At 69.4% G+C, this 57,671-nt stretch carries 51 protein-coding genes (2 of these 51 cut by a window edge); 24 read left to right on the forward strand and 27 right to left on the reverse strand.

What is annotated here, in order from left to right; translation table 11 throughout:
• Together EUA06_RS18170 and dapA are read right to left on the reverse strand one after the other, a co-directional pair.
• A protein-coding gene (locus tag EUA06_RS18170; RefSeq protein WP_129478407.1) for a ribonuclease J crosses the window boundary here: on the reverse strand, positions 1 to 382 show its 5' end (the start). It extends 1,304 nt beyond the left edge of the window; 382 of the gene's 1,686 nt are visible here — the first part of the coding sequence; the start codon lies at positions 380 to 382; the stop codon falls past the left edge of the window.
• Positions 383 to 410: 28 nt separating this feature from the next.
• Positions 411 to 1,301 (reverse strand): 4-hydroxy-tetrahydrodipicolinate synthase, encoded by an 891-nt coding sequence (gene dapA / locus EUA06_RS18175; RefSeq protein WP_129478409.1) that lies wholly within the window; start codon positions 1,299 to 1,301, stop codon positions 411 to 413.
• 61 nt (positions 1,302 to 1,362) lie between these two features.
• Between dapA and EUA06_RS18180 the strand changes: the two genes are divergently transcribed.
• Both EUA06_RS18180 and EUA06_RS18185 read left to right on the forward strand, forming a co-directional pair.
• Positions 1,363 to 1,695, forward strand: coding sequence for a TfoX/Sxy family protein (locus EUA06_RS18180; RefSeq protein WP_129478411.1), 333 nt, complete (start codon positions 1,363 to 1,365; stop codon positions 1,693 to 1,695).
• Complete coding sequence (locus tag EUA06_RS18185; protein ID WP_129478413.1) at positions 1,692 to 2,501, forward strand: hypothetical protein; 810 nt, start codon at positions 1,692 to 1,694, stop codon at positions 2,499 to 2,501. The genes EUA06_RS18180 and EUA06_RS18185 overlap by 4 nt, the downstream gene beginning before the upstream one ends.
• Here the strand turns inward: EUA06_RS18185 and EUA06_RS18190 are convergent.
• The 10 genes from EUA06_RS18190 to gcvT all read right to left on the reverse strand — a co-directional run bounded on the left by EUA06_RS18190 (position 2,498) and on the right by gcvT (position 10,339).
• Complete coding sequence (locus tag EUA06_RS18190; protein ID WP_129478415.1) at positions 2,498 to 4,225, reverse strand: M12 family metallo-peptidase; 1,728 nt, start codon at positions 4,223 to 4,225, stop codon at positions 2,498 to 2,500. The two genes, EUA06_RS18185 and EUA06_RS18190, sit on opposite strands and share 4 nt — an antisense overlap.
• Positions 4,226 to 4,327: 102 nt before the next feature.
• Entirely contained in the window at positions 4,328 to 4,729 is a 402-nt protein-coding gene (locus EUA06_RS18195; protein ID WP_129478417.1) for an NUDIX hydrolase, read from the reverse strand.
• On the reverse strand, positions 4,726 to 5,520 hold the full coding sequence (locus tag EUA06_RS18200; RefSeq protein WP_242498233.1) for a phosphotransferase enzyme family protein: 795 nt from the start codon (positions 5,518 to 5,520) through the stop codon (positions 4,726 to 4,728). Before EUA06_RS18200 ends, EUA06_RS18195 begins: the two co-directional genes overlap by 4 nt.
• Before the next feature lie 52 nt (positions 5,521 to 5,572).
• Positions 5,573 to 5,938: a GntR family transcriptional regulator gene (locus EUA06_RS18205; RefSeq protein WP_129478419.1), complete on the reverse strand. Its 366-nt coding sequence runs from the start codon at positions 5,936 to 5,938 to the stop codon at positions 5,573 to 5,575.
• Positions 5,935 to 6,441 carry a dihydrofolate reductase gene (locus tag EUA06_RS18210; protein ID WP_129478420.1) on the reverse strand — a complete coding sequence of 169 codons (507 nt, stop codon included), beginning with the start codon at positions 6,439 to 6,441 and terminating at the stop codon, positions 5,935 to 5,937. Before EUA06_RS18210 ends, EUA06_RS18205 begins: the two co-directional genes overlap by 4 nt.
• The gene (locus tag EUA06_RS18215) at positions 6,438 to 7,232 is read right to left on the reverse strand and encodes a thymidylate synthase (RefSeq protein WP_129478422.1); all 795 of its coding nucleotides are present in this window, start codon (positions 7,230 to 7,232) and stop codon (positions 6,438 to 6,440) included. Before EUA06_RS18215 ends, EUA06_RS18210 begins: the two co-directional genes overlap by 4 nt.
• A 9-nt stretch (positions 7,233 to 7,241) precedes the next feature.
• Positions 7,242 to 8,027 carry a class I SAM-dependent methyltransferase gene (locus EUA06_RS18220; protein WP_165354441.1) on the reverse strand — a complete coding sequence of 262 codons (786 nt, stop codon included), beginning with the start codon at positions 8,025 to 8,027 and terminating at the stop codon, positions 7,242 to 7,244.
• A gap of 26 nt (positions 8,028 to 8,053) precedes the next feature.
• Positions 8,054 to 8,929 (reverse strand): hypothetical protein, encoded by an 876-nt coding sequence (locus EUA06_RS18225; protein ID WP_129478426.1) that lies wholly within the window; start codon positions 8,927 to 8,929, stop codon positions 8,054 to 8,056.
• A 37-nt stretch (positions 8,930 to 8,966) separates the two neighbouring features.
• Positions 8,967 to 9,215 carry a hypothetical protein gene (locus EUA06_RS18230; RefSeq protein ID WP_129478428.1) on the reverse strand — a complete coding sequence of 83 codons (249 nt, stop codon included), beginning with the start codon at positions 9,213 to 9,215 and terminating at the stop codon, positions 8,967 to 8,969.
• Positions 9,216 to 9,217: 2 nt separating this feature from the next.
• Complete coding sequence (gene gcvT, locus EUA06_RS18235) at positions 9,218 to 10,339, reverse strand: glycine cleavage system aminomethyltransferase GcvT (protein ID WP_129478430.1); 1,122 nt, start codon at positions 10,337 to 10,339, stop codon at positions 9,218 to 9,220.
• Between the two features lie 47 nt (positions 10,340 to 10,386).
• Here gcvT and EUA06_RS18240 point away from each other — a divergent pair, with 47 nt between their 5' ends.
• A complete protein-coding gene (locus EUA06_RS18240; RefSeq protein ID WP_207208424.1) occupies positions 10,387 to 11,901 on the forward strand; it encodes a leucyl aminopeptidase in 1,515 nt (504 codons plus the stop codon).
• Here EUA06_RS18240 and EUA06_RS18245 read toward each other — a convergent pair.
• Positions 11,898 to 12,221: a hypothetical protein gene (locus EUA06_RS18245; RefSeq protein WP_207208425.1), complete on the reverse strand. Its 324-nt coding sequence runs from the start codon at positions 12,219 to 12,221 to the stop codon at positions 11,898 to 11,900. The genes EUA06_RS18240 and EUA06_RS18245 overlap by 4 nt on opposite strands.
• A gap of 152 nt (positions 12,222 to 12,373) precedes the next feature.
• On the opposite strand from EUA06_RS18245, the gene lpdA reads away from it, so the two are divergent.
• The 4 genes from lpdA to EUA06_RS18265 all read left to right on the forward strand — a co-directional run bounded on the left by lpdA (position 12,374) and on the right by EUA06_RS18265 (position 20,388).
• A complete protein-coding gene (gene lpdA / locus EUA06_RS18250; protein WP_129478436.1) occupies positions 12,374 to 13,750 on the forward strand; it encodes a dihydrolipoyl dehydrogenase in 1,377 nt (458 codons plus the stop codon).
• A gap of 41 nt (positions 13,751 to 13,791) precedes the next feature.
• On the forward strand, positions 13,792 to 15,729 hold the full coding sequence (gene sucB, locus EUA06_RS18255) for a 2-oxoglutarate dehydrogenase, E2 component, dihydrolipoamide succinyltransferase (RefSeq protein WP_129478438.1): 1,938 nt from the start codon (positions 13,792 to 13,794) through the stop codon (positions 15,727 to 15,729).
• A gap of 205 nt (positions 15,730 to 15,934) precedes the next feature.
• Complete coding sequence (locus tag EUA06_RS18260) at positions 15,935 to 19,444, forward strand: ATP-binding cassette domain-containing protein (RefSeq protein WP_242498234.1); 3,510 nt, start codon at positions 15,935 to 15,937, stop codon at positions 19,442 to 19,444.
• Positions 19,445 to 19,497: 53 nt separating this feature from the next.
• The gene (locus EUA06_RS18265) at positions 19,498 to 20,388 is read left to right on the forward strand and encodes a TIGR01777 family oxidoreductase (RefSeq protein WP_129478440.1); all 891 of its coding nucleotides are present in this window, start codon (positions 19,498 to 19,500) and stop codon (positions 20,386 to 20,388) included.
• Here EUA06_RS18265 and EUA06_RS18270 read toward each other — a convergent pair.
• Entirely contained in the window at positions 20,334 to 20,900 is a 567-nt protein-coding gene (locus EUA06_RS18270; RefSeq protein ID WP_129478441.1) for a hypothetical protein, read from the reverse strand. The genes EUA06_RS18265 and EUA06_RS18270 overlap by 55 nt on opposite strands.
• A gap of 84 nt (positions 20,901 to 20,984) precedes the next feature.
• Between EUA06_RS18270 and lipB the strand changes: the two genes are divergently transcribed.
• The 5 genes from lipB to EUA06_RS18295 all read left to right on the forward strand — a co-directional run bounded on the left by lipB (position 20,985) and on the right by EUA06_RS18295 (position 25,484).
• The gene (gene lipB, locus EUA06_RS18275) at positions 20,985 to 21,719 is read left to right on the forward strand and encodes a lipoyl(octanoyl) transferase LipB (RefSeq protein WP_129478443.1); all 735 of its coding nucleotides are present in this window, start codon (positions 20,985 to 20,987) and stop codon (positions 21,717 to 21,719) included.
• Positions 21,720 to 21,821: 102 nt separating this feature from the next.
• A complete protein-coding gene (locus EUA06_RS18280) occupies positions 21,822 to 22,763 on the forward strand; it encodes an ABC transporter ATP-binding protein (RefSeq protein ID WP_129478445.1) in 942 nt (313 codons plus the stop codon).
• Positions 22,760 to 23,737, forward strand: a complete 978-nt coding sequence (locus EUA06_RS18285) for an ABC transporter permease subunit (protein WP_129478447.1) — start codon at positions 22,760 to 22,762, stop codon at positions 23,735 to 23,737. Before EUA06_RS18280 ends, EUA06_RS18285 begins: the two co-directional genes overlap by 4 nt.
• Before the next feature lie 44 nt (positions 23,738 to 23,781).
• Complete coding sequence (gene lipA / locus EUA06_RS18290; protein WP_129478449.1) at positions 23,782 to 24,723, forward strand: lipoyl synthase; 942 nt, start codon at positions 23,782 to 23,784, stop codon at positions 24,721 to 24,723.
• Between the two features lie 53 nt (positions 24,724 to 24,776).
• Positions 24,777 to 25,484 carry a DUF4191 domain-containing protein gene (locus EUA06_RS18295; protein ID WP_129478450.1) on the forward strand — a complete coding sequence of 236 codons (708 nt, stop codon included), beginning with the start codon at positions 24,777 to 24,779 and terminating at the stop codon, positions 25,482 to 25,484.
• Positions 25,485 to 25,487: 3 nt separating this feature from the next.
• Here the strand turns inward: EUA06_RS18295 and EUA06_RS18300 are convergent, their stop codons facing one another.
• Complete coding sequence (locus tag EUA06_RS18300) at positions 25,488 to 25,886, reverse strand: RDD family protein (RefSeq protein WP_129478452.1); 399 nt, start codon at positions 25,884 to 25,886, stop codon at positions 25,488 to 25,490.
• A 181-nt stretch (positions 25,887 to 26,067) separates the two neighbouring features.
• Between EUA06_RS18300 and glnA the strand changes: the two genes are divergently transcribed.
• On the forward strand, positions 26,068 to 27,489 hold the full coding sequence (gene glnA / locus EUA06_RS18305) for a type I glutamate--ammonia ligase (protein ID WP_129478454.1): 1,422 nt from the start codon (positions 26,068 to 26,070) through the stop codon (positions 27,487 to 27,489).
• 441 nt (positions 27,490 to 27,930) lie between these two features.
• On the opposite strand, the gene EUA06_RS18310 is transcribed toward glnA, so the two are convergent.
• The 7 genes from EUA06_RS18310 to EUA06_RS18340 all read right to left on the reverse strand — a co-directional run bounded on the left by EUA06_RS18310 (position 27,931) and on the right by EUA06_RS18340 (position 37,058).
• Positions 27,931 to 30,282 (reverse strand): GAP1-N1 domain-containing protein, encoded by a 2,352-nt coding sequence (locus tag EUA06_RS18310; RefSeq protein ID WP_129478456.1) that lies wholly within the window; start codon positions 30,280 to 30,282, stop codon positions 27,931 to 27,933.
• A complete protein-coding gene (locus EUA06_RS18315) occupies positions 30,279 to 31,178 on the reverse strand; it encodes a TRAFAC clade GTPase domain-containing protein (protein ID WP_129478458.1) in 900 nt (299 codons plus the stop codon). Before EUA06_RS18315 ends, EUA06_RS18310 begins: the two co-directional genes overlap by 4 nt.
• Positions 31,179 to 31,296: 118 nt before the next feature.
• Positions 31,297 to 32,772: a TRAFAC clade GTPase domain-containing protein gene (locus tag EUA06_RS18320; RefSeq protein ID WP_129478460.1), complete on the reverse strand. Its 1,476-nt coding sequence runs from the start codon at positions 32,770 to 32,772 to the stop codon at positions 31,297 to 31,299.
• A gap of 15 nt (positions 32,773 to 32,787) precedes the next feature.
• A complete protein-coding gene (locus EUA06_RS18325) occupies positions 32,788 to 33,792 on the reverse strand; it encodes a GTPase-associated system all-helical protein GASH (RefSeq protein ID WP_129478462.1) in 1,005 nt (334 codons plus the stop codon).
• A complete protein-coding gene (locus EUA06_RS18330; protein WP_129478464.1) occupies positions 33,792 to 35,306 on the reverse strand; it encodes a metallophosphoesterase in 1,515 nt (504 codons plus the stop codon). Before EUA06_RS18330 ends, EUA06_RS18325 begins: the two co-directional genes overlap by 1 nt.
• A gap of 253 nt (positions 35,307 to 35,559) precedes the next feature.
• Positions 35,560 to 36,771, reverse strand: coding sequence for a tyrosine-type recombinase/integrase (locus tag EUA06_RS18335; RefSeq protein WP_129478466.1), 1,212 nt, complete (start codon positions 36,769 to 36,771; stop codon positions 35,560 to 35,562).
• A gap of 62 nt (positions 36,772 to 36,833) precedes the next feature.
• Positions 36,834 to 37,058 carry a helix-turn-helix transcriptional regulator gene (locus tag EUA06_RS18340; RefSeq protein ID WP_129478468.1) on the reverse strand — a complete coding sequence of 75 codons (225 nt, stop codon included), beginning with the start codon at positions 37,056 to 37,058 and terminating at the stop codon, positions 36,834 to 36,836.
• 112 nt (positions 37,059 to 37,170) lie between these two features.
• On the opposite strand from EUA06_RS18340, the gene EUA06_RS18345 reads away from it, so the two are divergent.
• From EUA06_RS18345 to EUA06_RS18360, 3 genes are read left to right on the forward strand one after another with little or no spacing between them, the layout of a single operon-like run.
• Complete coding sequence (locus EUA06_RS18345) at positions 37,171 to 39,915, forward strand: type I restriction endonuclease subunit R (RefSeq protein WP_207208426.1); 2,745 nt, start codon at positions 37,171 to 37,173, stop codon at positions 39,913 to 39,915.
• Positions 39,912 to 41,246 carry a restriction endonuclease subunit S gene (locus tag EUA06_RS18355; RefSeq protein WP_277985682.1) on the forward strand — a complete coding sequence of 445 codons (1,335 nt, stop codon included), beginning with the start codon at positions 39,912 to 39,914 and terminating at the stop codon, positions 41,244 to 41,246. Before EUA06_RS18345 ends, EUA06_RS18355 begins: the two co-directional genes overlap by 4 nt.
• A complete protein-coding gene (locus EUA06_RS18360; protein ID WP_207208427.1) occupies positions 41,239 to 42,684 on the forward strand; it encodes a class I SAM-dependent DNA methyltransferase in 1,446 nt (481 codons plus the stop codon). Before EUA06_RS18355 ends, EUA06_RS18360 begins: the two co-directional genes overlap by 8 nt.
• A gap of 4 nt (positions 42,685 to 42,688) precedes the next feature.
• Here the strand turns inward: EUA06_RS18360 and EUA06_RS18365 are convergent, their stop codons facing one another.
• Complete coding sequence (locus EUA06_RS18365; RefSeq protein ID WP_242498236.1) at positions 42,689 to 43,534, reverse strand: nuclease-related domain-containing protein; 846 nt, start codon at positions 43,532 to 43,534, stop codon at positions 42,689 to 42,691.
• On the opposite strand from EUA06_RS18365, the gene mobF reads away from it, so the two are divergent.
• The 3 genes from mobF to EUA06_RS18380 are packed head-to-tail and all read left to right on the forward strand — an operon-like array spanning position 43,490 to position 47,954.
• Positions 43,490 to 47,242 (forward strand): MobF family relaxase, encoded by a 3,753-nt coding sequence (gene mobF / locus EUA06_RS18370; RefSeq protein WP_129478474.1) that lies wholly within the window; start codon positions 43,490 to 43,492, stop codon positions 47,240 to 47,242. The genes EUA06_RS18365 and mobF overlap by 45 nt on opposite strands.
• 38 nt (positions 47,243 to 47,280) lie before the next feature.
• The gene (locus EUA06_RS18375; RefSeq protein ID WP_129478476.1) at positions 47,281 to 47,610 is read left to right on the forward strand and encodes a nucleotidyltransferase family protein; all 330 of its coding nucleotides are present in this window, start codon (positions 47,281 to 47,283) and stop codon (positions 47,608 to 47,610) included.
• A complete protein-coding gene (locus EUA06_RS18380; RefSeq protein WP_129478478.1) occupies positions 47,607 to 47,954 on the forward strand; it encodes a HepT-like ribonuclease domain-containing protein in 348 nt (115 codons plus the stop codon). Before EUA06_RS18375 ends, EUA06_RS18380 begins: the two co-directional genes overlap by 4 nt.
• A gap of 33 nt (positions 47,955 to 47,987) precedes the next feature.
• On the opposite strand, the gene EUA06_RS18385 is transcribed toward EUA06_RS18380, so the two are convergent.
• On the reverse strand, positions 47,988 to 48,773 hold the full coding sequence (locus EUA06_RS18385) for a hypothetical protein (RefSeq protein ID WP_129478480.1): 786 nt from the start codon (positions 48,771 to 48,773) through the stop codon (positions 47,988 to 47,990).
• A gap of 43 nt (positions 48,774 to 48,816) precedes the next feature.
• Here EUA06_RS18385 and EUA06_RS18390 point away from each other — a divergent pair, with 43 nt between their 5' ends.
• Positions 48,817 to 49,509: a helix-turn-helix domain-containing protein gene (locus EUA06_RS18390; RefSeq protein WP_129478482.1), complete on the forward strand. Its 693-nt coding sequence runs from the start codon at positions 48,817 to 48,819 to the stop codon at positions 49,507 to 49,509.
• A gap of 131 nt (positions 49,510 to 49,640) precedes the next feature.
• Here the strand turns inward: EUA06_RS18390 and EUA06_RS18395 are convergent, their stop codons facing one another.
• The 3 genes from EUA06_RS18395 to EUA06_RS18405 form a co-directional block, all read right to left on the reverse strand.
• Positions 49,641 to 49,907 carry a hypothetical protein gene (locus tag EUA06_RS18395; RefSeq protein WP_165354443.1) on the reverse strand — a complete coding sequence of 89 codons (267 nt, stop codon included), beginning with the start codon at positions 49,905 to 49,907 and terminating at the stop codon, positions 49,641 to 49,643.
• Between the two features lie 335 nt (positions 49,908 to 50,242).
• Positions 50,243 to 51,322, reverse strand: a complete 1,080-nt coding sequence (locus EUA06_RS18400; protein ID WP_129478486.1) for an IS110 family RNA-guided transposase — start codon at positions 51,320 to 51,322, stop codon at positions 50,243 to 50,245.
• Between the two features lie 153 nt (positions 51,323 to 51,475).
• Entirely contained in the window at positions 51,476 to 52,102 is a 627-nt protein-coding gene (locus tag EUA06_RS18405) for an excisionase (RefSeq protein ID WP_129478488.1), read from the reverse strand.
• A gap of 673 nt (positions 52,103 to 52,775) precedes the next feature.
• On the opposite strand from EUA06_RS18405, the gene EUA06_RS18410 reads away from it, so the two are divergent.
• The 4 genes from EUA06_RS18410 to EUA06_RS18425 form a co-directional block, all read left to right on the forward strand.
• Positions 52,776 to 54,524 carry an alkaline phosphatase gene (locus EUA06_RS18410; RefSeq protein WP_129478490.1) on the forward strand — a complete coding sequence of 583 codons (1,749 nt, stop codon included), beginning with the start codon at positions 52,776 to 52,778 and terminating at the stop codon, positions 54,522 to 54,524.
• A 147-nt stretch (positions 54,525 to 54,671) separates the two neighbouring features.
• Positions 54,672 to 56,210, forward strand: a complete 1,539-nt coding sequence (gene lnt, locus EUA06_RS18415) for an apolipoprotein N-acyltransferase (RefSeq protein WP_129478492.1) — start codon at positions 54,672 to 54,674, stop codon at positions 56,208 to 56,210.
• A 12-nt stretch (positions 56,211 to 56,222) separates the two neighbouring features.
• Complete coding sequence (locus tag EUA06_RS18420) at positions 56,223 to 56,852, forward strand: hypothetical protein (RefSeq protein WP_129478494.1); 630 nt, start codon at positions 56,223 to 56,225, stop codon at positions 56,850 to 56,852.
• Positions 56,853 to 57,039: 187 nt separating this feature from the next.
• A protein-coding gene (locus EUA06_RS18425; protein WP_242498237.1) for a PepSY-associated TM helix domain-containing protein crosses the window boundary here: on the forward strand, positions 57,040 to 57,671 show its beginning. It continues 682 nt past the right edge of the window; 632 of the gene's 1,314 nt are visible here — the first part of the coding sequence; its start codon is at positions 57,040 to 57,042; the stop codon falls past the right edge of the window.

Below are 57,671 nucleotides of genomic sequence, written 5' to 3' on the forward strand. Positions count from 1 at the left end.
CGGTCTCCTTGAGACGGTGCTCGCGGAGCTTGGAGCCCAGCAGGGCGAGGGTGAGCTTGGAGCCGACGAGCGGGATGTCGCCCCGCTCGCGCAGGAGGTACGGCGTGGCGCCGATGTGGTCCTCGTGACCGTGGGTCAGCACGAGTGCCTCGACGGCGTCGAGGCGGTCCCGGATGGGCTCGAAGTCGGGGAGGATCAGGTCGACGCCCGGGTGGTGGTCCTCAGGGAAGAGGACGCCGCAGTCGACGAGCAGCAGGCGGCCGTCGTACTCGAACGCGGTCATGTTGCGACCGACCTCGCCCAGTCCTCCGAGCGGGATGACCCGGAGGCCTCCGGCGGGGAGGGGGCCGGGCGTGCTCAGGTCGGGGTGAGGGTGGCTCAAGGGATTCCTTCGGTGTCAGACGTGGATGTCACAGGAGGCCGGCGGCGGCGAGACCGGCGCGCAGCGCGGTGACCTCGTCGTCGTCCAGGGCGACCAGCGGGCCGCGGACGCGGCGGTTGTCGAGCACGCCGAGCAGCTCGAGGGCTGCCTTGGCGGTGGTGGCTCCGTAGTTGGGGACGCCCATGATGGCGTCGAATGCGGGAAGCAGTGAGGTGTGGATGCGTAGCGCCCCGGCGTGGTCGCCTGCGTCCCAGGCGTCGAGCATCGCCTTCAGCCGGTCGCCGGCAGCGTGCGCGACCACGGACACCAGGCCGACGCCGCCGTAGGCGAGGTACCCGAGGGTGTTGACGTCGTCGCCGGAGTAGACGGAGTAGCCCATGTCGACCAGCTGCGCGGTGCGTGCCAGCAGGCCGGAGGCCTCCTTGACCGACGTGACGTGGTCGTAGCGACGCATCGCCTCGTAGGTGTCGATCTCGATCAGGCTCGCGGACCGGCCGGGGACGTCGTAGAGCATGACCGGCAGGTCTGTGGCCTCGGCGACGCTCGAGAAGTGGTGCTGCAGGCCGACCTGGCCGGGCTTGTTGTAGTAGGGCGTGACGAGCAGCACGCCGTCGACGCCGACCTTCTCCGCCTGCCGGGCGAGCTCGACCGAGTGGGCCGTGGCGTTGGTGCCGACGCCGGCGATGACGACGGCGTGGTCGCCGACCGCGTCCTGGACGGCTCGGAGGATCTCGCCGTCCTCGGCGACCGAGGTGGTGGGGCTCTCCCCCGTCGTGCCGCTGACGACGACGCCGTCGTTGCCGTGCGCGACGAGGTGGGCCGCGATCGCCGCGGTGCCGTCGAGGTCGACGCTGCCGTCCTCGTGGAACGCGGTCGCCATTGCCGTGAGCAGGCGGCCGAACGGGGCGTTGGAGCTCATGATGCCTAGGTTATCGCCCCACCTCCGTCGCGCTGTCGTCGGCGAGCCGCATACTCGTGCCATGGCGTACGACGAGGTGCTGGCGCAGCGCATCCACGACCTGGTCGACGGCGAGGAGGGGTGGACGTCGAAGAAGATGTTCGGCGGCCTCGGCTTCATGCTCCACGGCCACATGGCCGTCGCCGCCGGCAGCGCCGGCTCGCTGATGGTGCGCGCCGACCCCGCACAGGGCGAGCAGTGGCTCGACGGCGACGCGGTGCGACCGATGGAGATGCGCGGGCGCGAGATGACCGGCTGGCTGCTGGTGTCGCAGGACGCCCTTGCGGACGACGACCAGCTCGAGCTGTGGGTCGACCGCGGCGCGACCTACGTCCGCACGCTCCCGCCGAAGTGAACCCGGGAGTGACGGTCGACCTCGCGCTGCCCGCCTGGCTCACTGCCGAGCAGCGGGCGACGCTCGTCGCACTGGCGGAGCGCAACCACGCGGCGCACGGCGACGACCTGCTGGGCATCCTGCTGAGCGGTTCGGCGGGTCGCGACCACACCACCCCGCACTCCGACCTCGACGTCGTGGTCGTGCTCACCGACGAGGCAGCGGCGCACCGGCAGACGGCGCACTCGCCGGACGTCGACGAGGCCGTCGACTCCTGGTCCGAGCTGCTCGACGTGCCGGCCTTCGGCACTGGCGGCTGGTGGTTCCGCTGGACCTACGCGCACGCTCCCGTCCTGCTCGACCGCACCGGCGGCGAGCTGGCGCAGGCCGCTCGGCGACAGGCAGTGCTCACGCCCGACGAGGCCGACGCGATGCTGATCGACCACGACCGGCTCGACGGCTGGATCAACTTCGCCTACCGCGCGCTGAAGAACGACCGCGGCGGCCGACCCCTCGAGGCCAGGCTCGACGCCGCCGAGTCGGTCCCGTGGCTGCTCGACGTGGTCTTCTCGATCGCGGGCCGGGTGCGTCCCTACAACAGCTACCTGCCCTGGGAGCTGCGCCACCACCCGGTCGAGGGATGGCCGGCCGACGAGCTGCTCGGACTGCTCGACCGCACGCTCACCGGCGACGTCGCTGCGATCCGGGAGACCTTCGTCCGCGTCCGAGCCGCGTGCACGGCGTACGACGAGGAGCGGGGCCACACCCGGACGACCGGGATGATCGACGGCTGGGGCAGCGAACTGGACCTCTTCGCGCCCGCCTAGCGCCGCACGACGAGGCGGAACACCCGACGCACCGACCGGTCCTGGCCGGACAGCACGGTCGCGAACCTGCCGGCCGAGCTCGCCCGGACGCGACCGTGGATCACGATGCGGTCGTCGACGACCTTCCACTTCAGCCCACGCGGGAGCCGCCAGTCGACGCGCGCCTCCGAGACCGGGCCGCGGAAGCGGATGGCCGCGCGGTAGGCCGCACCTGCGCGTGCCCGCGGCAGGCGGGTGGTGACGAAGGCGATCGCTTGCACGGACGTCGTGGTCGTCGAGGTGGTGGGCGTCGCCAGCGGTGTGGCGGTGCTGCCGCCCGTGGAGAGCGACACGGTGTAGGCGCCGAGCGAGCCGTAGTCGCTGTAGCGGCCGACCTCGGAGGGTGCGCCCACCCCGGTGCCGTCCACCACGGCGACGTAGCTCGCGGCGGTCGCGGGCAGGTCGACCAGCCAGGTGGCCGCCATCGACGCGTCGTCGGACACGTCGGCTGTCGGGTCGACGGTGGCGATCGTGGCGCCCTGGGGGCTGAGGATGGTCAGCCGGGCGTCGAGGTCGGAGTAGCCGGCGGGACCGGAGACGGTCAGTGCGGTCCGGCCGTAGGCGCTGAACGAGAAGGCGTCGGTGTCCGTGCGCGTGGTGATCGTCCCGGCGACCGGGGTGCCCGCGGTCAGGCCTGTCGCGGCCGACGGGCTGCTGGCGTGGTCGTCGGCGACGACGGGGGCCGTCCGGGCGATGATCGCCGTGTCGTCCTCGGTGTTGTTGGCATCGGCGTACTCCCCCGTCGACCAGTGCGACGCCCGGCGGTTGTAGGACGCACCCATGATCGGGGCCCAGCCCTTGGCGCCGGCGTAGTAGGACGCCTGGCTGGTGCCGTCGTGGCTCAGGCCGAAGGTGTGGCCGACCTCGTGGCTGATGATCTGGCCCACGTTGTAGCCACCGGTGCCGGAACCGTTGGTGAAGATCCACGCCGGCTGGTAGTCGGTGGCGCCGACGGTGCCGAAGATCCCGACGTAGGAGAGGCCGCCGCAGCCGCAGCCGGTGCCGACGGAGTTGGTCGGGCTGACCACGACGGGGATGCCGTAGGTCAGGTCGGCGCTCGACGTTCGGGTGAGGGCCGAGGGGTCCGGGCGCAGCGTGGTGACGTTGACGTCGAAGGGGGCGTAGTCCTCGGCGACGGTCTGCCAGGCGAGGTAGACCTGCGCCCGCTCGACCTCGCTGAACGTCGCGCGGTCCGCGTCGATGCTGTAGGCCGGCGACACGATCTCGGCACCGCTCTTCCACCGGGTGCCGGAGTAGGTGGCGCCGTCGAAGTCGAGGTAGATGGTGCGCGTCGAGCCCGGCCGCGAGGACAGCGTGAACACGTCCGTCGGGACGGCGTCGCGTGGCGCGGGGTCGGCCGTTACCCGCTGCGCCGGCTCGATCCCCTCGTCGGCGACGAAGACCCGGCCGCACTCGTCGAGCCACGACGTGCTGTCCGCGGCCAGGTGCTCGACCTGGTCGCCGGTGAGGTTGTTGAGGAGGCGTACGACGGCCTCGCTCAGGCCCGACTGGAGGGCCGCCGACAGCCGGGTCGTCTGCTGCAGCAGGGCCTGCGCGCACGTCAGGTCGAGCAGGCCCGTCGTCGGCGCCGCCTGGGCGGCACCCGGGGCGCCGATGGCGGCGGCACCAACGGTCGCGGCAACGAAAGCGCGCGCGACAAGGACACGAAACGAACGAACACCCACGACGGTGCAACCCCCACGCTGGAATCAATGGTCCCGAGAAGACGAGACCTATTGATACGGCGCAGAGATGCACGGCATGGTGACAGTCGAGCCACCTCAGATTCAGTCATTGGTCAAGGTTTCAACAAGCCTGGGGAGCACGTGGTGCTCGAGCATCGGCGCGAGGTCGTCCGGGTGGTCGTGCAGGGGCGTCCAGCGCACCTCCGCGATCTCGGCCGACGCGACGGGCTCGGCGTCGGACTCGACCAGGAAGACGGTCGAGTGGAGCGTGTGCCCCGGCTCGTTGGCGGCCTCGGAGTGGAACTCGCCGAGCAGCGTCGCCTCCTCGATGCGCAGGCCGACCTCCTCACGGGTCTCCCGCAGCGCGGCGTCGCGGGCCGACTCCCCCGGCTCGAGCTTGCCGCCGACGAGCATGAACCGGTGCGTGCCTCGCTTGCGCACGGTCAGCACGTGGCCGTCGCGCACCAGCGCGACCGCTGCGACGACGATGTGGTTGTCGGTCATCGCCCCAGCATCTCGCGGTGCTGCTCGATCCACGCGATCTCCTCGAGGTCCGCCTCAACGGCGCCGTCGGCGACCCAGGTGCGCTGCGGCTCGACCCCGCGCGCGGCCAGGTCGCGCATCAGCTCGATCACCGCCTGCATCCGCTCGACCACCGCGTCCACGACGTCGAAGTCCGGGAGGTCGCCGTAGGCCTCGACGAAAGTGCGCACCCGCGCGGCCCGGTCCGGCACCTCCGGGAAGTGGTGCCACTCGAGCGCGTGCTCGTCGGCCCTCAGCGGCGCGAACCAGCGCAGGGCGTACGCCACGTCCGTGACCCGCGGCGCCGGGTGGAGGTAGTCCCAGTCGATCAGCGCCACGGCTTCCTGGTCGCGCCAGATGAAGTTCCACGGACCCGGGTCGCCGTGGCACGGCACGACGTCCTCACCGGCGACCGGCCGTGCACCCCACACCGCGTCCTCGGGCGGCGACCAGCCGGCTCCCGCGTCGTGGATCCGCCGGAGCAGGCGGGCGGCCGAGGCGAGGCCCTGGTCGGTGTGCTGGTGCCACCAGCCGTCGCCGCCGTCCGCGCCCTCGATGAACCGCAGGGTCTCGGTGCCGTCGGCGACGCCCAGCGGCTCGGGCACGCACTCCAGGCCCTGCGCGCGCAGGTGGCGGAGATAGCTGTGGACCGTCGCGGTGTGCTTGCCCGCCGGCCTGCTGACCACGCCGTCCTCGATGACCACTGGCCGGTGCAGCGCGTTGGCCTCGGCAGCCCGGTCGACGGCGGCGTAGCGGTCCTCGGGATCGGTCACGGCTGCCACCGTAGGCGCGAGCGCCAGCGGGCACGACCGAGTTACCGGCGGATCACAGCCCCAGCGCGCGGCGTACGGCAGCGACGGCCTCGTCGTCGCTCAGCCCGAGGGTCCGGGTCGTGGAGACGTACGCCGACGCGGCGGCGCGGACCGCCGAGGACACCCCGGTGCCGGCGACGAAGGTGCCGGCGCGGCCGCGCGTCTCGACGACGCCCAGCGCCTCGAGCTCCTTGTAGGCACGGGCGACCGTGTTGGCGGCCAGGCCGAGGGTATCGGCGAGCGACCGCACCGGTGGCAGCCGGAAGCCCGGCTCCAGGGTGCCGGAGCCCACTTGCGACCGGATGCCCTCGCGCACCTGCTCGAAGGGCGGCACACCCGACGCGGGATCGACGGACAGGCCTGGAAGTGGGCCGGTCATGCCGCAGCGTCCATCCGCTCCAGCCACGTCCACTGGCAACCCTCGCCGACCTCGCGGCGCACCTCGACCCACTCGTCGACGGGGTACTCCGGGTAGAAGGCGTCCCCGGGTGGCGAGAGGTCGACCTCGGTGAGCACCTGGTGGGTGGCGAAGGGAAGCGCGAGGGCGTAGATCTCGCCGCCACCGGCGATCATCACATCGCCCGAGAGCTCGGCCGCGAGGGCGAAGGCCTCCTCCAGCGAGTGCGCCACCTGCACGCCCTCGAAGCCGGGGTCGAACGACTCGTCGCGAGTCACCACGATCGTCGCGCGACCGGGCAGCGGACGGCCGATCGAGTCCCACGTGCGACGTCCCATCACGAGGGTGTGCCCCAGCGTCTCGCGCTTGAAGTGCGCGAAGTCGTGCGGCAGGTGCCACGGGATCGCACCGCCGTCGCCGATCACCCGGTTGCGCGCATGGGCGGCGACGAGCACCACCCGCTGGTCCGGGCGGGGAGCGGTCATACGGCGATCGGCGCCTTGATGCCCGGGTGCGGGTCGTAGCCCTCCACCGCGATGTCCTCGAGGTCGAACCCGTCGATCTCGGTGATCTCGGGGTTGAGCACCAGCCGGGGCAGCGGCCGCGGCTCGCGCGAGAGCTGGAGGCGGGCCTGGTCGACGTGGTTGAGGTAGAGGTGGGCGTCGCCCATCGTGTGGACGAAGTCCCCCACCTCGAGACCGGTCACCTGCGCGACCATGTGGGTGAGCAGGGCGTAGGACGCGATGTTGAACGGCACGCCGAGGAAGGTGTCGGCCGAGCGTTGGTAGAGCTGGCACGAGAGCTTCCCCTCGGCGACGTAGAACTGGAAGAGCGTGTGGCACGGCGGCAGCGCCATGTCGTCGACATCGGCGACGTTCCACGCCGAGACGATGTGGCGGCGCGAGTCGGGCTTGGTGCGGATGCCCTCGACGAGGCGGCTGATCTGGTCGACGTGGTGACCGTCAGGCGTCGGCCACGAGCGCCACTGGTAGCCGTAGACCGGGCCGAGGTCTCCGTTGTCGTCGGCCCACTCGTCCCAGATGGAGATGCCACGGTCCTGGAGCCACTTGACGTTGGTGTCGCCGCGCAGGAACCACAGCAGCTCACCGAACACCGAGCGCGTGTGCACCTTCTTCGTCGTCACCAGCGGGAAGCCCTCGGCGAGGTCGAAGCGCATCTGGTGGCCGAAGACGCTCAGCGTGCCGGTGCCGGTGCGGTCGGTCTTCTCGACGCCCTCGTCGAGGATCCGCTGGAGCAGGTCGAGGTAGGCGCGCACGAGGTGATCCTACGACCGGGGCACGCGTGCTTCGACCGACACGCACTCGACGTCGAAGGCAAACCGGTCGCCGTCGCGCCACGGCCCGCCCAGCTCGTCGTACGCCGTCCGCAGGCGCGCCTGGACTGCCTCGGACTGGGCCCGCCACGTGACGCCGAAGTTGCCGATCGAGGTGAGGCCCGCCCACAGGTCGTCGGGAGCGACGCGCCACCGCCATGCCCGGGAGCCGGCACGGGTCACCGCGAGACCGGCTTCGCTCAGGATGCCCGCGAGCCCGTCGGGCGAACGCTCGAAGTCGCGGTCCTCGGGGAGTCGGGGCGACGGCGGGCGGGCGGCGTCCGCCTCGTCGAGCAGGCCGTTCCACATGACCGCCTGCGGTGGCGGCACGCGGCCCCAGATGGTCGTCCGCACGACTCCGCCGGGTGCGGCGACCCGCGCCAGCTCCTGCGCCCCGGCGCGCGGGTGGTCGACGTGGTTGAGCACGAAGCTCGCGGTCACCACGTCGAAGCCGTCGTCGGCGAAGGGCAGGTCGGGGAGCCCGCCGACCACGACGTCCTCGCTCGATCCGAGGAACGACTCCGCCAGCGCGGCCATCTCCGGGTCGGGCTCGACCCCCATCGCGTCGAGGCCCGCCTCGCGCGCCGCGGCCACGAGCGTGCCGGTGCCGCAGCCGACGTCGAGCAGGCGAGCCTGCGAGGGCAGGTCGTCGAGGAGAGCAGGCACTGCCCCGGCGCAGAGTCCCGCGAAGCTGCGCGCGTAGGTGCCCGCCACGTCCGTCCAGAGTGCTTCAGCCACGGGGCGTGACCCTACGGCCCGGCCGGTCACCGCAGGCGGATCGCCCCGTCCGCCGCGACGACCGTCACCGCCGGCGCGCAGTCGAGCTCGGCCCGGCAGACCACCAGCGCGCGCCGCCCCGACTCGGACCGGCGCACGGCGTCCGTCGCGCCGTCACGGCGCGAGGAGTCCAGGAGGTAGGCCCAGCCTCCGCCGGCCACGGGCGCCGCCTGCAGCACGACGTCGTACTGGGTGATCGCGACGAACCGCGGCGGGTCGGGCTCCTCGTCGAGCGCGTCGGGCGGGTCGTCGATGGTCGTGACGTCGCCGTCCTCGTCGATCCGCACCGTCTCGCCGTTGCGGAGGACGGCGGCCGCGCCGGAGCCGTCGGCCACGAACGTGTCGATGCCCGGGAGCTCGACCACGACGTCCTCGAGGTGCAGCTCGCCGGCGGCGTACCAGACCACCGGCAGCGAGTTCGCCTCCTTCCGCACCTCCGGCGCGGGCGGGATCGAGGCCCACCACTGCCAGCCGGCGGCGAGCACCGCCAGCACCAGCACGCCGACCGCGACGCGCACCGCGCCCCGTCGACGACGGGCACCGCGCCGCGCCTCGGCCCGGGCGAACCAGTCCTCCGGGCCGTCGTGCGGATCGTAGGGACGTACGCCATGGGGTGCGGGCTGGCCGGTCGGCGGCAGGGCGGCTCGCTCCCGGATCTCCGCCCAGAGCGTCACGTCGACGTCCTCGTCGCGGGAGCGTCGCGGCCACGACGATCGCCTGCCCAGAAGCGCCTCGGCGACGGCGAGGCGCGCTTCGTCGGCGGCGACGCCCTCGTCCTCGAGGCCGCCGACCATGTCGGGCCAGCGCGCGTAGACGTACGTCGCGAAGTCCGTCCGCTCTCCCGTGCCCGCCTCCCTGCTCACCTGGATGCTTCGGAGCAGTGGTCGACCGCGGATGGATTCAGGCGCTGAGCGACATCGGTCCGTAGACCTGCCGCTCGTGCTCGAACAACGTCACGGCGGCCACGCCGTGCTCGGCGAGGTCGGCCCAGATCTCGCCCACCCACGACTCCGCGTCGCCCTGGTTGCCGAAGCGCTGGTCGGCGTACTGCGCCACCTCGACCGGCTCGCCGGCGGCGTCCTCGAGGCGCCACCACCACGGCCGCTCGGAGGCCGACGGCTGGCGGAAGGTCGGCGGCTGGCCGGGCATCATCACGACTCCCGGACCGAGGTGTCGACGAAGGGCGGCTTGACCAGCTGGAAGATCTCACGCCGGCCGCGGATGTCGACGCCGACCTGGGCGTCCTCCGCGACCATCGTCGGGATCAGCGCCATGCCGATGCCCTTCTTGAGCGTCGGGGAGAACGTGCCGGAGGTGATGTCGGCAAGGGGTACGTCGTGGGTGAGCGTCACGCCCATCCCGGGGCGCGGGATGCCGCGGCCGACCGCGACCAGGCCGCGCAGGCGGCGCTTCGGCCCCTCCTCCTTGACCCGGGTGACGGCGTCGCGTCCCCAGAAGGCGTCCTTCTTCCAGCCGACCGCCCACGAGAGCCCGGCCTCGACCGGGTTGGTGGCGAGGCTGATGTCCTGGCCGTGGAGCGGGTAGCCCATCTCGGTGCGCAGCGTGTCGCGCGCGCCGAGGCCGGCAGCAGTGATGCCCCACTCCTCGCCGGCCGCCATCAACTGGTCCCACAGCTCGCCGGCCGTGTCGTTGACGACGACCAGCTCGTAGCCCCGCTCGCCGGTGTAGCCGGTGCGGCACACCACCACCCCGACGCCGGAGTCACCGAGCTCGGCCTCGACGAAGGACATGTAGTCGTGGCCGGTCGGCAGGCCGACCTTCTCGAGGACCTCGTCGGAGCGGGTGCCCTGGACGGCCAGCACGGCGTAGTCGTCGTGGTGGTCGACGACCTTGACGCCCTCGGGCGCCTGCTCACGGAGCCGGCGGACGACCTCGGCGGTGTTCGCCGCGTTGGGGATGAGCAGCACGTGCTCGTCGTCGTGCCAGTAGGCGATGAGGTCGTCGACGATGCCGCCCGACTCGTCGAGGCAGAGGGTGTACTGCGCCTTGCCCGGCGCGATCTTGGCGAGGTCGTTGGAGAGCGTCGCGTTGACGAAGTCGGCGGCACCCGGACCCGACACCATCGCCTTGCCGAGGTGGCTCACGTCGAAGATCCCGACGGCCTCGCGGACCGCCGTGTGCTCCTTGACCACGCCGGTCGCATACTCCAGCGGCATCGACCATCCGCCGAACTCGGCGAACTTCGCTCCGAGGGCCTCGTGACGGTCGTGGAGGGGCGACTGCTTGAGCGGTTCTGACGAGACTTCGGCCATGTCGCGCAACCTACCGCAGCGCTCCGACCCTTCCCGTCTCCCCTAACATGCCCCGGGTGACCTCGTACTCCCTGCGCAGTGCCAGCCCCGCCAAGACCCGCGCCGACGCCGTCGTCGTGGGCGTCGTCGCGGGTGACAAGGGGCCCCGGCTCTGCGACGCGGCGGAGGACGTGAGCAAGGCCTACGGCAGGCGGCTGCGTCCGTTCCTCTCCACGATGGGCGTCACCGGCAAGGCCGGTGAGGCGGTCAAGGCGCCGAGCCGCGACGAGGTCAACGCTCCCCTGCTCGTCTTCGTGGGCCTCGGTCCCGACCCGACCGACCCGATCGCCGTACGACGTGCCGCGGGCGTCGCCGCGCGCAGCGTGCCCAACGCCGCGTCGGTCGCCCTCGCCCTGCCGAGCGAGACGCCCGAGCTGGTCGCCGCCGTGGTCGAGGGACACCGGCTCGGCGGCTACGCCTTCACGGCGTACAAGAGCGCGAAGACCGAGACCACCGAGCCCGCCGACGTTGTCGTGCTGACCGGCATCGCCCGGCGCAGCGAGGCGACCGAGGCCCTCGAGCGCGCGGAGGTGCTGGCCGACGCCGTCGCGATGACGCGCGACTGGGTCAACATGCCGCCGAAGGACTGCACTCCCCCGCTGCTGGCCGACCTCGTGGTGGCCGCGCACAAGGAGGTCACCAAGGGCCGCGGCGCACCGAAGGTGAAGCTCGAGGTCTTCGACCACGAGCAGCTCGCCGAGATGGGCTGCGGCGGCATCCTCAGCGTCGGCGACTCCAGCGAGTCGCCCTCACGCCTCGTCCGGCTCACCTGGGCGCCGAAGGGCGCCACGGCCCACCTCGCGCTCGTCGGCAAGGGCGTCACCTTCGACTCCGGCGGCCTGACGATCAAGCCGTCGTCGAGCATGGTCAACATGAAGGGCGACATGGCCGGCGCCGCCAGCGTCGTGGCCGCCACGCTGGCGATCGCCCGCCTCGGCCTGCCCGTCAAGGTGACGGCGTACGCCCCGATGGCGGAGAACATGGTCTCGGCCACCTCGACGCGCCCCGGCGACGTGATCACGATGCACAACGGCACGACGGTCGAGATCGCCAACACCGACGCCGAGGGCCGGATGCTGCTCGGCGACGCGCTCTCGATGGCCGTCGAGGACGCGCCCGACGTCGTCATCGACATCGCGACCCTCACCGGCCACATGCAGCTCGCGCTCGGCGACAAGGTCGGCGCCGTGATGGGCACCGACGACGAGGTGGCCGCCGTCCTCGCGGCCGGTGTCGCGGCCGGCGAGCAGCACTGGCGGATGCCCATCCCGGAGGAGATGAAGGAGCGGATCACCAGCTCCAAGGTCGCCGACCTGCTCCAGCACGACTGGGTGCGCTGGGGCGGCGGGCTCTACGCCTCGGCGTTCCTGCGCGAGTTCACCGGCGGGCTGCCGTGGGCGCACCTCGACATCGCCGGCAAGGAGATGAACCTCGGCGGCCCCTACGGCCACGTGCCGAGCGGCGCGACCGGCTTCGGCGTCACGACCCTGGTGCAGCTGGCCCGGGGCCTCGCCGAGGCCTAGATCCCCTGGGCCTTCTTGCGGGCGTTGTAGTCGCGCATCCGCTGCGGCACGCCGACCACGGCGGCGTCGTACGACGGCACGCGGTGGCGGTTGGCGAAGTCGTGGGCCCACTTCACGCTGGGCACTCGACGCCGCGTCCACTCGCCGTCGTGCGCGACCAGCAGGAGGGTCACGTCGCTGACGGCCGTCCGCGGCTCGACGAACCCCTCGACGCCCTGCTTGGTCGAGACGAACTTCTCGAGGTGCCGGACGTCCTCGGAGTCGGAGGCGCGCACAGTGGTGGAGCCGGTGCGCGCGGCGTCCCGTGCAGGACGGCTCACGCGTCGCCGTCGACGGAATCGGTCGAACATGCCCATGGCGGACATTCTGCCGGGACGCCCCTCACGCCGCCCAGCGAACAAGTGCAAAGATGGGCGAGCCGGCAGGTCTTCGGGGCCGGCACGACCGATGAGATCGTGTGGAGGGAAAGTCTGTGGCGGACGCTGAGTTCGACGTCCTCGTCCTCGGGGCAGGCTCCGGCGGCTACGCCTGTGCGCTGCGAGCAGCCCAGCTGGGACTGAAGGTCGGGCTGGTCGAGAAGGGCAACCTCGGTGGCACCTGCCTCCACGTGGGATGCATCCCGACGAAGGCCCTGCTCCACGCCGCGGAGGTCGCCGACTCGGCCCGCGAGGCCGCGCAGTTCGGCGTCAACGCCACCCTCGAGGGCGTCGACATGCCCGGCGTCAACGCCTACAAGGACAAGGTCGTCGAGCGGCTCTTCAAGGGCCTGACCGGCCTGATCAAGTCCCGCGGCATCACCGTCATCGAGGGCACCGGCACCCTCACCGGCCCGCGCACCGTCACGGTCGACGGCACCGAGCACACCGGCACCCACGTGGTGCTCGCCTCCGGCTCCTACAGCCGTACGCTCCCGGGCCTCGAGGTCGACGGCACGCGCGTCATGACCTCCGAGCACGCCCTGCGCCTCGATCACGTCCCCGCCTCGGCGATCGTGCTGGGCGGCGGCGTCATCGGCTGCGAGTTCGCCAGCGTCTGGAAGTCCTTCGGCGCCGACGTCACGATCATCGAGGCCCTCCCGAGGCTCGTCGCCGGAGAGGACGAGGCGTCGTCCAAGGCGCTCGAGCGCGCGTTCCGCAAGCGCAGGATCAGCTTCCTCACCGGCACGCCCTTCCAGAGCGTGAAGACCACCGACACCGGCGTCGCCGTGACGGTCGAGGGCGGCGACGTGATCGAGGCCGAGGTGCTCCTCGTCGCCGTCGGACGCGGACCGTCCACCGACGGCCTCGGCTACGCCGAGCGGGGCATCGCGATGGAGCGCGGCTTCGTGCTCGCCGACGAGCGCTGCCGCACCAACGTCGAGGGCGTGTACGCCGTCGGCGACATCGTCCCCGGCCTGCAGCTGGCGCACCGAGGCTTCCAGCAGGGCATCTTCGTCGCCGAGGACATCGCGGGCCTCGACCCGCGCCCGGTGGACGAGGCCGGCATCCCGCGGGTGACGTACTCCCACCCCGAGGTCGCCTCGGTCGGCCTCGACGAGGCACGCGCCCGCGAGCTGCACGGCGACGACGTCACCACGATCACCTACGACCTCGGCGGCAACGGCAAGAGCCAGATCCTCCAGACCCAGGGCTTCGTGAAGCTCGTCGGCCTGAAGGAGGGCCCGGTGCTCGGCGTCCACATGGTGGGAGACCGGGTCGGCGAGCTCATCGGCGAGGCGCAGCTGATCTACAACTGGGAGGCGCACGCCGAGGACGTCGCTCCTCTGGTGCACGCCCACCCGACGCAGAACGAGGCGCTCGGCGAGGCCCACCTGGCCCTGGCCGGCAAGCCGCTGCACGCCCACTCCTGAACGTCCACATCTCAGAAACCATCCGCGAGCGAAGGAACCACATGGCCTCCGAAGTCACCCTCCCTGCACTCGGCGAGTCCGTCACCGAGGGCACCGTCACCCGCTGGCTCAAGCAGGTCGGTGACACGGTTGCCGTCGACGAGCCGCTGCTGGAGGTCTCCACCGACAAGGTCGACACCGAGATCCCCTCCCCCGTCGCCGGCACCCTGCTCGAGATCAAGGCCAACGAGGACGACACCGTCGAGGTGGGCGCTGTCCTGGGCGTCATCGGCGAGGAGGGCGAGTCCGCGGGCGACGCCACCGAGTCCGCCGAGCCCGAGGCCCAGCCGAAGGACGACGAGGAGTCGGAGAAGAAGGCCGAGCAGGAGGAGCAGGTGGCCGAGGAGACCGGCGACCTGCCGGCCGGCGACGAGACCCCCGAGTCCGAGAAGGACGACGCCCCCGCGCAGGAGGAGCCGGCTGCCGAGAAGGCCGCCGACTCCGGTTCCTCGGGTGGCTCCGGCGGCGGCTCCGGCACGTCGGTGACGCTCCCCGCGCTCGGCGAGTCCGTCACCGAGGGCACGGTCACCCGCTGGCTGAAGCAGGTCGGCGACGAGGTGGCGGTCGACGAGCCGCTGCTGGAGGTCTCCACCGACAAGGTCGACACCGAGATCCCCTCCCCCGTCGCGGGCACCCTGCTCGAGATCAAGGCCGAGGAGGACGAGACCGTCGAGGTGGGCGCCGAGCTCGCCATCATCGGCTCCGGCGACGACGCTCCCGCGAAGGCCGAGCCCGAGGCCCAGCCGAAGGACGAGGAGCAGGCGGAGAAGAAGGCCGAGCAGGAGGAGGAGATCGCCGAGGAGACCGGCGAGCTGCCCCCCGGCGACGAGACGCCTGAGGCCGAGAAGCAGAGCGAGCCGGAGCCCGAGCCCGAGCCGAAGGAGGAGGCCAAGCCCCAGGCCGAGCCCGCCACCCAGGCCACGCAGGCGACCGAGCCCGACCGGACGGAGTCGGCTCCGGCCGCACCGGCCGGTGGGGAGGGCGGCGGCCGCGACCAGACGGCCTACGTCACCCCGCTGGTGCGGAAGATGGCCGACCAGCACGGCGTGGACCTCGGCTCGCTGACCGGCACCGGGGTCGGTGGCCGGATCCGCAAGCAGGACGTCCTCGACGCCGCTGCCGCCGCGAAGGAGGCCGCCGCGCCGGCCCCCGCCGCTGCCGCAGCACCCGCCGCCGCCGCGGGCGCTCCGCCGGCCGCCGCCGCTCCGACGTCGGCCTCGCCGTCGCCGCTGCGGGGCACCACAGAGCCGCTCTCGCGCCTGCGCAAGGTCATCGCCTCCCGGATGGTCGAGTCGCTGCGGCAGTCCGCCCAGCTGACGCAGGTCATGGAGGTCGACGTCACGGCGATCGCACGCCTGCGGGAGGCGTCGAAGAACGACTTCCTGGCGCGCGAGGGCGTGAAGCTGACCTACCTGCCGTTCTTCGCGAAGGCGGCGATCGACGCGCTCAAGCTGCACCCCAAGCTCAACGCGGCGATCGACACCGACAAGGGCGAGGTGACCTACTTCGACCGCGAGAACATCGCGTTCGCCGTGGACACCGAGAAGGGCCTGCTGACACCGGTCGTCAAGGAGGCCGGCGACCTCTCCATCGCCGGGTTGGCGAAGAAGATCGCCGACGTCGCCGAGCGCACCCGCACCAACAAGATCACCCCCGACGAGCTGTCGGGCGGCACCTTCACGATCACCAACCTCGGCAGCTTCGGGGCGCTCTTCGACACCCCGATCATCAACACGCCGCAGGTCGCGATCCTCGGTCCGGGTGCCGTGGTCAAGCGGCCCGTCGTGATCGACGACCCCAACCTGGGCGAGACGATCGCGGTGCGCCACATGGTCCACCTGTCGCTGACCTACGACCACCGCCTGGTGGACGGCGCCGACGCCGGCCGCTTCCTCCAGGAGGTCAAGAAGCGCCTCGAGGCAGGGACGTTCGAGGTCTGACCTCTGCCCCAGCCCGTACGACGCCCCGGCCGCCCCGCGCAGCCGGGGCGTCGCGGTGTCCGGATCCGCTCCCTCACCCCGTAGTCCGCATCAGACTTCTGGTCCCGTGCTCGTCCTGGGAAGAACTCTGATGCGGACCATCCCGGCGGCGGCCGGGGAAAACCGGGCGCGCACTGTCCGTCCCACCACCTAGCCTGAAGTCACCGTGACGACCATCGAAGCCTCCCGCTCCGCTGACGCGACCACCCCCGTGTCGGAGCTCCCCGCAGACCGCCAGCCCGTCGACTGGCGGCGCGTACGCCGTCCGCTGACCGTCGTCGCCCTGGTGATGGCCCTGGTCGCCGCGGTCGCGTCCTCGCTCGGCAGCGTGGCCGCCGGCCGCCTGGCCGACTCCCCCACGCAGACGCTCGTCACCCTGCTCGCCCTGGCCGTGGTCGGTGGCGCGTTCGTCGACACCGCCGCCCGCACCCTCTGGGGCGTCGTCGTCGACCGCGCCGAGGGCCAGCTGCGCGCCGACCTGATCGACGCGGCGATGGCGCAGCCGCTCTCCGAGCTGTCCGAGCAGGCGGTCGGCGAGGTGCTCGACCGCATCGACGACGACACCTGGGAGGTCGGCCAGCTGATGCGCTGGGGCGTGTGGATGGCGATCCGCACGACCCTGTCGGCCGGACCACTCTGGATCGTCGCCGGCATCACGTGGTGGCCCGCGGCCTTCCTGTTCCCGCTGTGCGGCGTCCTGGTGTGGTTCGCCATCCGCCGGCTGCTGCCCCAGATCGCCGAGCGCAAGGTGCTCGAGGAGGCCGCCTGGACCGACCACGCCGCGTCCACCGAGGAGGGCGTCGCTGCCCGCGACGACATCCGCACCTCGCTCGGCCAGGCCCACGTCCTGCGCCGCAACGCCCAGCTGGCCGCCGAGATCCACCGCCGCCTCCGCGCCGTGCTCGCGATCGAGGTGAGCGTCACGCGACGCAGCGGCGGACTCCTGCACGGCGTGCTCGCCGCCACCGGCCTCATCGGCGTGGCCCTCGTCCTGTCCGGGGACCTGTCCACCGCACGGCTCGTCACCCTGTTCCTCGTCACGACGATGTTCGTCGGCCAGGTCGACATGCTGGCCCGCCACCTCCCCGACCTCCAGGAGGGGATGGGCGCCGTGCTGCGCCTGCGCGGGATGATCTCGGTGCCGGCCGAGCCGGTCGGCGGCGAGGCCGTCCCCGACGGTCCGCTCGACGTCGACCTGCGCGGGCTGGAGTTCTCCTACGACACTGGCTCGTTCGCGCTGCGCGACGTCGACCTCACCGTGCAGGCGGGTCACACGTGCGCGCTCGTCGGGCGCACCGGCTCCGGCAAGTCGACCCTGGCGTCCCTGCTGTCCCGCGCGGTCGAGCCGCCGCGCGGCTCGGTCTTCATCGGCGGCATCGACGTGCGCGACCTCGACCTCCAGCAGCTGCGTGCCGCGGTCGGAGTCGTCACGCAGCGCACCGAGATCCTGGCCGGCACGCTGGCCGACAACATCCGCCTCTTCGGCGACGCTCCGCGCGAGCAGGTCTCGGCCGCGGTCGACGAGCTGGGCCTCACCGACTGGGTGGCCGGCCTGCCCGAGGGGCTCGACACCCTGCTCGGCCCGGGCGGCACGAGCCTGTCGGCCGGTGAGGAGCAGCTCGTCGCCTTCGCGCGCCTGCTGGTCCGCGACGTCAGCGTCGTCGTGCTCGACGAGGCCACCGCCCGGATGGACCCGGTCACCGAGGCCCGCGTGGTCCGCGCCGCGGACCGCCTGATCGCCGGACGCACCGGCATCCTCGTCGCCCACCGGCTCTCCACGACCGAGCGGGCCGAGCAGGTCGCGGTGCTCGAGTCCGGACGGGTGGTGCAGCAGGGTCCGCGTGCTCGCCTCGCGGCCGAGCCCGGACCGTTCCGCGACCTCCTCGCCGCGGCCGCCCACGAGGTGGTCGTCGAGGACCACCACACGGAGCAGGCCTCGATCGGGTCGATCCGCCGCAGCACGACGCCACCGGCGCCGCCGCACGTCGACCCGCCGCTCAGCCTGGCGCGCCAGGTGCTGAACGTGATCCTGGTCAAGCCCGAGTGGGGCCTGCTCGGCGCGAGCCTCTTCCTCGTCGCCTCGATCACCGGGGCCTACGGCGCCATCACCGGATTCGTCTGGGGTCACGTCGTCACCACGCTCCAGCGTGGCGAGAATCCCGGGCTCCTGCTGGGCGCACTCGTCCTCTCGCTGATGATCGGCCCGTTCCTGCTGTCGCAGGCGTTCTGGACCTACCCCCACTGGTGGGTCGAGGTCCGGATGCGCGTCCGTGCCGCCGTGCTCGCCGGGCAGACCGACCAGCACCGGCTGCTGCGCACCCCGCCGGGAGAGGTCGTCGCGCGGACCATGGACGCCGATCGCATCGCCCGCTACACCGACCGTTGGGTCGACTTCGTCAACGGGCTGCTGGTCGCGACCCTCACCGCGGTCATCGCCGGCAGCTGGCTCGCCGGCGCGATCCTGCTCGCCGTGATGGCTGCCTCCGCACTCGCGTCCACCCTCGGCAGGCCGGTCGCCGGTCGGTCCGCAGCGGCCGCGTCGAAGGCGCGCGCGGGCTTCGGCCAGGCCCTGGTGTCGACGCTCGAGTCCATCCGCACGGTCAAGCTCGCCGCCGCCACGCCCCACCTCCACCGCCACCTGCGCGAGGTCGACGGGGGGCGGGTCGATGCCGCCGTCCAGGAGCACCGCGTCCAGTCGTTGCTCGACGGCGTGCCGGTCGTGATGGTCCAGTGCGGTGTCGTCGCGGCCTGGGCGGGCCTGTTGTCCGGGCACTGGGGTCTCGCCACGGCGCTGCTGGTCGCCAACGCGGTCAGCGGGTTCGACTGGTTCGGCCGGGTGGCCGGCGCGGTCGTCACCGAGGCGCCCGGCACCCGGGCCTGGATGAACGCCACCAGCGAGCTCGCCGGGGGTGGCGACCTCATGGTGCTGCCGGCCGGGATGGACCTGTCGGCCGGCACGGCGCACGAGCCCGCCCGTCCCCAGCGCGACCCGCTGCGCACGCTCACCCTCGAGCGGGTCAGCGCGGTGCACGACGACGGCACCCTAGGCGTCCAGGACGTCGACCTGTCCGTCGATGCCGGCGAGCTGGTGCTCCTGCTCGGCCAGGTCGGCTCCGGCAAGTCCAGCCTGCTCGGCGCGCTGGCCGGGCTGGTCAGCACCACGGGCGAGATCCGCTGGAACGACCAGGTCGTCACCGACACGCAGGCGACGTTGCGACCGACGCGGGTGGCGCACGTGGCGCAGGTCCCGCGCGTGCTGTCGGGCACGTTCACCGACAACGTCGCGCTCGACCACGCGCAACGTCCCGTCATGCCGGCGCTGGACACCTCGCGGATGGGACGCGACGTGGCCGAGGCGGGAGGCCCCGACTCGCTCGTCGGGCACCGCGGCGTACGCCTCTCCGGCGGGCAGGTCCAGCGACTCGCACTGGCACGAGCGCTGGCCGCCGAGGCCGACATCCTGCTGGCCGACGACGTGTCGTCCGCGCTCGACGCAGCCACCGAGATCGAGCTCTGGAAGGCGCTGCGTGAGCGAGGCGCCGCGGTGATCGGCGCGACCAGCAAGGCCGCCGCGCTGGCCCAGGCCGACCGGGTGGTCGTCCTCGACTCCGGTCGCGTGGTCGACCAGGGTCCGTGGCGCGAGCTGTCGGCCCGCTGGGCCCACCTCGCCGGCTGACCGGTCCCACCCGCCCGGGCGGGCACGCTTGGCGCCTCTGGTTGGGTGGAGGCATGCGCGTCGTCATCGCCGGAGCATCGGGGTTCCTCGGCACCCACCTGTCCGACCACCTGCGCGTCCACGGGCACGAGGTGACCGCCCTCGTCCGCCGCGAGCCCACCACCGAACGTGAGTCCCGCTGGGACCCGGCCGCAGGACGGGTCGACGGAGCCGTGATCGCGCGGGCCGACGCCGTGGTCAACCTTGCCGGGGCGAGCATCGCCGGCAACCCGCACTCGAAGAAGTGGTCCACGGAGGTCCTGGACTCTCGGGTGTCGACGACGGGCACCCTCGCCACCGCCATCGCGGCGAGCGAGCGCCCTCCCGCCTTCCTCGCCGGCAACGGCATCGCCTTCTACGGTGACCACGGCGACGCACCTGTCACGGAGGACTCCGAGAGCCGCGGCGACGCCTTCCTCACCCGGGTCTCCCGTGAGTGGGAGGCGGCCGCCGCCCCGGCCCGGGACGCCGGAGCGCGGGTCTGCGTGCTGCGGACGTCGCCGGTGATGGACCGGACCTCTCCCCCGCTGAAGCAGCTGCGGCTGCTGTTCCAGGCCGGCGGCGGGGCGAAGCTCGGCTCCGGACGGCAGCACATGCCGATGATCTCGCTGCGCGACTGGATCGGCGCTGTCAGCTACCTCATCGAGTCGCGCGACGTCTCGGGCGCCTTCAACCTGTGCTGCCCGCAGACCCCGACCAACGCGGAATTCACCGAGGCACTCGCGAAGGCCGTGCACCGCAAGGCCTTCCTCGCCGTCCCTGCCCCCCTCATGAAGCTCGCGGCCGGGGACCTCGCGCACGAGCTGCTCGGCTCGGTCAACGCGCGTCCGGCCGCACTCGAGCGGGCGGGCTACGACTTCGAGGACGAGGACGTACGCAGCGTGCTGGCCGCCGCGCTCGGCTGATCGCGCGCCTCGACGACCCGCCAGCGACCGCCCTCGCTCCTCAGCACCACCCGCCGGGTCGAGGCTCGGTCCTCTGGCAGCGCCACCGGCGTGCTGCCGCCCACCGCTCGGGCGCCGACCACCCGGTCGGTGACCACCAGCACCAGTCTCGACGACGTCCGCCCGACCACGTCGAGCGCGAGCACCTGCGTCGTCAGGCCGGTCACCGCCAGACCGCGCGCCCGGTAGTGGCCCAGGAGTCGCGCGTCGGCAGCGCCGGTGCGGGAACCGTCGACGTACAGCTCCCGGAGTGCCTCGACGTCACCCTCGGCCCACGCCGCCGCGCGACGCTGGTCCCAGTCGGCGAGGACGGCCGCCGGCCCCGAGGCAGCGACGCCCGGCGCCGAGGTCACCGGACGTGCCGGACCGGTCGGGCGGGCATCCCTCGGCGGCAGCAGCGTGACCGCCAGCGTCGCGACGACGCAGGCGCTCGCGACGGCCGCGAGGGCGGGCAGGAGTCGGCGCGGGTCCACCCCGCCACCCTCGCCGATCCGGCCCGCGCGTGCGTCGGCTCATCCACAGGCACGGGCGCCACGTCCACGGCGTAGGCTCGTCGCATGCCGCAGGAGCTGGACTACGAGGTCGCCGGACTCGGTGACGACGCCGTCGACTACCTCGCCGCCTGGGACCTCCAGCGTCGCGTCCACGAGGGCGTCGTGGCGGGTACGCGCCCCGACTCCGTCCTCCTGCTGGAGCACCCGCCCGTCTTCACCGCCGGCAAGCGCACCGACCCGCACGAGCGCCCCGCCGACCCCGGCGGTGCCGACGTGATCGACGTCGACCGCGGCGGCAAGATCACCTTCCACGGACCCGGCCAGCTCGTCGGTTACCCCATCGTCACGCTGCCCGACCACGTCAAGGTCGTCGACTACGTGCGCCGCGTCGAGGAGGCCCTGATCGCCGTGTGCGCCGACTTCGGCGTCACGACCGCACGCGTGCCGGGCCGCACCGGCGTCTGGCTCCGGGCCGACCACCGCGGGCCGGAGCGCAAGGTCGCCGCCATCGGGATTCGGGTCAGCCGCGGCGTGACGATGCACGGCTTCGCCCTCAACTGCGACGTCGACCTCGGGTGGTACGACCGGTTCGTGCCGTGCGGGATCGCCGACGCCGGCGTCAGCTCGCTGTCCACCGAGCTCGGCCGCGACGTCACTGTCACCGACGTGCTACCGAGCGTGCGCCGGCACCTGTCGGCGTACCTGTCCTGGCAGCCCTACACCGCGACCCCGGACTACGAGTCCCGCCCCGAGCCCGGGCGCACGCCTCGCATCGAGCTGGTCCGCCCCGGGGCCTGACGCCCGCTTTCGTACGCCGTCGGCGCGGGGGCGCGACAAACGCGGCCCGCCGCTGGGAGGCTCCTCCCCGTGCGGGCGCGCGCCCGCGTCCGGGGGGGACGGATGAGCGAGACGGTGATCCTGACGCGCGGGCTCCGCAAGGAGTTCAGCGGACGCAGGGGCACGCACGTGGCGGTCGACGACCTGGACCTCGCGGTCCCGGCGGGTGGCGTGCACGGGTTCCTCGGCCCCAACGGGTCGGGCAAGACCACGACGATCCGGATGCTGCTCGGCCTCGCCGCTCCGACGTCCGGCTCCATGGCGCTCTTCGGCGAGCCGGTGCCGCAGCGCCTCCCCGAGGTGATGGATCGCGTCGGCGCCGTCGTCGAGTCGCCGAAGTTCGCGCCCAACTTCACCGGTCGCCAGAACCTCCGCCTCCTCGCTGCGAGCGTCGGCAGGTCGACGTCGGACGTGGACGAGGCCCTCGAGAAGGTCGGCCTGGGCCAGCGGTCCGACGACCGCTACCGGGCGTACTCGCTCGGCATGAAGCAGCGCCTCGCGATCGCCGCCACCCTGCTCAAGAAGCCCCGCCTGCTGATCCTCGACGAGCCCACCAACGGGCTCGACCCGGCGGGCATCCGCGAGATCCGTGACCTCGTGAAGGACCTCGGCGCCAGCGGCGTGACGGTGCTGCTGAGCTCGCACATCCTCGCCGAGGTGCAGCAGGTCTGCGACAGCGTCACGATCATCGGCCACGGCCGGCTGCTCGCCTCCGGACGGGTGCAGGAGCTGGTGGCCGCCACCGGTGCGTACCGCATCGTGGTCGAGCGACCGGAGGACGCCACCCGGGCGCTGGAGGAGGCCGGCCTGACGGCCGCCGCAGACGGCGACGCACTCGTCGTCCAGACCGACCGGCCGGGCTCGGAGATCAGCCGCGTCCTGGGCGAGGCCGGGGTCTGGCTCGACGAGCTGACGCCCTTGCGTGCCGACCTGGAGTCGGTGTTCCTCGACCTCACCGAGGGCGACCGGATGGGCGCGATGCCCAGCGGGGAGGACTACCGGTGAAGAACCTGTTGCTCGTCGAGCTCACCCGGCTGCGCTGGCGTCGCGCGGTGGTCGTGCTGCTGGTCGCCTGCCTGCTGGTGCCGGTGGCGATCTGCCTCGGCGCGGCCTGGAACACGCGGCCGTTCTCCGACGCCGACGTCGCCGAGGCCGAGCGCCTCGCGCAGTTCGAGGCCGACCAGCCCTACATCCAGCAGGAGATCGAGCGCTGCCAGGAGAACCCTGAGATGTACGGCGGTGGTCCCGACGTCGACTGCGTCGAGATGATCACGCCGAGCGCCGCGAACTACCTCTACCGACAGACGCTCGACGTCGGCTCCGTCCTCGACAACGAGGCGACTGCCGTCGTCTCCCTGCTCGCGGTCGTGCTCCTCGTCCTCGGCACCACGTTCGTCGGCCACGACTGGAACACCGGCTCCATCAGCAACCAGCTCCTCTTCGAGCCGAGGCGGCGGCGGGTGTGGGCGGCCAAGGGTCTCGCCGTCCTCCTCGTGGGGCTGGTCGTCGGAGCGCTCGCACTGCTGGTCTTCTGGGGTGCCGTGGGCGTGCTCGTCGCCCAGCGGGACATCGCGGTCGAGCCGGGCCAGTGGGCCGTCGTCCGCAACACCGCGGCCCGCGGCGTGCTCCTCGTCGCGCTCTCGGGATTCCTCGGCTACGCGCTGACCATGCTGCTGCGCAGCACCGTGGCGACCCTCGCCATCGGCCTCGGCGTCGCGGCAGCGGGCTCGATCGCGGTGCTGGCGACCTTCGGCGAGGGCGCCCAGCGCTGGCTCCTGCCCACCAATGCCTACGCCGTGCTCGACAACGGCTACGAGTACTACGTCTGGTCGCCCGCCTGCGACGTGATGGTGCAGGGCGGCACGGACCCGTGCACCCAGACCATCTCGCTCGGTGCCGGGGCGACGTACCTCGCGGTCGTGCTGGCGGTCGTCGTGGTGGCGTCGCTGGTGTCGTTCAGGCGTCGCGACCTGCCCTGACCCGTGAGTTGGGAGCCCATCCGCCGCGCCGTAGAGTGGCGGGTGTGACGACGGCTCCCACCCCCGAAGGACGCAAGCTTCTCCGACTGGAGATCCGCAACGCGGAAACCCCGATCGAGCGCAAGCCGGAGTGGATCAAGACCAAGGCGAAGATGGGCCCGCAGTACACCGCCCTGCAGAGCCTGGTGAAGTCCGAGGGCCTCCACACCGTGTGCCAGTCGGCCGGGTGCCCCAACATCTTCGAGTGCTGGGAGGACAAGGAGGCCACCTTCCTCATCGGCGGCGACCAGTGCACCCGCCGCTGCGACTTCTGCCAGATCGACACCGGCAAGCCGCAGCCCCTCGACCGCGACGAGCCGCGCCGGGTGGCCGAGTCCGTGCAGACGATGGGCCTGAAGTACGCCACGATCACCGGTGTCGCGCGCGACGACCTCCCCGACGGTGGCGCCTGGCTCTACGCCGAGACGGTCCGCGCGATCCACGAGCTCAACCCGGGCACCGGCGTCGAGAACCTGATCCCCGACTTCAACGGCAAGCCCGACCTCCTCACCGAGGTGTTCGAGTCGCGTCCCGAGGTGCTCGCGCACAACGTCGAGACCGTGCCGCGGATCTTCAAGCGGATCCGACCCGCGTTCCGCTACGACCGCTCGCTCGACGTGATCACCCAGGCCCGCGACTTCGGCCTGGTCACCAAGTCCAACCTGATCCTCGGGATGGGTGAGACCCGCGAGGAGGTCAGCCAGGCGCTGCGCGACCTCCACGAGGCCGGCTGCGAGCTGATCACGATCACGCAGTACCTCCGTCCGTCGCCGCGGCACCACCCCGTCGAGCGCTGGGTCAAGCCCGAGGAGTTCGTCGAGCTCAAGGACGAGGCCGACGAGATCGGCTTCGCCGGCGCGCTGTCCGGCCCGCTCGTCCGCTCGTCCTACCGCGCCGGACGGCTGTACCGTCAGGCCATGGACGCGCGCGCCTCCGCCGCCGTCTGAGCCGCACGACCAGCACCACCTCCAGATCGCCACACACCGGACAAGGCCTCCTCATGTCGACCCCCGAGCCCACGCCCACCTCGCGCCGAGGGCAGATCGCCCAGACCTACCGGATGGCCAAGCGCAGCGACCCGCGCCTGGGCTGGATCATCCTCGGCACGTTCCTCCTCGGAGCGGCGCTCGGCTTCGGGCTGATGTGGGTCCTGCCGGGCGACGGCCTCATCTCGCTGGTCATCTCGATCGTCGGCGCCCTCATGATCGGCCTGCTGCTCGCGATGCTGGTCTTCGGCCGGCGCGCCCAGGCAGCGGCGTACAAGCAGATGGAGGGCCAGCCCGCAGCGGCCGCCGGTGCGCTGCAGATGCTGCGCCGCGGCTGGAAGCTCGACCCGGTCGTCGGCTTCACCAAGCAGCAGGACGTCGTGCACCGCGTGGTGGGCCCGCCCGGCATCGTCCTCGTCGGCGAGGGCACCAGCGCGGCCCGCGTGCGCCAGCTGCTGCTCACCGAGCGCAAGAAGCACGAGCGCGTCGCCTACGGCGTGCCGATCCACGAGATCGTCGCCGGCCGCGGCGAGGGCGAAATCCCGCTCCCCAAGCTCGTGCGCCACGTGCAGAAGCTCGGCCGCAAGGTGAAGCCCGGCGACATCACCGACATCCTCCAGCGGCTCAAGGCACTCGACGCGCAGCGCGGCAAGCTGCCCGTGCCCAAGGGTCCCGTGCCGACCTCGATGAAGGGCATGCGCTCGCAGCAGCGAGGTCGCTGACCCCTACAGCGTGACCGTCCGCGTCCCCGCGGCCACGTCGTGCAGCCCGCGGCCACCCATGGTGAGCAGCGGCGGGACCAGCAGTCCCACGAGCGCCGAGCGGAGCAGCGCGCGCAGCAGCGACGGCGGCTGACCCGACCCGTCCTGGCGCACGACCCGGACCCGGGTCGCGAGCTTGCCGAACGAGCCACCGGCGACCGCGGTGAACAGCGCCGACTCGACCACGAAGAGCCCCAGCGTGCCGAGGCCGTTGGGGTTGGCGGCGAGGACGCCGACGGCGACGAGGCCCTCGACCACGGCGAGGCAGGTCACCCAGTCGACGAGGAGCGCGAGGATCCGCCGACTCCAGCTCGCGGACGTCGGGGCGGGAGTCGGTGCGTACGTCGGGTCGGGCTGGGGCACACGCCCAGCCTAGGTGGCGAAACATGGCGGCCACTGCTCGGACGAGGCGTAACACGGCCGAAACAATCGGGATACGGTCTAGAAACTGCCACTGGCTAGCGTGACGCGCACGGTGCAACGAGGCCCCGTTCCGTGACGCTGCAATCTCGACGTGCGCTGGTCGCCGTCAAGGAGGAACCGAATGTTCAACAACTCCGATGAGCTGCTCAAGTTCATCAAGGACGAGGGCGTCGAGATGGTCGACGTCCGCTTCTGCGACCTGCCGGGCATCATGCAGCACTTCACGGTGCCGGTGTCGTCCTTCGACCAGAGCGTGTTCGACGACGGCCTCGGCTTCGACGGCTCCTCGATCCGCGGGTTCCAGGCGATCAACGAGTCGGACATGTCGCTCTTCCCGGACCCGACCACGGCCTACCTCGACCCGTTCCGCAAGTCGAAGACGCTGAACGTGAACTTCTTCATCCACGACCCGATCACCGGCGAGGCCTACAGCCGCGACCCGCGCAACATCGCCCGCAAGGCGCTGGCCTACCTCGACTCCACCGGCATCGCGGACACCGCCTACTTCGCCCCCGAGGCGGAGTTCTACATCTTCGACAACGTCCGCTACAGCACCGGCGTCAACGAGGGCTACTACCACATCGACTCCGTCGAGGGCTGGTGGAACTCGGGCAAGGAGGGCGAGGACAACCTCGGCTACAAGACCCGCCTCAAGGGCGGCTACTTCCCCGTCGAGCCCTACGACCACTACAGCGACCTGCGCGCCGACATGGTCAAGAACCTCGAGGCCAGCGGCCTCCTCGTCGAGCGTGCGCACCACGAGGTCGGCACCGCCGGCCAGGCGGAGATCAACTACCGCTTCGACACGCTGCTCAAGGCCGCGGACGACGTGATGAAGTTCAAGTACCTCATCAAGAACACCGCCTGGCAACAGGGCAAGTCAGTCACCTTCATGCCGAAGCCGATCTTCGGCGACAACGGCTCGGGCATGCACGTGCACCAGTCGCTGTGGAAGGACGGCGAGCCGCTGTTCTTCGACGAGACCGGCTACGCCGGCCTGTCCGACATGGCCCGCTGGTACATCGGCGGCATCCTCAAGCACGCCCCGTCGCTGCTGGCGTTCACCAACCCGACGGTGAACTCCTACCACCGCCTGGTGCCGGGCTTCGAGGCCCCGATCTCGCTCGTCTACTCCTCGCGCAACCGCTCCGCGTCGGTCCGCATCCCGATCACGGGCGCGAACCCGAAGGCCAAGCGCGTCGAGACCCGTTTCCCCGACCCGTCGGCGAACCCCTACCTCGCCTTCGCGGCCCTGATGCTCGCCGGCCTCGACGGCGTCCAGAACAAGACGGAGCCCGCGGCCCCGATCGACAAGGACATCTACGAGCTGCCGCCGGACGAGATGGCGGACATCGCCCAGGTGCCGACGTCGCTCGGTGCCGTCCTCGACGCGCTCGAGGACGACCACGAGTACCTGACGGCCGGCGGTGTCTTCACCGACGACCTGATCGAGACGTGGTGCCACTTCAAGCGGACCCAGGAGATCGCCCCGGTCCAGCTGCGGCCCCACCCGCACGAGTTCGAGCTCTACTACGACATCTAGACCCTGTCGTAGACTGGAAGCGGCCTCTGACCTGCGGAAACGCAAGGTCGGAGGCCGTTTTCCTTGGTTCGCAGTGGGCCATATTCCGCAGGGATTCCGCAGGAGATTGGCTCTACGGCCGTCGGAGCCCATGCGCGACGACGGTGGCAGTGCGGCAGCTGAGCCCTCAAGCCGCGCGACGCCACCTCAGATGCGCCCGGTCCCGACTCGCCTGGCTTCGGTTGCGACAGCGGATCAGGAATCCGTGCAGTCTGCTGGGACCCAGTCTCGCCGCAACATGAGACATGGGCCGAGAAGTCTGCCAGGTGCCCGAAGCGTAAGAGTGAGAAGTGCCCTTCGGCGCGTTGAAGTACGGCACGCCCTGCCTCGGAACCGTCGACGTTCTTCGCAAGCTTCGTGTCATCTCGGTCCCTGCAAGCGCACAAGGCGATCTCCCCCGGGCTACCCCCCGAACCCGAGCCAGTCTGAGGCGATCTGTCGTGCCTGCTCAATAGGTCCTTTGCTGCGCTTTTTGGGGTTCTTTGGAGACCTCGGAGGCAATGGCTCATGGCGAGGCTTCGGACGAGATTCCTCTTTCAGAGCGGTCAACTCGCCAGACAATTGCGTCGCTGCCCGCGAGCTGAGTTCGCCAACTACGTGGAGCGCATTAGGTATAACGTCCTGGCCGGAGACGGGTGCAGACGCCGCTTGCCGGAGAACTTGCGCGAATCGGCGAGAGATCCTTCGCGCTCGGTCCCAGTCCTGGCCAAAGCCTAGCTGCGCCGGGTAGTCGCCCAACGCCTCCCACACTGCCCAGTCCGAATGTGCGCACGCCTCCCAGGCCTCTGCGAACGCACGACTAGCCAACTGCACCTCGCCCTCGTTGAGGTGGTGCGCGACACGCAGCAGGTGGGCCGCCTCGATCGGGTTCAGGTTCTTGGACTCCAGTGACATCCAAGGGCGCAGGCCAGCGTCAGTCATGGCAGGGCTTGCAGGGTCGGCGATCAGCAGCAGCGCCGATGGCATCGGATCGGGAGCGAACGGTGCCATCTCGACCACTTCACGGATCAGGGCTGCGTCCCGGACCACTGCTCGCCAGGTAAGCCTCCGTTCACGAGAGAACAAGGTCAGTTCATGAACTAGGTCGGTCAGCCCGGCGGTTCGTGTGCGACGGGAGGTGTGGGTTCGCGTCAGCCACGCTGCACCGTTCGCGGGGTTCGCGGCGAAGGCCGCCAACCAGCCCAGCGAACGCGGCTCAGGACCGGCTCGCGACCGGAGAATTGAGGTGTAAGCGGCCGAGGCATCCGTGATTTCGTCCACCCCCAACGCCCAGAACGCCCGTGCCCACGCCTCGCGCTCGGAAGGGTTCACAGCGAACAAGACGTGGGCGACCGTGTACCCGCCGAGCGCGACGATCTCTTCAAGCCACGTTGGTTGGGCGAAGCGGCCCAGAGCGTCGCGAGCGTACTCGGGCAGCGCTTGTGCAGCCGTAACCTCTTTGGAATTTGGACCGTCGACAACTTCTGGTCTCTCTGCGCCAGGCACCAGCGATCTTGGTCCACTACTGTCGCCCCTTGACGCCGACCTATTGGATTCATGTGGGTCTGGGAGGTCGCCAGGGTCAAGGGCATGCTCGGAGCGTGCACCCACAATGGCTTCCGAGCGTGCTGCTTGCAGCAGCAGCCTCGGGTCGTCACGGACCGCGAAGAGAAGGTCATCGATAGCGATGTCGGATGCACGGACGCAGTCGCCGAATCTGGTCTGTATAAGCAGCGCAGCGCTATCAGATAGTCCCCACCTGGCCGGGAGACGCACGTCCGGGGCGATTACAGTGCGCTTCAGCCTGCGCATGTTCGACGGTGCCGGAAACAGCTCACGGACCCGATCTGCGACGCGCCGCTGTATTCCTGCCGGGATCCCGTCTGGATCCTCTGCGGCCATCCAGATATCGCTGAGCAGGCCAGCAGCACTCCTCCGCTGGGTCTCGGCTCCGCAGAACCGCAGGTAGGCACGAAACGAGGAGGGCATCTGATTGTGTAAGTCGGCATCGATCAGGGTTCCGGCTGCAGTAACCGTGGTGGCCGGGGCTCCGAAGTCGGCAACGGCTGACAGCCGTCTTGTCGTCGGGACGACGAGCAGATCGAAGTCGCGACCGGTAATGGTGCGGCGACCGGACCCGCCGAGGCAGAACGAGAACTGGCGACGTAATGCTGGCCACTGCCACCACCAGAGCGCGAGCACATCCGATTCGACTTCACCGATGTGGTCGGCGGTCTTCCAGACGGTGCCGATGTCGGAGTCGTAAAGCGCAGACAGAATCGGGCGCCAGTCACCGGTTACGGCGAAAGCCTCGTCGCGCCCGGAAGATCGAATCTGCACGACACTCCGGTAACTCGCGAGGTCGGGCTTGCCGTGGGGCCGGCGCAGCAACTTGATCACGTCGTGGGCCGAGTGCATCGACCCGAGCGCAGCGGCGTCGATAAGTAGCACGTGCGTCCATACCGCGCCAGGTCGTGGGGTTTCCTTTGCCTGCCAGGTCCGCGACAGTGCGTACTGGCCGTTGGGGAGCGGGTATCCGCTGAGATACCCGTCAAACCCGGCGTAGGACTCTGCGGATGTCCCGTCCGTGAGACGGGCCAGTGTGGCCAGCGTGTCGCCCTTCAGAGTCGTCGACGAACTGAGGAGGCGGTGTCCGTCCTGATAGCCGAACAGGGCTTGGTGGACTTTGAGCGGCTCGGCGTTCGTCTCCGGAAGGGCGCCACCGCCTGACGAGGCCGGGTGCGGGTCAGGGCGAGACGGGGTGAGACTGTTCACGTCGGGTGCTCTGTCCACTCACGTACGAACCATCGCAGGGGTTCCGCTATGTCACGTGTCCAGCCGCCGTCGAGAGCGACAATGGTTCTCTGGTCGTAGGGCTGTTCAACGATAGCGTCAACCGCGTCCTTGTCGTCGAAGTTGCAGCCTTGAGCGCTAACCCCGAACACCTTCCACCTGATGTGGCCGTCGTTGGTTGTGAGGAACTGGTGGAGGAGAGGAAGGTTCGCCTGCACCCATGGGCCGGGCTGACAGTCCGTGCCCCACTCTGGACCTTGGTCGATCGTGTCCCATGCCGACACGATGAGCGCGACGTTCAGGCGCCTGCCGCTGGTCCGCTGCTCCACGACCAACTGAAGCATTTCGACCAGATGCACTGCGGTCGGAGCGTGTTTCCACACGTCGACCGGATCGATGTCATTGGGCTCAGACTCTGGTTCGGCCTGCGAGTGCTGTTCGAGGGGCTCACCGGCGACGGCAATAAGTCGACGGGCGTCCGTGATGCTGTGCGGGAGCCTGAGCCTCCTCGGGTGGACGAACAGCATCACTGCCTCCGTCTGCGCCAGCTCTGTCAAGAGCGTGGGCGCAACAGATCGCTGCTCAAGCGCGGCCTCGTAGGTCTCACCGGCTACGTCGAGGTGGGTCACTAAGACCGGGCTGCCGTCGATCGTCAAGTCGAGGTCGATTCGCTCGCCGTGGTCGAGTTTCGTGCGCTCCACTGACTCGCCGGCGAGCAGGGCATGTTCACACTCGTCGAGATAGGTGCTGCTATCCGGGAGTCGTCCTTCACTCAAAGTGACCGGTGCGTCCGGAGCCGCGCCACGGACGGTCGCCCACAGTGCACCCAAGTAGCTGGTCTTGCCACTCGCGTGACCGCCCAGCATCGTAATCCTCATTGGCTTCTCTCTCCGTCACTCTCGCCGAGTGCAGCGTCGCTCATTGGCGGATCCCGCCGTTCAGGGCATGACGCTCCGAGTTCGCGTGGGCCCCCAACGTGTCGGCCGCTGGCTGACGTCATGCTTCGACCTGGTTCGCTCGGGTGGGTGAACTGAGCTCGACATTGAGGGTTGAGAGTTGCTCCACCGTGGCCCGGATGCTGGCTTGCGGAGCGGTGGTGTCCTGAATGCGGGTCCGTGGAGCCAAGATGCTCTCGATGAGTAGGTCGAGTCCCCACGGGTGTGACTCATGGTTGTCAGGGCGTGCCGCAACCTCCACGACGTCCGCTCCGCCGAGCCATCGCTGCGCCCAACCAGCTGCGGCCTCGAGCGCCTTTACCTTGAAATCGGCGGGGCAAATGTCTGCCTTGGTCATCACCATGGTGTGCGTGGCGTGCTCGCCGATGTGTGGAGCAGTGACCAGACGCGTGATGAGCGACTCGGTCGCGGCCAAGGCCCTCAGCCGTTCGGCACGTCCCACGAGGAGTTCGGCATCCAGTACGTGAACAACGTGGTCGGCGCGGGCCACGAGGCTGGCCGCGTCGTTGAGATCTCCGCCGCCGCCGACGGTGCTGAAGTACTCGCCCGAGATGTCGGCGACGAGCAGGGACCGAATCTGATGAGCATCGTGGTTGTGAGCGAGCCGTAGATGTAGCCACGGCCGACTCACATCGTAACGCGTGCGAGGAGTGATCGGCCTGGTCCGTCCGCTGGCGGTGCTAGCCCACCACGATCGCATGGCGAATGCCAGCATCGTTCGCGAACCAGCGAAAGACCAGTTGCCGATGGGCTCGGTCAGCAGAGTCTCGTAGATAGATGCGAATAGCGTGGTCTTGCCCGCGTCGGGCGGTCCGGCGAACACGACAAGCGTGACGGGCTCGGACGCCATCACTTCGCGGGCTTCGTCTGCAGTCAACGCGAGACCTGAGCGGATAGGGATGGGCGGACCGTCGTCGAACCTGACGGTGTTCTTGGGGCCTTCCGGCTTCCGTACCCGGCGGTGAGTGGGCTCTTCCCAGACCTCGGCGTCACCGCTCGCGCCGTCGCCCGACGCCGTCTTCGTAGACAATTGACCAAACGAAACTTGCTCATTCGGACCGCTGCTGAGGTCGTTCGGGACAGCCACGTTCTCGTAGGGAGACAGATCTGCAGCCTCGTCGCTCGCTTCGGCGTGCTCACCTGTATCCGGGCCGTTGGCTAGTCCATTGTCGGCTGCTGCAATTGGTCCGTCGGTTGCTGCCTGGTCGTTGAGATCGCTGGGTACTGCCGCTGTCTCCTGTCGGGTGCCAGCGGGCAGGTCGGGGTCGGGGTCGGGGTCGGGGTCAAAGAAATCGCAGTCGATCAGCGGCTTGCCCAGCAAGCATGGTGACCCACCCGTGGCCACGGGGCAGCCCGATTGGTGGCAAACGCCGGATGGCTGGTCAGCGACCGTTTCAGTCATCGCTTGTGGCCGCCCAAGATAGGACGCCGCCCCGCAGGCGTGCCGGGACAGAGCAAACGTGTCGCCGAGCGCGCCGTCGACTTTGAGCCGGCGGCGCGACGGCGAGGCGGTCACCGGTCACAACGACCGTCACTTCGCGGCAGGCATCGAGTAAAGGAGCCCAAGTTCATCGTGCAGCCGCACCCCAACGTCGGTTGGCTCCAGGTCAAGATCGTGGCGACTACTGATCAGGTTGCACAGCGGTGCAAGCTCGGCAGCGGTGTCCGGGATGGCCGAAATGTGCTCGCTCAGAAGCAACGCCAGTTGATCGGAGCTCGTCTTGGTCTTCGACGGCTTTCCGGCCGAGGCGACTGCCTGATCGATAAGGGCCGGCGCGTCGGGACGCCCAAGGACGAACTTGGAAATGTCCCGAATCTCAAGAGCCGCACAGACAGCCGCGGTCAGCGGAGACAGTTCCTTCCACGCTACGCCGAGACTGTTGCTGTGTCCGCCGAGGAGCCACACGAGGGTGTCGCTCTGTTCGAGCAGTACCCGCTCACGCTCGGCGGCCACCTTGACAGTTGCGTTAGCTGAACGCGATACCGCTTCGGCGACGCTGACGGCGAGCGCATCGACAACCGCTTTGAGGTTTGCACCCGAAACACCCGCTTCGGCCGCCGGGAGGTGATCTGCGACGTTGCGGGTTGTGACCGACACTTTGCGTGTGGCGGGCCATTCAGCCAACGACCTTGCTTGCATGGCGAACTCGTGCAGGTCGGCGCCTGAGAACGCTACGTCACGCAGCGCCGGCTCCCAGGAAGCGTGGGAAGCGCAGCGTCGCGCGTACTGGGCAACATGGGGATGCGGTCCACTCTCCGTCGCGTAGACGAGAGCCGCGCCGGCGAGGACCGCGATCTGCCTGTTGCGCTCCCTCAGCGGGGAGACAGCGTCGTGCTCTTTGAGGTGCTGACGCCACCGTTCGTCAAATGCTGCGGTCGGCCGCTCGTGCGCGGCGCGGCACAGGTCGACGACTCGGTCGGGGTCGGCGTCGTCAACAAACTCGACGATGGCGTCCCACCACGACTCCAACGGCATAGCAGTGACGTCGTCGTCGGGGTTGATTGCCCTCATCCAGTCAGGGAACATCGCGTGCATCAGTTGCCGCTCTCCTTGTAGTCGCTGGGCGGATCGGGCGGCCGGCCGTCACCATCATGGCGTAGGGCGACCTCGATTGCTGCCATGAACTCGTCGAGTCGGTCTGAGGCCCGCAGCCGAGCAAATGCCCGCATGCGGATTTCAGTGGGGGGCAGGCTTTGGTCGCCGTCCTCGAGGAGATCGAACCCGGCGAGAAGCTTCATCTGGGCAGAGAAATGGAGTTCCCCGAATGCGTAGATGGCAGTTCGGACTCGCTCGGGTCGACCGTCGCCAGCAATGACCGGCGCACGCGCGGCCAACGGCGGTTGCGGGACCAAGGGGGCACCTGGCATCGCGACGGGTTCGTCCGCGCCTGTGTCAGTCGTGTGCGCAAGATCAGTATCGACCGGCGTCGGTTCCTCGACGGCAGTCGGAGGGGTTGGAAGCTCCGCCTGCTCGGGCACCGCGCTGACGATCGTCGGCGAGGCAGAGCGGCGGGCCCGAGCCCACCGGACGAGCGGCACCTGTTTGACGTGGGGGTTCCAACCACCCTCGTCGGAGTCGGACCGAAACCGGTTCACCGATGGCAGCATGACTCGCGACCATATGTGCGCGTCCAGTCGTGGGTCGGGCCCATCTTCGTCCCTTACTCCGACCCGCACCCAGTTGTATCGAGGAACCCAGTCGCTGTGGCGTTCGGGGTGCACGGCACCGGCGACGATGCGGATCGAATTGTCGACAACCGAGAGCCGGGCGACGTGTTTGTGCCCGAACAGTCCGAGGCTGACATAGTCACGCATCACTTCTTCACACTCGTCCATGTCGTGCCACCAGTCAGTGGGGTGGTGCCCGAGTACCATCACGACATCGTCGCGAGCCTCGGTGGCCACGGAGGCTTGTCTAAGGCCGACAATGAGATTGGCCCGCCGGTCATCTCCGTCGGAGACAATGCAGGTGGTCAGACCGCGCATGCGCAGCACTGAGTGCCGGCCCAATTGCCACTCGGTCTCCCAGAACGGATACTCACCCGACACGTCGCAGTCGTAGTTGACGGCGAAGTCGCGGTACGCGGCCATGGGGGCGAACAGCGGGTCGCTGGCCTCGCGGTAGAGCCCGGGGAGCCTGTTGTCGGCGTCGATGGGCATCTCGCGCCGCAGGGCCTCGTGCGTAGCTTGTACCGAGCCGGTCACGAGCCCGCGGTCGACGTCGTGGTTGCCAGGGACGACCTGAACTTGCTCCGGCTCGATGCCGAGAGTATCGGTGACCCGCTTGAGGAAGACGCGTGCCTCGTCGTACTGGTGTGCCTGGCCGCTGAAAGCGATGTCGCCGGTGACAAGCACAGCGTCCGGCACTCCGAGATGACGGACCCCCTCGTGGAGGTCGTCGATGAGGTTCTCACGAGCCATCACGTTGGCTCCGTTGTGGGAGATGTCCTTCCGATCGAAATGAATGTCCGACAGGTGTACGAACAAGGGGGAAGCACCATCGCCAGTTGGCGGCGTTGCGGGCATCATCGGATCCTCACTGGCAGTCACGGCAGACTCCGACGGCTGCCCAAGCTCAGTATGGTGGAAGCCACTGACAACATCTGCGAGACACGGCGGCCCGCCGATAAGGTGCGAGAGTTAAGGCACTCAGCCCTGCCCCGCCTCGGTCGTTGCCGGCTCCCGGTGGGGGTACCGCAACGTGATGTGGCACCAGGGCACCCAGCTCCCCACGATTCGCAGCCCTCGACAGGGGCGTGCATTCTCCTGCGGCGAGGCCGTCATCCTCGCTACGCGAGGCATCCTAATGGCGGAACAATCCGTCGGCGCGCGCAGCATCCACATCACTCGCCTGACGCGCCACTGGAGTTCGCTCGCGATAGACCGCCGCCACCGCAGCTCGGGAGGAGCTGTCACGGTCGGGCCAGAGGTGCCCGTAGGTATCCAGCGTCGTCTTGGCCGAGGCGTGCCGGAGCCGGGCTTGGACGACCTTGACGTCGAGCCCGGAGGCGATGAGGAGCGACGCGAAGTAATGCCGTAGGTCGTGGAACCGGAAGTCGTTGGGCAGCCCCGCTGGTTCGCGGCATGCCCTGACCGCGCGCTCGATCGTCCACGGTCCGGCGGGGTTGCCCCACTGATCGCTGGCAAGGAACCGCCCATCGCCGAACTGGATCGCTTCGGCGAGCAAGTGCGTCATCTCCTTGGGGATCGGGATGGGCGTGCGACTGGTGTCGGATTTGAGGGGTACATCCAGCCACTGGACCGACGGTGATAGGACTCCCGTCGCGAAGTCGACGTCCTCGACCCGCAGCGCCGCCGCCTCGGCCAACCGAAGCCCGGCGTGGGCACCGAGCAAGACCGCCGGGCGGACGCCCTCGGGAACGGCGTCATAGAGCGCCCACACCTGCTGGGTTGTCGCGACGTACGGACGCTGCTGGCCCATCCCGGGAGACGTACGCCGCGAGCACGGGCTTCGCGCGACGAGTCCGTCGTGGACGGCGTCCGTGAAGAGCTGCGAGAGCCGGGAGTAGAGCGCATAGACGTAGGAGTCGGCGCGGCCTTCCTCCTTGAGCACCGAGGTCCAGGCGCGGACGTCGGACGGCTTCACCGCCGACAGCGGCACTGATCCGAAGTGCGCCTTGATGATCTTGATATGAACCTCGGCCTGCCGCACGGTCGACCGGCGCCGGGTGCCGTAGCCGGCGAGCCACTTGTCGCACCACTCCCCCACGGTCAGCTTGGCGTCCTTGGGTGTGACGTGGTCACCGCGGAGTAGTGCGGAGAGCTGATGGTCGATCCACTTCTGCGCGTCAACCTTCCGGTCGAACGCGCGCGTGTGTTCGCGGCCGGCGCCGTCGACGTACCTGGCGCGCCAGCGGGTCACCGTGCCCGCGACGGCCGACGGCACCTCGATGGTGTTGCCGTCCTCGTCCTTGATGCGCTTGCGCCAGCGGTCCTCGACGGCTCCGCGCTGGGAGCGTCGCTGCCGGGGCTTGGTCCTGGGCTGCTTGCTCATCTGTCCGCCGTAGCACTCGTCGCCACCCGACGGGGGTCGGGATCGCCGTGCCTGTGGAGAAGTCAGGCGACTCCGCGGCCTGCGGACTCGCGCTGCTCGTCGAGCCAGTCCATGACGTCCTGGCGCCAGTAGCGCAGGCGCCGCCCGATGATGAAGCCGCGCGGCCCCGTGCCCAGCACGCGCCAGTAGCGCAGTGAGGCCACGGGCATGCGGATCAGGTCGGCGACCTCCTCGATCGTCAACAGCGCGTCGCGGCGGGTGGGGTCACGGTGGAGGTACTCGGTCATGGTCGACTCCTGTCGGTCGGGGTTGGTCCTACCCCTAAAGGCCGCAACAAGCCCGCGAGTGGCCACCAATCTCACCACTGATCGCCTCTGGCGCCGATAGCCTTGACTCACCATGAGCCCAGACGACGTGCGCCTCGCCGCCGAGCAGCGCGCACGGGTGCTCATCGACACGCAGCTCGCCGCCGCCGGGTGGGCCGTCCAGGACAAGAAGGACCTGAACCTGTTCGCATCCGACGGCATCGCCGTCCGCGAGGTGGTGATGGCGGCTGGGCACGGTCGCGCCGACTACCTCCTGTACGTCGACAAGCGAGCCGTCGGCGTGATCGAGGCCAAACCCGCGGGCACGACGTTGTCGGGCGTCGAATGGCAGTCAGCGATGTACGCCGAGGGGTTGCCGGCCGACGTACGCCTCAAGGCGCTGACCGTCGATGGTCGCTTGCCATTCGTCTTCGAAGCCTCAGGCACCGAGACTCACTTCACGAACGGGTTCGACCCCGACCCCCGGGCACGGCGCTTGTTCCACTTCCCGAAGCCGTCGACCCTGGCCCGGATCCTGCGCGACGCCGAGGCCAACCAGGACGCTGCAACGTGGCGGGCGAAGGTCCGAACCATGCCAAAGCTCGACCGCGCACCCATGCGCCCGGCGCAGATCACCGCGATCGACGGCATCGAGCGAAGTCTTGCCGAGCAGCGGTTCGAACGCAGTCTGGTGCAGATGGCCACCGGCGCGGGCAAGACGTTCACCGCCGTCACCGAGGCGTATCGGCTGCTCAAGCACGGCGGGTTCAACCGGATCCTGTTCCTGGTCGACCGCAACAACTTGGGGGACCAGACGCTCGCGGAGTTCCAGAACTACCGCACCCCCGGCGACGGCCGCCGGTTCACCGAGATCTACAACGTCGACAAGCTCACCAGCACCGGCATGCTCGGCTCCTCGGCCGTGGTGATCTCCACGATCCAACGGGTCTTCAAGGTGCTCCGCAACGAGGACGTCACCTCCGGCGACGACCCCGGCTTGGACGACTTCGTACCCGACGCTCCGGTCACGGTCACCTACAACCCCGACATGCCGCCCGAGACGTTCGACCTTGTGATCGTCGACGAGGCCCACAGGAGCATCTACGGCGTATGGCGCGGCGTACTCGACTACTTCGACGCCCACGTCGTCGGACTGACCGCGACCCCGGGCAAGCAAACGTTCGGGTTCTTCCAACAGAACCTGGTTTCCGAGTACACCTACCCGCAGTCGGTCGCCGACCGGGTCAACGTCGACTTCGACCTGTACCGGATCCGCACCGAGATCTCCGAGCAGGGCAGCAACATCGAGGCCGGCACGATCGTCCCAAAGGTTGACCGTCGCACCCGCGCCCAGCGGCTCGAGGCGCTCGACGAGGACTTGGAGTACACCCAGAAGCAGCTCGACCGGGCGGTCACAGCGAAGTCACAGATCCGAACCGTCCTGGAGACGTTCCGGGACCGGCTCTTCACCGAGATCTTCCCCGGCCGGTCCGCCGTGCCCAAGACGTTGATCTTCGCCAAGGATGACGCGCACGCCGAGGAGATCGTCACGACAGTGCGGGAGGTGTTCGGCAAGGGCAATGACTTCGCCGCCAAGATCACCTACAACGCCAAGGACCCCAAGCGGCAGCTACAGGCGTTCCGTACTTCGCCCACCCTGCGGATCGCCGTCACCGTCGACATGATTGCCACCGGCACCGACGTAAAGCCGTTGGAGTGCGTGTTCTTCATGCGCGACGTCCGCTCCGCGCAGTACTTCGAGCAGATGAAGGGCCGCGGCGCGCGCACCATTGCACCGGCCGACTTCCAGGCCGTGACGCCCGACGCCCCCGCGAAGACCCGTTTCGTCATCGTGGACGCCGTCGGCGTCACCGAGCACGACTTCGTCGACCCCCCGCTCAACCGCGACAGGTCGGTGTCCTTGAAGAAGCTGCTCGACAAGGCCGGCGCCCTCAACCTCACCGAGGACGAGACCGCGACGCTGGCGTCACGACTCGCCAAGCTCGAGGTCGAGCTCACCCTCGAAGAACGCGCCGAACTCGACACAGTCGCCGGCTCCCCCGTACGCGACCTGATCCGCGGACTCGTCGATGCCGTCGACCCCGACGTCCAGGCCAAACACCTCGACGCAGGCGGCTCGCTGGTTGAGCTCATCGACGCCGCCATCGAACCGATCGCCGCCAACCCAGCCCTACGGCAACGCATCCTCGAACTGCGCGCCACCCACGACCGCGTCATCGACGAAGTCAGCAAGGACGTCCTGCTCGACGCCCACGGCGTCGTCGACCCCGGCCGCGCAAAGTCCATCGTCGACTCCTGGCGCGCCTACCTCGACCAGCACCGCAGCGAGATCACCGCCATCCAGCTCATCGGCGAAGCCAAGGACCGTCGGATCGCCTTCGACGACATCCGCGAACTCGCCGACCGGATCGCTCGCCCTCCGTACAACTGGACCCCCGACATCATCTGGAATGCCTACGTCGCCATCGACGGACCCAGAGTCCGGCAGACCCCGCAGCACACGGTGACCGACCTGGTGTCCCTGCTGCGCTATACGGTCGGCACCGACGACGAGCTCGTGCCGTACGCCGACCGCGTCCACGAGAAGTACGCCGGTTGGCTCAGCCAACAGGACCAAGCCGGCGTGACCTTCGGCGACAAGGAAAGGTGGTGGCTCGACCGGATGGTCTCCGTCATCGCCTCCTCCGCCGGCATCAACACGACTGACCTTGACGACGCCCCCTTCACCGAACGCGGCGGCACCGACGGCGCCCTCCGCGACCTCGGCGACCGCGCGGCCGACCTCATCGACGAATTGAACTCGGAGCTGACCGCGTGAGTTGGGATGTTGTCGAGTTGGCTGACGTGGCTGACGTGGTCCGCGGGGTGACCTACAAGCGGGAACAGGCCCGCAATGAGCCGGGGCCGGGCTACTGCCCTCTTCTGCGTGCAACCAACATTGGCGACGCCCTTGATCTCAGCGGTGGCCTGGTCTACGTGCCTGAGACCGTCGTCAAAGCGAGCCAAAAACTCGAACTCGGAGACATCGTGCTCGCCTCCTCGAGTGGCTCGCTCTCAGTTGTCGGAAAGAGCGCAATCTTGCGTCAGCGTTGGTCAGGCACTTTTGGGGCGTTCTGTGCAGTCATCCGAAGTTCGCCACGCATCGATTCGCGCTATCTTGCCCTCTACCTCCGCTCGCCCGATGTGAGGTCCCGTTGGAGCGAAGCTGCTCGTGGCACCAACATCAACAATCTCAAGCGCGGCGACCTAGCTGAGACCCCGGTGCCGCTGCCCCCGCTCGATGAACAGCTCCGCATCGTCGACCTGCTCGAAGACCACCTTTCCCGCCTCGACGCCGCAGTCCGGTTGCTGGAGGACAACAGGAAGCGTTTGGCGCTTCTCCTCCAGGCAGCCATCGACAATGCGTTCTGGAAGGTTACGGATCCGTCGGCATTGATATTCCACGCTGAAGTAACATCTCAGCGAGGATCGCCAACTTTGAAGCAGAAAGTATCCGCGGCAAGCCCCGACGTTGAGTTGCTGCCTGACGAACTTCCTTGGCCAGTCGCCAGCCTTGAGCAATTGACAGACCCTAAAAGGACGATTCGCTATGGAATTCTGAAGCCGAAAGTCCCGGGCGGAACGGTCCCTTACGTCGAAGTGAAGGACCTCCGAGGTCACCGTCTGGAGGCCACCGATTTGCGACTCACATCGGCCGATCTCGACGCACAGTACGCCGCCGCCCGGCTACAACCTGGCGATGTCGTAGTAGCGGTTCGAGGATCGTTTGAACGCAGCGCCGTCGTCCCCTCCAACCTTCAAGGGGCCAACATGAGTCGGGACGTCGTCCGTTTGGCACCGCAACCAGGCATCAGTCCATGGTATTTGCACTATTGGCATCAAACGTCCACTAGCAAGCGCTATCTCCGGCGCCATGCACGCGGGGTAGCAGTCCGTGGCGTCAATGTCGGTTCCCTTCGCGCGATGCCAGTCCCGGTTCTAACTCCCGATGTGCAAACGGCCGTTGTGCGTGCCATCACCGAGCAGGAGATAGCAATCGCTCGCCTCGATCACGAAATCCATGTTGCCCATTCACGATCGTCACGTCTACGGCGCTCGTTACTCGCTGCTGCCTTCTCAGGCCAACTCATTGGTGGCCTTCATGACTGACTCCCGCGTCTTGGTCGACAAGCTCTGGTCATACTGCAACGTGCTCCGAGACGACGGAGTCGGTGTGATCGAGTACACCGAGCAGCTCACCTATCTGTTGTTCCTGAAGATGGCACACGAGCGGGCGACCCGAAAGCTGAATCCGCAACAGATCGTTCCAGCCCACTACTCGTGGCAGCGACTGCTCGACTCCGAGGGCACGGAACTCGAAGTCGTCTACACCGAGATCCTTGTCGGCCTGGCTCAGCAGCCGGGCACGCTCGGCACGATCTTTCGCAAGGCGCAAAACCGCATCCAGGACCCAGCCAAGCTCAAGCGACTCATCGTCGACCTCATCGACCGGGAGAACTGGTCGGCCTCGGGCACGGACCTCAAAGGGGACGCCTACGAGGAGCTGCTCTCCAAGGGAGCCTCGGACAAGGGCTCGGGCGCGGGGCAGTACTTCACTCCCCGAGACCTGATCGCCGGCATCGTCGATGTCATCGACCCGCAACCCGAGGACACGGTCGTGGACCCGGCCTGCGGGACGGGCGGCTTCCTGCTGGTCGCTCACGAGCACGCCGCCCGGAGCGCCGAGTCGCTGACCCCCACGCTGCGCGCACACCTGCGGGACAGCTTCGCATCCGGGTTCGAGCTCGTCGACGGGACCGCCCGCCTCGCCGCGATGAACCTGCTGCTGCACGGCATCGGCACGGCCGCAGGCGACTCGCTGATCGAGGTACGCGACGCCCTTATCGCAGATCCTGGTGAGCGTTGGTCGGTCGTGCTGTCGAACCCGCCGTTCGGGACATCGTCGAGCGTGCCGGTGGAGCGCCAGGACTTCGTCGTCACCACGTCGAACAAGCAGCTCAACTTCGTTCAGCACATCATGACGATCCTCGACATCAACGGTCGCGCCGCCGTCGTACTCCCCGACAACGTGCTCTTCGAAGGCGGCGCCGGCGAGACCCTCCGGCGCAAGTTGTTGGCCGACTACGACCTGCACACGATGCTGCGCTTGCCGACCGGCATCTTCTACGCCCAAGGCGTAAAGGCCAACGTGCTGTTCTTCGACAAGAAGCCTGCGTCCGAGCAGGCGTGGACCTCGAGGTTGTGGGTCTACGACCTGCGCACCAACCAGCACTTCACCCTCAAGCAGAACCCACTCCGCCGACACCACCTTGACGACTTCGTCGAGGCGTACCTGCCCGGCAAAGCGCGCGACGAACGAGTCGCGTCCGGGCGTTGGAAGTCGTTCACTTACGACGAGCTCATCGCGCGGGACAAGGTCAATCTCGACATCACCTGGCTTCGTGACGACTCTCTGGAAGACGTCGACAACCTCCCGGCCCCCGAGATCATCGCCCGCGAGATCGTTGAAGACCTCACCGCTGCGCTCGCCGAGTTCGAGGCTGTGGCCGCGGCACTCGAGGCTGGGGCAACGAACCCAACCGAATGACGACTCAGGCTGCAGGGAGCCCGATTGCCAGCCTTCGGTGAAGGTCGGCAATCGCATCGACCGTTAGCGGTCCGTCCGCCTGCAACTTCGGGTAGAGCCTCCTCGGCCAGAGGGATTCCACGTCGCGAGTCGTGAACGAGCCACCTATTAGTGGCCAGTCGGCATCAACGAAGCACAAGACTCCGCGCACTGGGACCTCGTCACCGACTACCCGGCGCACTACGTCGACCTGTTTGAGCACTCCGTCTACGAGCTTGGTGCAATCCCGGCTGCCCACGAGCAGCTTCTCGACCCGCGGGCGCAGCGGTCCTCCTTCGACCTTGAGACTGGGACGACCTTTGTACCGCTTCGGATCGATCACATACACGCCAGTCGCGGTCACCGCGATGTGGTCGATGTTGGCCCTGCTGCCCGGGATGCGTCGGTCGTGGAGAACCAGCAATGACTCGGAGGCGAGCTCGTTGAGTCGCGTGCCGACTCTCTCCTCGCCCACCGCGCCGACGTCCCACGACTTCGTCGACTGAGGGTCGTCACTCAAGGCGAGGATGAGGCCGCCAAGCTTTGGGTGCTTGGAACGGATGCGTTCCTCGCGCTTGCTCTGACGTCGGTCGAATTCACGTCGCGCGGAAGCGCCCGGGGTCCCGACGTCCACAATCCCGTCAGTCTCCAGCTCGGGCGTCGGGAGGTCCGAGTCGATCGCAGCAGCCCGGCATTCCAGACACCGCACCGTTTTGGTCGGGCGCTCGTAGATCGCTTCAGCCCTAGCCGCCAGCTCTGCCCCGCACAGCCGACACTTCCCCGCATAGTGCAACCGCATCCGCTTCTCGCCCGCCACCGAGTCCCCAGCCACGCCCGAAACGCTATCCACGAACCGCCCCCGCCACATCCTTTTCGCCCGGCATCCTCATCAGACACACCTCTTTCATCCACCGCCCGTCCCGTGGCCACTCGCGTCCCGCGCGCGGCCGTTTGGGAGGTGACCATGACGCTCCACAAGCTCTCGGCGGGGACGGGGTATGAGTACCTGACCCGGCAGGTCGCCGCGCTCGACTCGACGGAGAAGGGCGCCACTCCCCTGGCCGACTACTACTCGGCGAAGGGCGAGTCGCCCGGCCACTGGGTGGGCTCCGGGCTCGTCGGCATCGACGGCTTGGATGCCGGCGACGTGGTGACGGCCGAGCAGATGAAACGCCTGTTCGGCACGGGGTCGCACCCGCTTACGGGCGACCCGCTTGGTGCGGCGTACAAGGTCTACGACAACACCGGCGTCGACGGGTTCAACGCCGAGGTGGCCAGGCGGGTGCGGGCCACGTGCGAGTCCGAGCCGCCGTACGACCTGCGCGCCAGGGTGCGCAGCGAGCTCGCGCGTGAGCGGTTTGTCGCCGGCCACGGACGCGACCCCACGACTGCACGGGAGCTGTCGGATGCGCTGGCTCGCTACTCCCGGGCGCGGCAGACGGCGGTGGCTGGATTTGACCTGACGTTCTCGCCAGTGAAGTCGGTGTCGGCATTGTGGGCCGTCGCGCCCGTGAAAGTCGCCGACGCGATTGAGCGGGCACACGAGGCGGCAGTGGCCGACGCGCTGGCCTCTATCGAGCGCGAGGTGCTGTTCACCCGGGAGGGGCGCAACGGTGTCCGGCAGGTCGAGACCCGTGGGCTCATCGGGACGGCGTTCACGCACCGCGACTCGCGGGCGGGCGACCCCGACCTGCACACCCACGTCGCGGTCGCCAATAAGGTGCAGACGCGCTCGGGCAAGTGGCTCTCGATCTACGGCAAGATCCTGCACGAGCACGTCGTCGCCGCGTCGGAGACCTATAACACCGCCCTGGAGCGGCGCCTGGTCGAGGCGCTCGGAGTCCATTTCGTCGAGAGTCCCGCGAACGTGCGCGACAAGCGGCCCGTGCGCGAGATCGAAGGTGTCTCGCCGGGAGTGTGTGATCGGTGGTCGCAGCGGCGGACCGCCATCACGGCACGGCAGAGGGAACTGGCGCGGGAGTTCCGTACGAGGCACGGCCGCCCACCGACACCGGTCGAGTCGGTGGCGCTGGCACAACAGGCGAACCTCGAGACCCGCGAAGCCAAGCACGAGCCGCGGTCGTACGCCGAGCAGCGGCAGACCTGGCGGGCAGAGGCCGTCCACGTGCTCGGGTCCGACCGCAATGTCGAGCGAATGGTGGCTACCGTACTTTGCCCGATTCCGCGGACGGAGCAGCAGGTCACGACCTCATGGATCCGGGCTGCCGCGGAGCGTGTGATCACCGAGTTGGAGTCGCGCCGAGCAACCTGGCAGGCCTGGCACGTGCGGGCCGAGGCACAACGCCAGGTGCGTGGCGTCGCCGTGCCTGCTGACCGGGTGGCTGAGGTCGTCGAGTGGATCGTCGACGACGTGGTCGGTCGCCTGTCGATCAACCTGACGCCGGAACTGGACCCGGTCACCGAGCCGCCGCCGCTGCGTCGCTCCGACGGCACCAGCGTCTTCCGGCACACGGGCAGGGATCACTACACGAGCCGTAGTGTGCTGGAGGCCGAGCAGCGCATCGTTGAAGCCGCTGGGCGCCGCGACGGCCTCGCGTGGTCTGCCGACGACGCGGAGTTGTCAGTGCTCGCCGCGATCCTCGACGGCGTACCGCTCAACCGCGGCCAGCAGGACATGGTGACCGCGCTGGCGACCAGCGGCGCGCGTGTTCAGCTCGCCCTCGCGCCGGCCGGGTCGGGCAAGACAACGGCGATGCTGGTGCTGGCGAACGTCTGGACCGATGGTGGCCACAATGCAGTCGGGCTCGCGCCGTCCGCGGCAGCCGCAGCGGCACTCGCCGAGGCGACCGGATTGCCCTGCGAGACGCTGGCCAAGGTCGTCCACGACGTCCGCCACGACGGCGACTCGTCACTCGTGACCAGCATCGGCCCCGGCACGCTGGTGGTCATCGACGAGGCCGGCATGGCCGACACGCTCACCCTTGCGGCCGTGATCGAGTACGCCGTCGCGCGGGGGTCGTCGGTGCGCCTCGTCGGTGACGACCGCCAGCTCGCCGCTATAGGCGCCGGTGGCGTGCTGCGGGACCTCGCCGCCACCCACGGTGCGGTTCGGCTGGACGAGCTTGTGCGGTTCGCCGATCCGGCCGAGGCCGACGCGTCGCTGGCGCTGCGCGAGGGAGACCAGTCCGCGCTGGGCTTCTACCTAGACAACGATCGGGTTCACGTCGGCGACGCCGACAGCTCTGTCGATGAGGTCTTCAAGGCCTGGCAGCGCGAGCGCGCCGGCGGTCGGGACTGCCTCATGCTCGCGCCGACGCGTGAAGTCGTCCGGGAGCTGAACCTGCGAGCCCAGGCCGCCCGCAACCCAGCCCAAGCATCCACGCCGCTCTCGGATGGCTGCGCGGCCCGCGTCGACGACGTGGTGATCAGCCGCCGCAACGATCGACGGCTCGGCGTCACCTGCACGGACTGGGTCAAGAACGGCGACCGCTGGCAGGTCGAGGCTGTGCGCGCGGACGGCAGCCTGGCCGTGCGACACCTCGCCTCGCGGCTCCACGCGACGCTGCCCGCGGACTATGTCGCCGCGCACGTCGAGCTCGGCTACGCCTCCACGGTGTACACCGCCCAGGGGATCACCACCGACGTCGTTCACGGCATCGTCACTGGCGCGGAGGACCGGCAGCTGCTCTACACGATGCTCACGCGCGGTCGCGTCGAGAACCACGCCCACCTCGTCCTCGGCTCCGCTGAGACACACGCGTTGCCATGCCCGACCGACGACCGTGCGCTGACCGCGACCGAGGTGCTCGAAGGCATCCTCGCCCGCGACGGTGCCGCCGTCTCCGCCACCACGGCGCAAGCCACGAGCGCTTCGCCGGAGGTCCAGCTGCACGACGCCGTCACGCGGTACGCCGACGCGGTCACCCTCGCCGCATCCATGCTGCGTGCTGACCCTGATGACGCCGGACCCGGACCCCTCCCCTGGCTGCCGGGCATCCCCGAGGTTGTGGCCGATCATCCGAGCTGGGGCCCGTACCTGTCCGCGCGCTCGCGCCGAGCCAGCGCGCTGGCTGGCGAAGTCGCCCGACGTGAGAGGTTGCCGCGCTGGATGACGCGATACGACGACGTCCTCACCGCGGACCTGCGCCGTGAGCTCGCAGTATGGCGAGCGGCCAGCGGCGTCCCCGCAGACGGGCGGTCGTTCCTCGGACCGCCACCGAACGACGACAGCGAGGCGGCGTACCACCGGAACCTCACCAACCGGATCAACGCCCGCTACGGCGACGCTCTCCACGTCTGGCAAAAGCAGATCGTCGAGCACGTCGGACATCACGACGAGCAGACCGGCTACTTGGCGAAGTACCTCGACGAGCTCCAGCGCACCGGAGTGAACGCCGAGAGGATCCTCGAGCTCGCCGTCACCCGTAAACCGCTGCCGGTCGACCACCCCACCGCCGCGCTCGCCTATCGGGTAAGGGACCTCGCCAGCCCCGGAAGAAGGCGCGCCACCCAGGCCCCCTCGATGGACCCGTTCTCCCGCCCCAGCCAGCAACCGTCCGGCTCAGGGCTGGGGCTGTAGATCGGCGGAAGCCTCAGCGCGGCAGATACGATGAAGACATGTCCAAGACCGCAGCGCCTGCCCGAAAGCCGCTGAGCGGCCCCACGGGCCGGCGTGTGGCCGCCTGTCGTGCTGAGTTGCTCGAGGTGCTGCGCCGTCACGGCGTCACGAACCCTGAGATCTTCGGCAGCGCCGCACGCGGCGACGATCGCGAGGGCAGCGACGTCGACCTCCTTGTCGACTTTCCTCCGGGAACCAGCATCATCGACATCATCGGCATCCAGCACGAGCTGGAGGATCTCCTTGGCGTGCCGGTCGACCTGGTCCCCCGTAGCGGGCTGAAGGAGCGCGTGCGCTCCCGGGCAGCGAAGGACCTGCTTCCACTGTGAGCCGGTCCGACGCCGACGCCCTCGACGACATCGCGGCAGCAATCACTTCGATCCGTTCACACCTGAAGCACGGACCGATCAGCTTGGAGCTCGTGATGGACGCCGTGGCCATGCGGCTCCTCGAGATCGGTGAAGCGGTGAAAGCGCTCAGCACCGAGACAACCGATACCGAGCCGGAGATCAGGTGGCGCGAGATCGCCGGCATGCGGGACTTCCTTGCCCATCACTACTTCGCAACCAACCCCGAGATTGTCCAAGCCGTGATCGACCAGGACCTGCAGCCCCTCGCCGAGGCGGTAGACCGCATGCAGGCACGACTGCCGCGTCACGAACCCGACGCGTAGTACCAGATCCACGGAAGCGCCTTTCGGTCTTGGTCACATCGCCAGCCCATCGCGACGGGCGACTTCCCTCAGCCTGTCGAGCGCATCGGCAGCGTGACGGCGGATCGTCCGGGCAGCGAGCGCGTGATCCTCACTAACCAGCTGGACGACCGACGGTGTGGTCAGCCCCGCCCTGCCACGCCTGAGGGGTGCATCCGCCAGGTTGGCCGCGAGAGCCAGATCCAGGAGCAAGCCGCGGTCCTGGTCGGACAGCGCTCCTGAGTCGAGCGCCCGTCGCAGAAGGTCGAGGAGCTGTACCTGCGGCTCCTCTGCGTCCGGCTTCTCGGCTGGGATCGTCTCGTCGTACCGCTCGATGAGGACCGAGCTCGCCCAAGCTGGATCGCGACGCTTGGCCAGCTCGCCCAAGCCGAGCTCGGCAAGGGACTCGCGCTCAACCAGCCTGAGGATCGTCGTCGCGACGTACGTGTCGTCGGCCGGGTCGTGATCGCAGATCTGGATCCACAGCTGGCCGGCGACGACCTCGTCGATCGCGTCGGTGAGCCGGCGCAGTCGACCGGCGACCAGGGAGGCGCCTGGCACCAACAGCCAGGCAAGTGCGACGTAGGCGCGCGGATCGCGGTCGGCCAGACGACGAAGCGCCGCGAGTACCCCGTCACGCTCGGCAGGGGTCGCGTGCCTCATCCACCGGGGCAGCGCCCCGATGTCATTCACGACGTCGAGCGCCGGCTCGACGTCCTGCCACCGAGGCCACTCGGCGCGCACTTCCTGCATGTTCGGGGCGTCGAGGCGATCGACACCCAAGCACTTCGCAACGCTCATCACGCTGCTCCTTCCTGTCGGCCCAGAGGTGAGCGACAGGTAGGTGTGCGAGCCGATCCGGCAAACCGGCGAGATACGTCTGATCGGATATCCTCGACAAGTGGAGCGACCAACGATCATCGAGATCGCGCGCAAGGCCCGCGGACTGACGCAAACCCAACTGGCGAAGGCAGGCGGCACCTCGCAGGCAACCGTGTCGGCGTACGAGCGCCGCGAGAAGTCGCCCTCCCTCGGGGTCGTCGAGCGGCTCGTCGGCGAAGCCGGCTACACCCTGCGGCTCGACCACACGGTCGACTTCAGGCAGGTCACGTTCAACGGACGCGACATTCATTGGGTTCCTGACCAGCTCTGGCGAGTCGAACCTCGGCTGTGCTTCAGCAAGGTCACGTTCCCCGACGGCGTAGCTCATCGGGAAACCGGCGAGTGGCAGCAGCGCCACTTCGACCTGGCCGACCGCGACGACCGTCGGCGCGTCTACCGCTACTTGCTCGTCGTCGGCATTCCCGTCTGGATCTGGCGCTGGGTGGACGGGCCTCTGCTCGTCGACCTGTGGGACGAGCTCGACCTTCCCTCGCTACTTCGCGCCGAGTGGAAGCCCCTCATCGACCACGCCAGGTTCGGGCCGCCGGAAGACGCGATCCACGTCGGCTTCGACCACATTCAAGAACTGAAGCGCGAGGAGCTGCAGGAGCGCATCGCCGCCCTCGGGGCGAAGGCAAGTCCCGGCAGGGATTGACCGGTGCTGTCGGATGATCCGGCTCGCAGAAGACTGCCCGGACAACCGTCGGTGTTCGCCACATCTCGCCCAGTACTCCCCTGACGAGACTCTCCCAGATCAGCGACGTCGGCAACGGCGGTCAGACCGCGTTACCAGCGCCGCCGCTGACGGGACATCCAGTAGATGTGGTCCAATTTCTCGCGATCGAGATCGGCCGGCGGGAGTTCGCCGCGCTCCCGAAACTGCCACATCACCGCGCGCGCTGCGGCGATGGTCAGGCCCTGGTCGAGCAGCTCCTTGAACGCGTCGAACGATGCCCTCGTGACTCGATAGTGCGCCTGGCCCGGCGCGTAGAAGACTCGTTCAAGGCACCAGCAAATCTCGTTCGCTTTCCAGCTCGGCACGTCGAGTTCCAAGGCGACGCGCTTCGCGGACACAAGCAGCTTCGGCTGATATGTAGTCCCCGTCTGTCAAGAGGGCAGGGTGAGGCGCCGCCAACACTGGTTGTGTTGGCGGCGCCTCTCTTGGCGTGGTGGCGTCTTCGGGCCTGTCGCAGCGTGTCGTTGTCGACGCGCGGTCAATGCTGATATTCGCGGGTTGTTTACCGCAGGACGGCGTGCGGCAGGAGTGGTCCGCTTCTCTGAGGTCGAGCGTCACGAGGTCTGCTCGTGGCTCACAGCCGAATCGCGGACAGTCTTCCTCGCGCTGCTCGTCAGGTCGTTGTACGGGCCAGCCAAGTTCTGTGGGGTGGCTACTCCAGCATGGCCAGGGACCAGCACCAGCCGGCCAGCTCACGGGCTATCGCGGTGTTCGCCACGGTGTGCTTCTTGTGGCGGCGGATGTAGCCGGCCCAGCGCTGGTTGAGGCGGGTGTTGCCTTCGTGCGCGCGTACCCGGGCGGCCTCGGGTGCTTGTTCCCAGCGGGCGCGCAGGACCGGGCCGACGGTGTAGCGGGGCTTGTGGTGCCAGGCTGCCTCGATCAATAGCCGTCGGGCGTGGCTGTTACCGGTCTTGGTGATCGAGCCCTGCCGACGCGACTGGCCGCTGGAGTGCTCGGACGGGACGAGCCCGAGGTAGGCGCCGATGCTGGAGCCGTTGAACCGTTGCCAGTCGCCGATCTCGACCGCGAGTGCGAACCCGGTCAAGGTCGAGATGCCACGCAGGCAGCACAGGCGGCGGGTCACGTCGGTGAACTCGCTGTCTGCGGCGAGCTGGTTGATCAGCTCGTCGAGCCGGGCGCGGCGTGCGACCGCGAACTCGATGGCTTCCAGGTCGGCTTCGTAGGCGCAGCGGGTGCCGAGCTCGTCGAACCGGATCCGGTGCAACCATGCGTGGTGCTGCTTGGACCAGGCCTTGCCGCCGTAGTAGACGTGGCCGTGACGCAGCAGCAGCTTCGATACTCGGTGCCGGGCCCGCATCAGATCGCCGCGGACGTCTTCACGGGACCGGACCAGATCCCGCGCGGCTTCCTGGGTGATCGAGGGCACGCGGACACTGGTGATGTCGTCGTTGCGCAACAACTTGGCCAGCTGCAGGGCATCGCGCGCGTCGGTCTTGACGCGCTCGCCAGCCGGGCGAGCCAGTTTCGACGGCGCCGCGACCTCACACCTGATCCCGGCCGCCGCCATCGCTCGGGCGAGTCCGAAGCCGGTCGGGCCGGCCTCGTAGGCAACAGCGACCGGGCCGGGTAACCGAGCCACCCAGTCCAAGACGATCTCGTTCGCCGGGACCAGCCGCTCCTTGAAGAGCTCGCCGGTCGTGGTGTCGATCGCCGTCGCGACGACCGACCTTGCGTGCACATCGAGTCCAACACTCGTACGCTCAATGAACACCGGGGCCTCCTATGCCTGTGGATAGGTCGAGCAGGCCGCTCCTGCCCGATAACCCACGTACATGCATGTGAGAGGCCCCGGCCCGCAACCCCCTCAACGCGAGGCGGTCACGTCATACCGTCTGATCGGGCGGCTCCCAGTGCTCCGGCCGCATCATCGCCACCACGAGGTGCGAGCTGACTCCCGTGGCATCGAGTTCACCCAGGCCAGGAGCGAGCCGTAGACAATCCGGTAGTTCTTGCCGCCCGCACAAATAAACACCCGATCGAGATCGCCCAACGACACGGCCTGACGGATGGCGTGCTCCGGAAGGCTCAACATCCAGGCCGCTTCCTTCACCGTCACGAGCACCTTCTCGTCGTACGGGTCCGTTCGCGACGCAGTGAACAAGGCGTCCCCAACAGGGCGCCCGCCGCTGCGACGCTTGCCCGCCGGCGAATCCACCGTGAGGTCAACCGCGGGCTCCGCCCGCTGCTTGGCCTTGGGTCGGCCTGCGACCTTTGCAGCTGCCGCGGGCTCGGCAACGTCGGCCCGTTCCTGCCCTGGCGCGGGCTCCGGCCCGAAATGTCCGGGCGGATACTCCCCGTGGACTACGTAATGGCGGCCCGCCTCGGTCAACTCCGCGTGCCACCGCGGGCCACGTCCCTTGATCTTCACCAGCCGTCGGTTCGACAGCGCCCGCGCGGTCAGCCGCTGCGGGTTCGTGGCCGCTCCGTCAGCTTGACCGTCCGCAAGCCAGCGCAGCACCGCGTGTTGAGTTTCGTTTAGCCGTGGATTCACGGCAACTGAGCGTAGGGGTCGCACACGAACGGCATGGCCGCGGATCACACGAGGCCGTGCGAATCGTCGGACCCAACGTCCACTGGGACAATCGGTCGTGGCGCTCCATGCTCGGCGTCACCGGGACCCATCCGTTCAGCCCCAACAGGCCCCTCGGGATGCGGCTCGTCGCATGACCAGAGGCTGTGTGAGATTCCGCAGGGATTCCGCAGGAGATCCGTTCAGGGCCGAAAACGGTCGCGACGGTCCAATAAGCCAGAACTGCGTTTTCGCAGGTCAGACCATGTTTTCCGAGATTCTCAACTCCGACCAACATCGGCTGCGGTGTTCGAGCTCTACTACGACATCTAATTTGGGCCATTCGTAGCGGTCTCGATGGTTGCGCAGCAACCGAAGAAAACCGCCTCTGACCTGCGAAAACGCCGTCGTTCGACTTCTGGTCGTTCGGCGGCGTTTCGCATATTTGGTCGTTCGCTCGTTACACAGATGTTACACGGTAGAACGTTCAACAACTTCGCTGGGTTCGACTGCCGCGCGACCGGAGACGGGTGTACGCAACCGGTTCCCCAGCCAGTCACCTACGTGCCACGCCTTGGTTCCCTGCCGCACTCCGGCCGGACGCTCCCAGCCCGCAGGGTGCAGACGTCAGTCGGACTTCGGAAGGAAACCCCTCGTGCACAGCAACAAGCGCGTCATCACCACAGTGGCGGCACTCGCCGGCATTGTGACGGTCGGCAGCATCGCCGCGACCGCGGCCATCCCGGCCCCCACGCCCATCGGCTTCGCCCAGGAGCGTTCGGCCGATCTCGCCAAGCAGATCGACCCCGCCAAGCCGCGCAACGTCATCCTCATCATCGGCGACGGCATGGACGACTCCATGATCACCGCCGCCCGCAACTACGAGTACGGCGCGGGCGGCCGATTCCCCGCCCTCGACGCCCTGCCGTTCACCGGCGCGATGACCACCTATGGCCTCAAGGTCGGCGCCGGCCCCGACTACCCCATCGCGTACGTTTCCGACTCCGCACCCACCGCGAGCGGCTGGTCCACCGGCAAGAAGACTGTCGACGGACGCGTCTCCCAGGGTCCCAGCACTGCAGCAAACGTCCCGGGTGAGGACTACGAGACCGTCCTGGAGAAGTACAAGAAGCAGGGCAAGCTCGTCGGCAACATCACCACCTCCGAGGTCACCGACGCCACCCCGGCCGCCGCCGGTTCCCACATCAACGCCCGTGCCTGCCAGGGCCCGACCGACATGGCCAACTGCGCCCCAGCGCGCAAGGCCAACGGCGGCAAGGGCTCCATCGCCGAGCAGCTCGTCGACAACAAGATCGACGTCCTCATGGGCGGCGGCGCCTCGCGCTACGCCCAGGCCACGGACGCGGGCCCAAGTGTCCTGTCGTACGCCCAGACGACCCGGGGCTATCGGCTCGTCAGCGACGCCGCCGGTATGGCGGGGGTCACCTCGCTCGCGGGCGGTCCCGTCCTCGGCCTCTTCACCGGCGGCAACATGACGCCCATGTACAAGCCGCTCGTCGCAACTCCGACCGGAGCAGGTGGACCCACGACGAGGTGCGAGGCCGCAGACCGCGGCAACGAGCCCGACCTGTCCGCCATGACCGAGAAGTCGATCGAGCTGCTGGACAACCCCAACGGGTTCTTCCTGCAGGCCGAGAGCGCGATGATCGACAAGCAGGAGCACTCCTCCGACATCTGCGGCGCGATCGGTGACCTCAAGGAGCTCGACGAGACCGTCGCCGTCGCGCTCGCCTACCAGGACGAGCACCCCGACACCCTCGTCGTCGTCACCGGCGACCACTCCCACTCCACCCAGATCGTGGGCGGCAACCTCGACGACGGCAAGCAGCTCGCCACCGTCCAGACCGCCGACGGCGACCCGATGTCTGTCGCCTACTCCACCAACGCGGTCGGCTCCGACCACACCGGCGCCCAGATCCGGGTCGCCGCCGCCGGCCCCCAGGCGGCCAACGTCACCGGCGTCATCGACCAGACCGACCTGTTCGCCACCCTGCTGGGCCGCACCCCGAGCACCCTGCCCGGGACGCCGACGACCACCCCGACCACCTCCCCGACGACCACCCCGACCACCTCCCCGACGCCGAGCACCCCGACTGCGGTCAGGCCGATCATCTCGGTCGCGTCGGCGTCCCGTATCGCCCAGGCGGCCCTGCGCCGCAAGGGGCTCTCGGTCGCAGTGGCTGCGGCCGCCGGCGACTCGGTGACCGTGCGGCTCGTCCGCGACGGGAAGACCGTGGCTAGAAAGACGCTGAGGGCCACGGGCGGTCGCGTGATGCTCAAGGTCGCGAAGGCCCGTGTCGGCAAGCTCACGGTCAAGGCCACCGTCACCGGCAAGGGCGGCACCGCGACCGACCGCCAGACGGTCCGGGTGACCCGCCGCTGACGCAGTCGCCGTCACGGCCGTCGACGCCGTCGACGAGCGCTCCGGGCGCGGACCCCCACGGGTCCGCGCCCGGAAGCGCCTGGAGTCCGGATCGACCACCCACGACATACGATCCTGCATAGTAGGTGCCGCTGACGGAGGGTCTGGATGCACATCACGGGTCGGTCGGCTGCCGTCACCGCCGTGATCGGCGGCCTCGGGCTGGCCGGCGCCTTTCCTCCGTGGTCGGCGCCGTGGGTGGCACCCATCGCTCTCGCAGTGTTCTTCCTCGCGCTGGGGAACCGCCGAATGCGGGACGGGGCAGTCCTTGGTCTCGTCTTCGGCCTGTCCTTCTTCGGACCCACGCTGTGGTGGTTGAGCCAGTCGATAGCGCCGGCAGCCTGGGCTGCTCTGGTCGCCGTGCAGGCAGGCTGGCTCGCCCTGGCGGGGGCAGGTTCGGCGCTCGTCCGCACGCTGCCCGGCTGGCCCCTGTGGACGGCCGCGGTGTGGACGTCGGTCGAAGGCGCTCGGTCGTCACTACCCTGGGGTGGCCTGCCGTGGGGTCGGCTCGGCTACACAGCAGTCGACACACCCTGGGCAGGGGTGCTGGCGATCGTCGGCGTCTCCGGGACCGGGACCGCGGTGGCCCTAGCGGGCGCGGTGATCGCTTGCGTGGTGGAGCGAGCCAGCGTGCGAGACCCTGCCCCAGCCCCCGCAGCGCCGGCGCTCGTCGCCTGCTCGATCGGCGGCGTGCTCCTGCTGGCGATCGGCGCACGGAGTCCGGGGTTGGGGGGCGGCAACGGGGCAGGGCTCGCAGGTCAGACCGCGACGGTGAGCATCGTCCAGGCATCCGTCCCCGGCGACGGCACCGACGTCGCTTCTCACCACCGCGAGGTCACCCGCACCCTGCTCCTCGAGACGCGCCAGATGCTCGAGGAGGCCGGCCCCGCCGCACCTGCTCCGGACGTGGTCGTGTGGCCCGAGAACGCCACAGCGGTGGACCCCGCGACGGACGGCGTCGCCCGCACGGCTCTGCTCGCCGCGGCGGAGGTGTCGGGCGCGCCCGTCCTGGCCGGCTCGATCGTCGACGGTCCCTCGTCCTCGACGGCGCTGAACCAGGCCATCGTGTGGTCGACCTCCGGACCTCAGGGCCGTTACACCAAGCAGCACCTGGTGCCTTTCGGCGAGTACGTGCCTGTACGGCCACTCGCGGAGCGCCTGTCCGCCCGCGTCTCCAGCATCGCGCGCGACATGCTTCCCGGGACCGCGGCTTCGCCCCTGCGAGTGGGAGACCTGCTCGTGGCCAGCGCCCTGTGCTTCGACGTCGCCTACGACGACGTCCTCCGCACGCAGGTGGGCCGGGGAGCCGGGCTCGCGGTGGTGCAGACCAGCAACGCGATGTTCCTCGGGACCGCACAGCAGGAACAGCAGTGGATGGTCACACGCGCGCGCGCCGTCGAGCTCGGTCGCTCCGTGGTCGTCTCGTCGATGAACGGGATCTCTGGAGCGATCGCGCCCGACGGCACGGTGATCGCCCGGCTTCCCGACACCGTGGCAGGCAGCACGGTGGTCGAGGTCGAGGTTCGCACGGAGGTTACGCCGGCTGTCCGACTCGGGTGGTGGCCGGCTCGCACCGCGTACGTCGTCGGCGCCGTGGGTGTCCTACTGGCCCTGGCCCGCCGGATCCGCACGACGCGTCGGCCGTGAGACACTCCGTCCATGGGGACCGCCACGACCGGGCTTCGCTGCATGCGAGCCGCGATCGTCGCGACTTCTGCGACGCTGATGGCGCTGTGGGCACACCTCGACGCCGGAGGCAACGTCCCGTCGTCACCGGTGCTCGGGTTCCTCCTCCTCACCCTGACGGCGCTCCTCGCACCGTTCCTGGCCCGCCCGGCGTCCGCCGCCAGGATCGTCCTGCTCACCGTGGGCGGTCAGTTCGTCGCGCACACCGCCCTCGCGCTGACCGCCGCCCGCGACGGCGGCTCGGCCTCCGCCCCGCCTGCCATGTCGTCGGGCGGAACCGGCGGCGCGCACCACGCCGGCGCGGCGGCGGACGGCGTCACGGTCACTCAGCTGTCCGACCACGTCCTCACCGCTGATCCCAGGATGATCGTGACCCACGCCGCGGCAGCGGTCGTGGTCGGTGCATGGCTCGCGGCGGGCGAGCGGATGTTCTGGAACCTCCTCGCGCTCATCTCACGGGGGGTGCACGTCCCGTCGCTGGCGCCAGTGCCGCCGACCACACCCTCGATGCCGGGGACGCCGTCTGCCGCGAGCGCCATCCTGCTGCGCGTGGTGGTGGGGAGCGTCGTACGACGTGGACCGCCGCATCTCCGCGCCGTCTGACATTCCCTCCACGCCCACCCACCGTCCGGTTCTTCAGGCCGACGACGGCCATCGGCGTGTTCCGTCCTGCCCGGCGCCGCCGGTTGCATCGAGGAGACCCATGACCCAGCTCGACCCGCGCCCGCAAGCGCGGCCCGCTCCGCCACGTCCCCGTGCCCGATCCGGATCGGGGGGATGGTTCCGCGCAGTGTGGCGCTGGCACTTCTTCGCCAGCATCGTCGTCGTCCCTGTCCTGCTGGTGCTCGCCACCACCGGCCTCATCTACCTGTTCCGTTTCCAGCTCGAGCCGCTCCTGCACCCCGACCTGTTCCGGGCGGACCGCCCAGCGGGCATGGACTTCGCACAGCCGTACAGCGCCCAGCTCGAGGCCGCCGAGCGTGCCTACCCGGACGCAACCATCCTCGCCGTGGCTGAGCCGCGGACGGCGGAACGCTCGACCGTGATCACCGCCGAGATGCCTGACGGCTCGCCTCGCGAGATCTTCGTCAACCCGTGGGGCGCCGAGGTGCTCGGGTCGCTGAACCCTGACACCACGGTGAGCGGGTACGCGGTCCGCCTGCACGCCGACCTGATGTCGGGGGCGTGGGGTGACCGGCTGATGGAGCTGGGCGCCTGCTGGGCCCTGGTCACGGCCCTGCTCGGCTACTACCTGTTCTGGCGCGGACGCCGCGCCCGCTCGCGCACCCCGAAGTCCCTGAGGTCGTGGCATGCCCGCATCGGCGCCGTGGCCGGCGTAGGGCTGGTGACGCTGCTGGTTTCAGGCCTTCCGTGGACAGGATTCTGGGGAGCCCAGGTCCAGGAGCTCGCCACCAGACAGGG

Origin of the sequence: Nocardioides glacieisoli (genome assembly GCF_004137245.1) — a bacterium.
Taxonomy (GTDB): domain Bacteria; phylum Actinomycetota; class Actinomycetes; order Propionibacteriales; family Nocardioidaceae; genus Nocardioides; species Nocardioides glacieisoli.

What these genes read in the sequence shown, in the direction of transcription:
- EUA06_RS18210 (WP_129478420.1), bottom strand. Translation starts at nt 6,441, where the DNA reads ATGACCGCTCCCCGCCCGGACCAGCGGGTGGTGCTCGTCGCCGCCCAT.
- EUA06_RS18230 (WP_129478428.1), bottom strand. Translation starts at nt 9,215, where the DNA reads ATGCCCGGCCAGCCGCCGACCTTCCGCCAGCCGTCGGCCTCCGAGCGG.
- EUA06_RS18420 (WP_129478494.1), top strand. Translation starts at nt 56,223, where the DNA reads ATGGGGACCGCCACGACCGGGCTTCGCTGCATGCGAGCCGCGATCGTC.
- EUA06_RS18240 (WP_207208424.1), top strand. Translation starts at nt 10,387, where the DNA reads ATGCCCCGGGTGACCTCGTACTCCCTGCGCAGTGCCAGCCCCGCCAAG.
- EUA06_RS18360 (WP_207208427.1), top strand. Translation starts at nt 41,239, where the DNA reads ATGACTGACTCCCGCGTCTTGGTCGACAAGCTCTGGTCATACTGCAAC.
- sucB (WP_129478438.1), top strand. Translation starts at nt 13,792, where the DNA reads ATGGCCTCCGAAGTCACCCTCCCTGCACTCGGCGAGTCCGTCACCGAG.
- EUA06_RS18195 (WP_129478417.1), bottom strand. Translation starts at nt 4,729, where the DNA reads ATGACCGACAACCACATCGTCGTCGCAGCGGTCGCGCTGGTGCGCGAC.
- EUA06_RS18265 (WP_129478440.1), top strand. Translation starts at nt 19,498, where the DNA reads ATGCGCGTCGTCATCGCCGGAGCATCGGGGTTCCTCGGCACCCACCTG.
- EUA06_RS18180 (WP_129478411.1), top strand. Translation starts at nt 1,363, where the DNA reads ATGGCGTACGACGAGGTGCTGGCGCAGCGCATCCACGACCTGGTCGAC.
- EUA06_RS18295 (WP_129478450.1), top strand. Translation starts at nt 24,777, where the DNA reads ATGTCGACCCCCGAGCCCACGCCCACCTCGCGCCGAGGGCAGATCGCC.
- EUA06_RS18205 (WP_129478419.1), bottom strand. Translation starts at nt 5,938, where the DNA reads ATGACCGGCCCACTTCCAGGCCTGTCCGTCGATCCCGCGTCGGGTGTG.
- EUA06_RS18345 (WP_207208426.1), top strand. Translation starts at nt 37,171, where the DNA reads ATGAGCCCAGACGACGTGCGCCTCGCCGCCGAGCAGCGCGCACGGGTG.
- lipB (WP_129478443.1), top strand. Translation starts at nt 20,985, where the DNA reads ATGCCGCAGGAGCTGGACTACGAGGTCGCCGGACTCGGTGACGACGCC.
- glnA (WP_129478454.1), top strand. Translation starts at nt 26,068, where the DNA reads ATGTTCAACAACTCCGATGAGCTGCTCAAGTTCATCAAGGACGAGGGC.
- lnt (WP_129478492.1), top strand. Translation starts at nt 54,672, where the DNA reads ATGCACATCACGGGTCGGTCGGCTGCCGTCACCGCCGTGATCGGCGGC.
- dapA (WP_129478409.1), bottom strand. Translation starts at nt 1,301, where the DNA reads ATGAGCTCCAACGCCCCGTTCGGCCGCCTGCTCACGGCAATGGCGACC.
- EUA06_RS18280 (WP_129478445.1), top strand. Translation starts at nt 21,822, where the DNA reads ATGAGCGAGACGGTGATCCTGACGCGCGGGCTCCGCAAGGAGTTCAGC.
- EUA06_RS18340 (WP_129478468.1), bottom strand. Translation starts at nt 37,058, where the DNA reads ATGACCGAGTACCTCCACCGTGACCCCACCCGCCGCGACGCGCTGTTG.
- EUA06_RS18335 (WP_129478466.1), bottom strand. Translation starts at nt 36,771, where the DNA reads ATGAGCAAGCAGCCCAGGACCAAGCCCCGGCAGCGACGCTCCCAGCGC.
- EUA06_RS18315 (WP_129478458.1), bottom strand. Translation starts at nt 31,178, where the DNA reads ATGAGGATTACGATGCTGGGCGGTCACGCGAGTGGCAAGACCAGCTAC.
- EUA06_RS18385 (WP_129478480.1), bottom strand. Translation starts at nt 48,773, where the DNA reads ATGAGCGTTGCGAAGTGCTTGGGTGTCGATCGCCTCGACGCCCCGAAC.
- EUA06_RS18325 (WP_129478462.1), bottom strand. Translation starts at nt 33,792, where the DNA reads ATGCACGCGATGTTCCCTGACTGGATGAGGGCAATCAACCCCGACGAC.
- gcvT (WP_129478430.1), bottom strand. Translation starts at nt 10,339, where the DNA reads ATGGCCGAAGTCTCGTCAGAACCGCTCAAGCAGTCGCCCCTCCACGAC.
- EUA06_RS18375 (WP_129478476.1), top strand. Translation starts at nt 47,281, where the DNA reads ATGTCCAAGACCGCAGCGCCTGCCCGAAAGCCGCTGAGCGGCCCCACG.